General features: G+C 64.4%; 60 protein-coding genes (2 of these 60 running past the window's edge). 49 read left to right on the top strand and 11 right to left on the bottom strand.

Going from position 1 to position 55,258, the window contains the following annotated elements:
* A protein-coding gene (locus ACSHT2_RS14830) for a porin (RefSeq protein WP_440642215.1) crosses the window boundary here: on the top strand, window positions 1-442 show its 3' portion. The gene continues 1,097 nt to the left of window position 1, outside the view; the window shows 442 of its 1,539 coding nt (coding positions 1,098-1,539); the start codon falls outside the window, past its left edge; its stop codon occupies window positions 440-442.
* 991 nt (window positions 443-1,433) lie between these two features.
* Here the strand turns inward: ACSHT2_RS14830 and ACSHT2_RS14825 are convergent.
* The 4 genes from ACSHT2_RS14825 to ACSHT2_RS14810 form a co-directional block, all read right to left on the bottom strand.
* Window positions 1,434-2,069: a MarR family winged helix-turn-helix transcriptional regulator gene (locus ACSHT2_RS14825; protein ID WP_440642214.1), complete on the bottom strand. Its 636-nt coding sequence runs from the start codon at window positions 2,067-2,069 to the stop codon at window positions 1,434-1,436.
* Window positions 2,070-2,875: 806 nt separating this feature from the next.
* The gene (gene fliI / locus ACSHT2_RS14820) at window positions 2,876-4,216 is read right to left on the bottom strand and encodes a flagellar protein export ATPase FliI (protein WP_440642213.1); all 1,341 of its coding nucleotides are present in this window, start codon (window positions 4,214-4,216) and stop codon (window positions 2,876-2,878) included.
* A 42-nt stretch (window positions 4,217-4,258) separates the two neighbouring features.
* Window positions 4,259-4,987 carry a flagellar basal-body rod protein FlgF gene (gene flgF / locus ACSHT2_RS14815; RefSeq protein WP_440642212.1) on the bottom strand — a complete coding sequence of 243 codons (729 nt, stop codon included), beginning with the start codon at window positions 4,985-4,987 and terminating at the stop codon, window positions 4,259-4,261.
* Window positions 4,988-4,990: 3 nt separating this feature from the next.
* Window positions 4,991-5,779 (bottom strand): DUF1217 domain-containing protein, encoded by a 789-nt coding sequence (locus ACSHT2_RS14810; protein ID WP_440642211.1) that lies wholly within the window; start codon window positions 5,777-5,779, stop codon window positions 4,991-4,993.
* A gap of 142 nt (window positions 5,780-5,921) precedes the next feature.
* Here ACSHT2_RS14810 and motA point away from each other — a divergent pair, with 142 nt between their 5' ends.
* The 37 genes from motA (at window position 5,922) to ACSHT2_RS14625 (ending at window position 36,625) form a co-directional block, all read left to right on the top strand.
* Complete coding sequence (gene motA, locus ACSHT2_RS14805; RefSeq protein ID WP_319327845.1) at window positions 5,922-6,818, top strand: flagellar motor stator protein MotA; 897 nt, start codon at window positions 5,922-5,924, stop codon at window positions 6,816-6,818.
* Window positions 6,815-7,756 (top strand): flagellar motor switch protein FliM, encoded by a 942-nt coding sequence (locus ACSHT2_RS14800; protein WP_319327847.1) that lies wholly within the window; start codon window positions 6,815-6,817, stop codon window positions 7,754-7,756. The genes motA and ACSHT2_RS14800 overlap by 4 nt, the downstream gene beginning before the upstream one ends.
* Window positions 7,737-8,051 (top strand): hypothetical protein, encoded by a 315-nt coding sequence (locus ACSHT2_RS14795; protein ID WP_440642210.1) that lies wholly within the window; start codon window positions 7,737-7,739, stop codon window positions 8,049-8,051. Before ACSHT2_RS14800 ends, ACSHT2_RS14795 begins: the two co-directional genes overlap by 20 nt.
* A 76-nt stretch (window positions 8,052-8,127) precedes the next feature.
* Window positions 8,128-8,502: a flagellar motor switch protein FliN gene (gene fliN / locus ACSHT2_RS14790; protein WP_061877142.1), complete on the top strand. Its 375-nt coding sequence runs from the start codon at window positions 8,128-8,130 to the stop codon at window positions 8,500-8,502.
* Window positions 8,503-8,504: 2 nt separating this feature from the next.
* A complete protein-coding gene (locus ACSHT2_RS14785) occupies window positions 8,505-9,545 on the top strand; it encodes a flagellar motor switch protein FliG (protein WP_035670173.1) in 1,041 nt (346 codons plus the stop codon).
* Between the two features lie 13 nt (window positions 9,546-9,558).
* Window positions 9,559-10,644, top strand: a complete 1,086-nt coding sequence (flhB, locus tag ACSHT2_RS14780; protein ID WP_440642209.1) for a flagellar biosynthesis protein FlhB — start codon at window positions 9,559-9,561, stop codon at window positions 10,642-10,644.
* Between the two features lie 65 nt (window positions 10,645-10,709).
* Entirely contained in the window at window positions 10,710-11,111 is a 402-nt protein-coding gene (gene flgB / locus ACSHT2_RS14775; protein ID WP_440642208.1) for a flagellar basal body rod protein FlgB, read from the top strand.
* An 11-nt stretch (window positions 11,112-11,122) separates the two neighbouring features.
* Window positions 11,123-11,539, top strand: a complete 417-nt coding sequence (gene flgC / locus ACSHT2_RS14770; protein ID WP_440642207.1) for a flagellar basal body rod protein FlgC — start codon at window positions 11,123-11,125, stop codon at window positions 11,537-11,539.
* Window positions 11,540-11,541: 2 nt separating this feature from the next.
* Window positions 11,542-11,871 carry a flagellar hook-basal body complex protein FliE gene (locus tag ACSHT2_RS14765; protein ID WP_440642206.1) on the top strand — a complete coding sequence of 110 codons (330 nt, stop codon included), beginning with the start codon at window positions 11,542-11,544 and terminating at the stop codon, window positions 11,869-11,871.
* Between the two features lie 18 nt (window positions 11,872-11,889).
* Window positions 11,890-12,678, top strand: a complete 789-nt coding sequence (gene flgG, locus ACSHT2_RS14760; RefSeq protein ID WP_035670189.1) for a flagellar basal-body rod protein FlgG — start codon at window positions 11,890-11,892, stop codon at window positions 12,676-12,678.
* Window positions 12,679-12,691: 13 nt separating this feature from the next.
* On the top strand, window positions 12,692-13,168 hold the full coding sequence (flgA, locus tag ACSHT2_RS14755) for a flagellar basal body P-ring formation chaperone FlgA (RefSeq protein WP_440642205.1): 477 nt from the start codon (window positions 12,692-12,694) through the stop codon (window positions 13,166-13,168).
* Window positions 13,165-14,295, top strand: coding sequence for a flagellar basal body P-ring protein FlgI (gene flgI, locus ACSHT2_RS14750; protein ID WP_440642204.1), 1,131 nt, complete (start codon window positions 13,165-13,167; stop codon window positions 14,293-14,295). Before flgA ends, flgI begins: the two co-directional genes overlap by 4 nt.
* Before the next feature lie 67 nt (window positions 14,296-14,362).
* The gene (locus tag ACSHT2_RS14745; RefSeq protein WP_440642203.1) at window positions 14,363-15,133 is read left to right on the top strand and encodes a MotE family protein; all 771 of its coding nucleotides are present in this window, start codon (window positions 14,363-14,365) and stop codon (window positions 15,131-15,133) included.
* On the top strand, window positions 15,134-15,841 hold the full coding sequence (gene flgH / locus ACSHT2_RS14740; RefSeq protein WP_440642202.1) for a flagellar basal body L-ring protein FlgH: 708 nt from the start codon (window positions 15,134-15,136) through the stop codon (window positions 15,839-15,841). It abuts the gene before it with no gap.
* 42 nt (window positions 15,842-15,883) lie between these two features.
* Entirely contained in the window at window positions 15,884-16,327 is a 444-nt protein-coding gene (locus tag ACSHT2_RS14735) for a flagellar basal body-associated FliL family protein (RefSeq protein ID WP_440642201.1), read from the top strand.
* Window positions 16,324-17,064, top strand: a complete 741-nt coding sequence (fliP, locus tag ACSHT2_RS14730) for a flagellar type III secretion system pore protein FliP (protein ID WP_440642200.1) — start codon at window positions 16,324-16,326, stop codon at window positions 17,062-17,064. Before ACSHT2_RS14735 ends, fliP begins: the two co-directional genes overlap by 4 nt.
* Window positions 17,065-17,329: 265 nt before the next feature.
* Entirely contained in the window at window positions 17,330-18,238 is a 909-nt protein-coding gene (locus ACSHT2_RS14725; protein ID WP_440642199.1) for a flagellin N-terminal helical domain-containing protein, read from the top strand.
* Between the two features lie 275 nt (window positions 18,239-18,513).
* Window positions 18,514-19,428: a flagellin N-terminal helical domain-containing protein gene (locus tag ACSHT2_RS14720; protein WP_035670210.1), complete on the top strand. Its 915-nt coding sequence runs from the start codon at window positions 18,514-18,516 to the stop codon at window positions 19,426-19,428.
* A 305-nt stretch (window positions 19,429-19,733) separates the two neighbouring features.
* Complete coding sequence (gene fliF / locus ACSHT2_RS14715) at window positions 19,734-21,359, top strand: flagellar basal-body MS-ring/collar protein FliF (RefSeq protein ID WP_440642198.1); 1,626 nt, start codon at window positions 19,734-19,736, stop codon at window positions 21,357-21,359.
* Window positions 21,356-22,051, top strand: coding sequence for a hypothetical protein (locus ACSHT2_RS14710; RefSeq protein WP_440642197.1), 696 nt, complete (start codon window positions 21,356-21,358; stop codon window positions 22,049-22,051). Before fliF ends, ACSHT2_RS14710 begins: the two co-directional genes overlap by 4 nt.
* A 6-nt stretch (window positions 22,052-22,057) precedes the next feature.
* The gene (locus ACSHT2_RS14705) at window positions 22,058-23,371 is read left to right on the top strand and encodes a MotB family protein (RefSeq protein ID WP_440642196.1); all 1,314 of its coding nucleotides are present in this window, start codon (window positions 22,058-22,060) and stop codon (window positions 23,369-23,371) included.
* Window positions 23,368-24,546, top strand: a complete 1,179-nt coding sequence (locus tag ACSHT2_RS14700; RefSeq protein WP_440642195.1) for a chemotaxis protein — start codon at window positions 23,368-23,370, stop codon at window positions 24,544-24,546. The genes ACSHT2_RS14705 and ACSHT2_RS14700 overlap by 4 nt, the downstream gene beginning before the upstream one ends.
* Window positions 24,543-25,892, top strand: coding sequence for a flagellar hook-length control protein FliK (locus ACSHT2_RS14695; protein ID WP_440642194.1), 1,350 nt, complete (start codon window positions 24,543-24,545; stop codon window positions 25,890-25,892). Before ACSHT2_RS14700 ends, ACSHT2_RS14695 begins: the two co-directional genes overlap by 4 nt.
* Window positions 25,843-26,424 (top strand): transglycosylase SLT domain-containing protein, encoded by a 582-nt coding sequence (locus ACSHT2_RS14690; protein WP_440642193.1) that lies wholly within the window; start codon window positions 25,843-25,845, stop codon window positions 26,422-26,424. The genes ACSHT2_RS14695 and ACSHT2_RS14690 overlap by 50 nt, the downstream gene beginning before the upstream one ends.
* A 90-nt stretch (window positions 26,425-26,514) precedes the next feature.
* Window positions 26,515-27,747 (top strand): flagellar hook protein FlgE, encoded by a 1,233-nt coding sequence (locus tag ACSHT2_RS14685; protein WP_440642192.1) that lies wholly within the window; start codon window positions 26,515-26,517, stop codon window positions 27,745-27,747.
* 34 nt (window positions 27,748-27,781) lie between these two features.
* The gene (gene flgK, locus ACSHT2_RS14680; protein ID WP_440642191.1) at window positions 27,782-29,257 is read left to right on the top strand and encodes a flagellar hook-associated protein FlgK; all 1,476 of its coding nucleotides are present in this window, start codon (window positions 27,782-27,784) and stop codon (window positions 29,255-29,257) included.
* Window positions 29,258-29,260: 3 nt separating this feature from the next.
* Entirely contained in the window at window positions 29,261-30,307 is a 1,047-nt protein-coding gene (locus ACSHT2_RS14675; RefSeq protein ID WP_440642190.1) for a flagellar hook-associated family protein, read from the top strand.
* A gap of 56 nt (window positions 30,308-30,363) precedes the next feature.
* Window positions 30,364-30,708: a flagellar biosynthesis regulator FlaF gene (flaF, locus tag ACSHT2_RS14670; RefSeq protein ID WP_199752193.1), complete on the top strand. Its 345-nt coding sequence runs from the start codon at window positions 30,364-30,366 to the stop codon at window positions 30,706-30,708.
* Window positions 30,708-31,118, top strand: coding sequence for a flagellar biosynthesis repressor FlbT (gene flbT, locus ACSHT2_RS14665; RefSeq protein WP_440642189.1), 411 nt, complete (start codon window positions 30,708-30,710; stop codon window positions 31,116-31,118). Before flaF ends, flbT begins: the two co-directional genes overlap by 1 nt.
* Before the next feature lie 14 nt (window positions 31,119-31,132).
* Entirely contained in the window at window positions 31,133-31,552 is a 420-nt protein-coding gene (flgD, locus tag ACSHT2_RS14660) for a flagellar hook assembly protein FlgD (protein WP_440642188.1), read from the top strand.
* Window positions 31,549-31,815 (top strand): flagellar biosynthesis protein FliQ, encoded by a 267-nt coding sequence (fliQ, locus tag ACSHT2_RS14655; RefSeq protein ID WP_027572776.1) that lies wholly within the window; start codon window positions 31,549-31,551, stop codon window positions 31,813-31,815. Before flgD ends, fliQ begins: the two co-directional genes overlap by 4 nt.
* 75 nt (window positions 31,816-31,890) lie before the next feature.
* The gene (flhA, locus tag ACSHT2_RS14650) at window positions 31,891-33,972 is read left to right on the top strand and encodes a flagellar biosynthesis protein FlhA (RefSeq protein ID WP_440642187.1); all 2,082 of its coding nucleotides are present in this window, start codon (window positions 31,891-31,893) and stop codon (window positions 33,970-33,972) included.
* Window positions 33,969-34,721, top strand: a complete 753-nt coding sequence (fliR, locus tag ACSHT2_RS14645; protein WP_035670248.1) for a flagellar biosynthesis protein FliR — start codon at window positions 33,969-33,971, stop codon at window positions 34,719-34,721. The genes flhA and fliR overlap by 4 nt, the downstream gene beginning before the upstream one ends.
* Window positions 34,722-34,728: 7 nt before the next feature.
* Complete coding sequence (locus ACSHT2_RS14640; protein WP_440642186.1) at window positions 34,729-35,148, top strand: hypothetical protein; 420 nt, start codon at window positions 34,729-34,731, stop codon at window positions 35,146-35,148.
* Complete coding sequence (locus tag ACSHT2_RS14635; RefSeq protein ID WP_440642185.1) at window positions 35,145-35,618, top strand: rod-binding protein; 474 nt, start codon at window positions 35,145-35,147, stop codon at window positions 35,616-35,618. Before ACSHT2_RS14640 ends, ACSHT2_RS14635 begins: the two co-directional genes overlap by 4 nt.
* A 39-nt stretch (window positions 35,619-35,657) precedes the next feature.
* On the top strand, window positions 35,658-36,170 hold the full coding sequence (locus ACSHT2_RS14630) for a flagellar biosynthesis protein FlgN (protein WP_440642184.1): 513 nt from the start codon (window positions 35,658-35,660) through the stop codon (window positions 36,168-36,170).
* A complete protein-coding gene (locus ACSHT2_RS14625; RefSeq protein WP_440642183.1) occupies window positions 36,167-36,625 on the top strand; it encodes a hypothetical protein in 459 nt (152 codons plus the stop codon). Before ACSHT2_RS14630 ends, ACSHT2_RS14625 begins: the two co-directional genes overlap by 4 nt.
* 186 nt (window positions 36,626-36,811) lie before the next feature.
* On the opposite strand, the gene ACSHT2_RS14620 is transcribed toward ACSHT2_RS14625, so the two are convergent.
* Window positions 36,812-37,582, bottom strand: a complete 771-nt coding sequence (locus ACSHT2_RS14620) for a winged helix-turn-helix transcriptional regulator (RefSeq protein WP_440642844.1) — start codon at window positions 37,580-37,582, stop codon at window positions 36,812-36,814.
* 818 nt (window positions 37,583-38,400) lie between these two features.
* Between ACSHT2_RS14620 and ACSHT2_RS14615 the strand changes: the two genes are divergently transcribed.
* Window positions 38,401-39,363: a hypothetical protein gene (locus ACSHT2_RS14615; protein WP_440642182.1), complete on the top strand. Its 963-nt coding sequence runs from the start codon at window positions 38,401-38,403 to the stop codon at window positions 39,361-39,363.
* 12 nt (window positions 39,364-39,375) lie between these two features.
* Here ACSHT2_RS14615 and ACSHT2_RS14610 read toward each other — a convergent pair whose 3' ends face one another.
* The gene (locus ACSHT2_RS14610; protein ID WP_440642181.1) at window positions 39,376-39,951 is read right to left on the bottom strand and encodes a MarR family winged helix-turn-helix transcriptional regulator; all 576 of its coding nucleotides are present in this window, start codon (window positions 39,949-39,951) and stop codon (window positions 39,376-39,378) included.
* Window positions 39,952-40,608: 657 nt separating this feature from the next.
* Between ACSHT2_RS14610 and ACSHT2_RS14605 the strand changes: the two genes are divergently transcribed.
* Window positions 40,609-41,496, top strand: coding sequence for a dienelactone hydrolase family protein (locus tag ACSHT2_RS14605; RefSeq protein ID WP_440642180.1), 888 nt, complete (start codon window positions 40,609-40,611; stop codon window positions 41,494-41,496).
* A 60-nt stretch (window positions 41,497-41,556) separates the two neighbouring features.
* Here ACSHT2_RS14605 and ACSHT2_RS14600 read toward each other — a convergent pair whose 3' ends face one another.
* Window positions 41,557-42,822: a serine hydrolase domain-containing protein gene (locus tag ACSHT2_RS14600; RefSeq protein WP_440642179.1), complete on the bottom strand. Its 1,266-nt coding sequence runs from the start codon at window positions 42,820-42,822 to the stop codon at window positions 41,557-41,559.
* A 122-nt stretch (window positions 42,823-42,944) separates the two neighbouring features.
* On the bottom strand, window positions 42,945-43,793 hold the full coding sequence (locus tag ACSHT2_RS14595; RefSeq protein ID WP_440642843.1) for an SDR family oxidoreductase: 849 nt from the start codon (window positions 43,791-43,793) through the stop codon (window positions 42,945-42,947).
* Between the two features lie 170 nt (window positions 43,794-43,963).
* On the opposite strand from ACSHT2_RS14595, the gene ACSHT2_RS14590 reads away from it, so the two are divergent.
* Window positions 43,964-44,719, top strand: a complete 756-nt coding sequence (locus ACSHT2_RS14590; protein WP_440642842.1) for an HAD family hydrolase — start codon at window positions 43,964-43,966, stop codon at window positions 44,717-44,719.
* 24 nt (window positions 44,720-44,743) lie between these two features.
* Here ACSHT2_RS14590 and ACSHT2_RS14585 read toward each other — a convergent pair whose 3' ends face one another.
* The 3 genes from ACSHT2_RS14585 to ACSHT2_RS14575 are packed head-to-tail and all read right to left on the bottom strand — an operon-like array spanning window position 44,744 to window position 46,430.
* Window positions 44,744-45,151 (bottom strand): nuclear transport factor 2 family protein, encoded by a 408-nt coding sequence (locus tag ACSHT2_RS14585; protein WP_239626775.1) that lies wholly within the window; start codon window positions 45,149-45,151, stop codon window positions 44,744-44,746.
* 31 nt (window positions 45,152-45,182) lie between these two features.
* Window positions 45,183-45,458, bottom strand: coding sequence for a hypothetical protein (locus ACSHT2_RS14580; RefSeq protein WP_440642178.1), 276 nt, complete (start codon window positions 45,456-45,458; stop codon window positions 45,183-45,185).
* Window positions 45,459-45,491: 33 nt separating this feature from the next.
* Window positions 45,492-46,430, bottom strand: coding sequence for a LysR family transcriptional regulator (locus ACSHT2_RS14575; protein WP_440642177.1), 939 nt, complete (start codon window positions 46,428-46,430; stop codon window positions 45,492-45,494).
* 210 nt (window positions 46,431-46,640) lie between these two features.
* Between ACSHT2_RS14575 and ACSHT2_RS14570 the strand changes: the two genes are divergently transcribed.
* The 8 genes from ACSHT2_RS14570 to ACSHT2_RS14535 all read left to right on the top strand — a co-directional run.
* Window positions 46,641-47,720, top strand: a complete 1,080-nt coding sequence (locus tag ACSHT2_RS14570; RefSeq protein WP_440642176.1) for an ABC transporter ATP-binding protein — start codon at window positions 46,641-46,643, stop codon at window positions 47,718-47,720.
* Between the two features lie 35 nt (window positions 47,721-47,755).
* The gene (locus ACSHT2_RS14565; RefSeq protein ID WP_440642175.1) at window positions 47,756-48,472 is read left to right on the top strand and encodes an HAD family hydrolase; all 717 of its coding nucleotides are present in this window, start codon (window positions 47,756-47,758) and stop codon (window positions 48,470-48,472) included.
* A gap of 16 nt (window positions 48,473-48,488) precedes the next feature.
* Window positions 48,489-49,796 carry an NAD(P)/FAD-dependent oxidoreductase gene (locus tag ACSHT2_RS14560; RefSeq protein WP_440642174.1) on the top strand — a complete coding sequence of 436 codons (1,308 nt, stop codon included), beginning with the start codon at window positions 48,489-48,491 and terminating at the stop codon, window positions 49,794-49,796.
* 28 nt (window positions 49,797-49,824) lie between these two features.
* Window positions 49,825-50,883: an ABC transporter substrate-binding protein gene (locus tag ACSHT2_RS14555; protein ID WP_440642173.1), complete on the top strand. Its 1,059-nt coding sequence runs from the start codon at window positions 49,825-49,827 to the stop codon at window positions 50,881-50,883.
* 72 nt (window positions 50,884-50,955) lie between these two features.
* Window positions 50,956-51,768: an ABC transporter permease gene (locus ACSHT2_RS14550; RefSeq protein WP_440642172.1), complete on the top strand. Its 813-nt coding sequence runs from the start codon at window positions 50,956-50,958 to the stop codon at window positions 51,766-51,768.
* On the top strand, window positions 51,765-52,550 hold the full coding sequence (locus tag ACSHT2_RS14545; RefSeq protein ID WP_440642171.1) for an ABC transporter permease: 786 nt from the start codon (window positions 51,765-51,767) through the stop codon (window positions 52,548-52,550). Before ACSHT2_RS14550 ends, ACSHT2_RS14545 begins: the two co-directional genes overlap by 4 nt.
* A gap of 232 nt (window positions 52,551-52,782) precedes the next feature.
* On the top strand, window positions 52,783-53,529 hold the full coding sequence (locus ACSHT2_RS14540; RefSeq protein WP_440642170.1) for a metallophosphoesterase family protein: 747 nt from the start codon (window positions 52,783-52,785) through the stop codon (window positions 53,527-53,529).
* 253 nt (window positions 53,530-53,782) lie between these two features.
* A protein-coding gene (locus ACSHT2_RS14535; RefSeq protein WP_440642169.1) for a thiamine pyrophosphate-binding protein crosses the window boundary here: on the top strand, window positions 53,783-55,258 show its 5' portion. It continues 186 nt past the right edge of the window; the window shows 1,476 of its 1,662 coding nt (coding positions 1-1,476); its start codon is at window positions 53,783-53,785; the stop codon falls past the right edge of the window.

Below are 55,258 nucleotides of genomic sequence, written 5' to 3'. Positions count from 1 at the left end.
CGCCAATGCTCCTGACACGGTCTTCGTCACGGGCAGTCAGCAGGAGAGCGTCAAGACATGGGGCTTCCGTGGCGCGTACACCCACAACTGGAATCCGAACTGGAATACCGCGCTGTACGGTGCGTATGCCGGGGCTCGCTTCGGTACGCTGGCTAAGAACTATATCTGCGGTGGTGGCGGTTACGCCGGTGTCATGAACGTCGCGGGCGTTACGTCCTGCAATCCGGACTTCAACGTCGGCCAAGTGGGTGTGATCACCCGCTGGACCCCGGTGAAGAACCTGACCTTCTCGGCCGACCTCACCTGGACCCATCTCGATCAGAAGTATGCAGGTGCGGTTACGGTCACGCCGGCAGCCAGCTACGGCAAACCGACAGCAACCTACGAGCTGAAGGATCAGAACAGCCTGACCATGCTCCTCCGCGCTCAGCGCAACTGGTAAGATCCATCGAAGCACTTCGAGGAGCCCCCGGCGGGAAACCGCCGGGTGCTTTTCGTTGTGCGGCCTGCGGACAACTGCGTCTGCCAGCCCGCATGGCGCGAAGCGCTTCCGGGACTGCCGCACCGGTGGCAAGACGTCGGACTACGGTTCGCTCTATCGGGGCTGCAAGCTCCCAAATTGCCCGGCCGGGCAAAACATCCGCGGGGCTGTCAAGCAGGCCGTGCGAAAATATTCCACTTCACCGAAATTCGGATTTGTCGTATGTATTGCCCATCCCGGCTCATTCAGGAGGGGCGATCATGAGGTCGTCATTCTCGCGAGCCGGGCTTGCGGTGGACGCGGCAGCGTCGTGCACGAGAGGTCAAGGACGGGGCGGATTGCCCTCCGTGAGCCCGAGACTGCGTGCGGACGAGCGGCGCTGTCAGGTTCGTCGTGCCAGCATTCCGATGGCAACGTGCACAACGCCGTCGGACCCTGTGGCGCCAACGAACCGCGCGTACGGCAAAACCGTGTGGTCCTGGCCGTCGTTGCTACGGTCAAGCTCTTGCGGAGGCGGCAGTCGCGCCAACCGGCGCGGTGCCGGTGAATTCCGCGGGAGTGAGGGAGGCCAGAAGGAACTCGGCTCCCGGGAGAGCACGGCATAAGCCGTCCGACCATCGCGCAGGGAAGGCCGTGTGTTGGGCTTCACCTGTATGCTGCTGTGCGGTTTTCTGCGTATGCGTTTTGCGCAGCGGACCGCGGGTGCCGCCTGCACCCGGCCTTCCCTGCGCCCTTCTGGCTTCATGAGGGTGACAAGACCAAGCAAAGCTCGGGCGAATTCAGCCGCGAGAACGCGAAGACGTGTCTGCGATTCAAGCGTGGATCAGGGAGCAGCGCGAAGGCCTCTTGCTACGTCATCGCGAGCGCAGCGAGAGCAATCCAGAGTCCTGCCGCGGAGGAACTATGGATTTGCTTCGCTGCGCTCGCAATGACGATGTGGCGAGCGCGCGCCTCACCCCTGGCTCGCCACGCGCGCGCGGTCGGGATGCTGCTCGATTTTGGGGCGGTCGCGCGTGCGCTCGAAACTGGTGCAGAGCAACTCGGTCTCATCGAGCGAGACCGGCGCACGATAGAGCCGGCACATGAATTCGGAGGTTGCACGTCCCTTCCCGGTGCCCGGACCGCGCTCTGCGAGAAACATGCAGTCCCGGCAGATACTGGCATTGAGCCGCTGATGGGCCGCATCGAGATGATTGAGGATCTCGCGGAGAGAGTCGCGCAACCTGATGCACTCGTCAGTTCCGAGCGCGGTGACCGCATTCACCACGTGATTGATCGGGTCGTGCTGGCTCAGGCATTTCTCGCCCTGGGCGGTGACGTGCAGGACGACAGAACGCTTGTCCTCATGCGACGGCTTTCGCACCAGAAAGGACCTGCTCTCCAGAGTCTTCACGATCTGCGATGCAGTCGCTCGGGTGGCGCCGATGAAGCCGGCCAGCGCGGAAGGGGTGCGCGAGAACCTGTTGGCGCGGCCGAGAAAGCGCAGCGCCATCCACTCCCGATCGCGCAATCCATGCTGATCGCCTTCGAAATACCAAGCCCTCGCCGCCTGAACCAGCAGCTCGACGGCTTCTCGCGCCAATGGCATGAATCTACCTCGTCCCCGGAACTTTGTCTGCGGCGTCCCGGAGCAGCTTTGCGCCCTGAGTGTCCGACGAGCCTGTCGTCTCGAGCTCTCGTTCAAAGGCACGGACCGCAACGCGCCGTACCTTGGCCGTTGGGGAACGCATCGTCCGGAGCGAGAGGCTGCGTTTATGGCATGCCAGCAGCGTCGTCGTCGCGCGGGAGCCCGGGTTGCCGTCACCGGCAGACGGTGGATCGGAGTGGTTCAACCGAAGCCCCCAAAGTTCAAGTCACAGGCAGACGTTTCTTATACCGAGAGAAACGATGAATGAGCTTCTCAACAAAATCAAGTAGAGACCCTCACGGAGACTGGATGTCGTCGTAAGCGACTGTAACGTTCAAGACAATCGCGCTCTTCGGGACACATGATGGTGAACGCAATACGCTGCCTGACGAGCAACACGCGCTCGACTTTGCGAGGGGCTGATTGCGCGGCATGTTGTTGTCTGTCGTCGACGCAAACTGATCGAAGCTTGTGCACGACGATGATGTGTGTCGGCACGTCATCCACAACTTGTGCGTTCCGGCGGAGAATCGTCAAGGGAACTCACAGGAATTACACGTGGCGGTTGTCGTCGCCGTGCTCGCAGAATCGTCACGCTTGATCGCTTGCACCGCGGCGGCGCGTTGTGCTCACCCGAATGGTGACGCGCTCATGACGGAAATCGGTGATGGATCCGGGCACGCATGCGCCGGAAGCGTAACGCCATGCGCAATCTCCTGTCGAAAACCACGAGCAGAATCGGCGGCAGGCGCCTCTCATACGCCGCCTCACCCTTGCGTTCGCTGGTCACCCTTGAGCATGTCCCGGAGTTCGCGGAACGGATCGGCGCTCGGCGGAGCCGAAGCGCCTTGCCGCATCGCGTTGTAGATTCTCGGAACCATGTCGACCGCCTGGTCGAGGCTCGAATCACGTCCCGACTGATATCCGCCCATCAAGCGAAGATCGCGCGTGTCCTCGTATTGCGCGATCATGGCGCGCAGCTTGCTCACCAATTCGCGCTCTTCGGGGTCCCAGACGTTATGGGCGAGGCGTGAGACCGACGCCAGGACGTCGACGGCCGGATAACGCGCTTGGTCGGCGATGTGCCTGGAAAGCACGATGTGCCCATCAAGTGTGCTGCGGATGGTGTCCGCGATCGGCTCGTTGTGATCATCGCCGTCGACCAGCACGGAGAAGATCCCGGTAATCGTGCCGGATCCCTCCTCGCCTGGACCGGCGCGCTCAAGGAGGCGCGGCAAATCGGTGAAGACCGTCGGCGCGTAGCCGCGCGCGACCGCTGGCTCCCCGGCAGCGAGCGCGACCTCGCGAGCGGCATGGGCGAAACGGGTGATCGAATCGACCATGAGCAGGACCGATTCGCCTCGATCGCGGAAATATTCGGCGACCGCCATGGCCGTCTTCGGCGCCAGCCGCCGCATCATCGGGCTTTCGTCTCCCGTCGACACGATGGTGACGGCGCGGTGACGGTCGGTGCCCAGCACGTCCTCGATGAATTCGCGTACCTCGCGGCCACGCTCGCCGACCAGGGCCAGCACGACGGTGTCGAAACCCTGGCTGCGGGCGAGCATCGCAAGCAGCGTCGATTTGCCGACGCCGGATCCGGCAAAGATGCCGACGCGCTGGCCGGCGCAGATCGGCGCGAACAGGTCGATGACGCGCACGCCGGTGCGCAGCGGCTTGTGCACGCGAGCGCGCTTCATCGCCGACGGCGCCTCCGCCTCCGCCGAGACCGCCTGGGGTCCCTGGGTGAGGGGGCCTTGTCCGTCCAGCGGTGCGCCGAGGGCGTTGATGACGCGGCCCTTCCAGCTCGGATCGGGCGCGAAGGACAGAGGCGGCATCCGGTAGGCGACCGAGCCGAGCCCGCCGGCGAATTGCCGGTCGAACGGCTTGGCAACGATGCCGTCGCTGTCGATCCGCACCACCTCGCCGATCTGGCGCTTGCCGGCCGAATTGACGCCGATGAGCTCGCCGAGTCTGACGAAGCGCGACAGGCCGGAGACGCGGAAATGCGTCGGCGCGATCTCGGAGATCGCGCCGCTGACGCTTGCCAGTGGAGTGCCCTGCTGAAGCTCCAGCAGCGCCCACTCGAGTTGCCGAAGAGCGTTCAAGGAAACCGTCCAACCTCAATCTCAACGCGCGCGAGGCGCAGTCTACTTGCCGGGTTCGCCGAGTGTCCGGATCGCGCTCTGGAGCGAGCTCTCGGTGCCCTCGATCATCGAATTGGTGCCGTCGAAGGCGCGTGAGGCCGAGATCAGTCGCGTCAGTTCGAGCATCGGATTGGCGCCGGAGCCCTCGACATAGCCCTGCTTGAAGCCGTCCCGGGAGAAATCGGCGATGGCGGTCGCAGGCCGGTCGGGCGTCACGCCGGAATTGCCGTAGCGTTCGAGATTGGCGTCGGCCGGAATGTTGAACAGGCCGATGGTGCCGATCTCGTTGTTGTCCTGGGTGATCGCGCCGCTGCGCGCGATCGAGACCGGTCCGCCGTTCGGGTCGAGCGTGATCTGCGCGCCGCCGGAATCGACGACGGGGAAGCCGCTCACGGTCTGAAGATCGCCGTTGGGAGCGATCTGGAGGCGGCCGTCGCGCGTGTACACCGTGCCGTTCGGACCGGCGAAGGCGATCCAGCCCTGTCCGACCACGGCGACGTCGAGTGGGTTGCCGCTCTCGGTGATGCTGCCCATCTCGCGGGAGATGATGTTGTCGCCGGGCGAGGAGAACGCCACCGGGGTCGAGCCCGCCCTGGACAGCACGGTCTCGAACTTCACCACGTCGGTGCGGAACGCCGCCGTGTTGACGTTGGCGACGTTGTTGGCGATCGTCTGGAGGCGCTTTTCGAGGGCGACCTGCGCCGACAATCCCACATAGAGAGCCGATTGCATAGCTTACCTGTTGAACTTGATGTTCTGAAGCGTCGTGAGCATGTTGGTATCCATGCTGATCGACGTCGACGCGCCGGCGATCAGGACCAGCGCGGGGTTGGTCGAGGTGTCGTTCTGGGCCTGGGTCGCATCCCACATTGCCGCAAAGCGCTGCACGAACTTGGTGACCTTGGCCGGGTCCTGGAAATCGGCGAGATCGATCTTGTCCGTGATCATCTTGGCCTGGGCGTCGATGTTGGCCGAGCTGATCGTCGACGACCAGCCCATTGCAGTCTGCACCACCTGCGTCAGCGCCTTGTCGGCGAGGATCTGGTAGCCGGTCGTGATCGTGGAAGCCTTGCGGGTGAAATACAGCGCCAGTCGCAGGCCTTCGTTCTGATCGCCGGCCTTCTCTTCCATCGTCTGCGTGACGTATTGGGTCGCGGTGCCGGTCGTGGCCGCGGCGGCCTGGGTTGCCTTGTCGCCGAGGGCGGCGAAATTGAAGGCGGCGGCAAATTGCCGGTAGCGGGTGTCGGTCAGCTTGTTGGCGAAGGCGTCCTTGCTCGCAACGCCCTCGGTCAGCACCTTGCGCATGAACGCCTTGGCATAGGTCATGTCGCTGAGGCCGTATGCCTTCATCGCGTAGGAATAGAGACGATAGTCCTTCAGGAAATCGTCGATGGTCTTCACGTTGCCGATATGGCTGAGGAAATAGTCGGTCTCGCGGCTGACATCCGGCTGCTTCGCGACCTGCGTCAGCGACTTGCCCATGTCCTTGGTCAGTCTGGTGTAGTCCGCAATGGTGGATAGCATGACACGCGCCCCTCTGGCCGCTGTTGCAGCACCGGTGCAAGCTGCCGCCGATTGCTTGCGCGAGGCTGGCGACGAAGAAGCCAGCCTCGCGCAAGCGTGGCCGATTAGATATTCCCGATGGGATCGGCGATGGAGCGGCGCGTTGGGCAGTTTCGTGGGGATTTTCATCACGGTAGCGGCGCTGCTCGGCGGCTTTGCCGCCATGGGCGGGCATCTGGCCGTGCTCATGCAGCCGTGGGAATTCGTGATCATCATGGGCACTGCGGCCGGCACCTTCATCGTGGCGAATCCCTGGAAGACGGTCGTGGACACCGGCGTTGCCTGCATGCAGGCCATCACCGGCGCGGTGCCGGGGCAGCGCTATTATCTCGACCTGCTCGGTGCCCTGCATGCCCTGATGCGTGAGCTGCGGGGCAAGGGCCGCAACGAGGTCGAGGCGCATATCGACGATCCCTCGTCCTCCGAGATCTTCAAGGCGTTTCCGAGCGTGCTCGGCGATCCCTCGCTGCTCCAGTTCATCTGCGACTACGTCCGCCTCATCATCATGGGGAATGCACGCACGCACGAGATCGAAGCGCTGATGGACGAGGAGATCCACACCATCGTGAAGAGCAAGCTGACGCCCTACAATGCACTGGTGGTGGTGTCCGAGGCGCTGCCGGCGCTCGGCATCGTCGCGGCGGTGCTCGGTGTCATCAAGGCGATGGGCGCGCTCGACCAGTCGCCGAAGCTGCTGGGCGGCTTCATTGGTGCCGCGCTCGTCGGCACCTTTGCCGGCATATTCCTGTCCTACGGCATCATTTCGCCCTTCGCGCTGAAGATCAAGATGACGCGCGAGAAGCGCTGCCGCCCCTACATCATCGTCAAGCAGACGCTGCTGGCGTTTATGAACGGCGCCATGCCGCAGATCGCCGTCGAGCACGGCCGCAAGATGATCGCGAGCACCGAGCGGCCGTCGATCGACGTCGTCGAGAACGAGACCATCGCAGGTCCCAAGGCGGTCGTGACCGAGGCCGAACCCAAGGCGGCGCGCGCATGATGATGGAAGACGCCGAAGTCGATCAGCGCAAGCAGTTGCCGAACTACCTGCTGGACGCCGCCGGCATATCGATCGATCGAATGCCGATGCTCAATGTGATCTTCGATCGCATGGCGGCATCGTGCACCGACAGCCTCCAGCCGATGGCTGGAACACCCTGCTATTTCTCGGTCAACGGCATCAGCAACGACCGCGTCGGCGACATCATCAAGGACTACGAGGCCAACGCGGTCGCGGCGGTGCTCTATGCCGAGCAGTGGGACTCCCGCATCATTATCATGCTCGACCGTGACTTCGTGTTCACCATGGTCGAGGCGATGTTCGGCTCCGACGGCGCCGAGCCGCCGCTCGACGTCGAGCGCTCTTTCTCGAATATCGAGCTCCGCCTGGTGCAGGCGCTGTTCGAGCGGTTTGCCAAGGCGCTGCAATCCGCCTTCGCCGGCACTTCGAACGTCACCTTTCGCGTGGAGCGGGTCGAGACGGCGATGGCTTCGCTGGCGATCGGGCGGAGCGGCAACATGTCGATCTGCGCGAACATCATGCTGCAGGCCCTCTACCGCGGCGGCCAGATGTTCCTCATCATTCCGCACTCCGCACTCAATCCGCTCCGGCAGAAGCTTGCTCACGTCGTCGTCAGCGACGGTCGCGCCGCCGACCCACGCTGGCGCGAGCAGATGGAGAGCGAGGTCCACCGGACCGAGGTCACGCTCAGTGCGGTGCTCGACGAGAAGATGGTGTCCCTCGGTGACGTCGTGAAGTTCCAGGTCGGGCAGGTGCTCGAGCTCGAGGCCACGCCGCGCACGCTGGCCCGTCTCGAAAGCAACAATCAGGTGCTGTTCTGGTGTCAGATCGGCCAGCTTGATGGCTATTACGCCATGCAGGTGGCAGATCCCGTCGATCAGAAGCGGGAGTTCGTCGATGATATCCTATCTCGTTGATGTCGTGCTGCTGATTGCGCTCGCCTTCACCAGCATGCGGGTGACGAGGATGCACCGCGAGCTGGCGCGCTTGCGCAGCTATCAGGGCGAATTCTCGACCATCGTGCACGAGACGGCGGGAGCCTTCGACACGGTCATCACGGCGGCGCACGATTCCACCGCAAATCTCGGTCGGCTCGCCAACGTGCTGAGCACGAAGATCGACCAGGCCCATGAGGCGATCGCGGCGCTCGATGCCAGAAGCGGCCTCGCACACGCCGCGACCGCAGGCGGCGCCGACCTGAACAAGCATTGAAGCCGAAGCCGGCAGGACGACTACGATCGGAACGCCGCGGCGCTCCGGCAGCGGAAATACCAAGAGGCGATACCAGATGGCGCAATCCTTCGACTATGAGTCTGCACCCGCATCGGCAGAGGCCGAAACGTCTCCCCTGGAGCGGCTGGCGGAGATCGCCCAGCGCACGGCCGAGGAGACCGGCAAGTTCGCCAATATCGACGCCATCCTGCGGATTCCCGTCACCATGCAAGTGGTGCTCGGCTCGGCCACCATTCCGGTGGCGAACCTGATGAAGCTTGGCCGCGGCGCGGTGGTTCCGCTCGATCACCGGGTCGGAGAGCCCGTCGACGTCGTCGTCAACGGCCGCATCGTCGCCCGCGGCGAGGTGGTCGTCGTCGAAGAGGACAATTCCCGCTTCGGCGTCTCGCTCACGGAGATCGTTGGTCCGCTGGGGCAGGGTGATACCTGATCATGGCGGCACCGGTCGGCATCGCGCCAGCCAAGCAGCGAGGTGTTACCACGCTGGGCGGCACGGAAAAGGTTGCCGCGCTCCTGCTGGCGATGGGCCGCCAGGCGGCGGCGAGCGTGCTGCAGCAGTTCGAGCCGCAGGAGATCCGCATCGTCACCAAGGCGGCGGCGGAGCTGCGGCCGATCACCGCGCAGGAGCTCGAGGGAATCGTCGAGGAGTTCGCCCAGCAATTCTCGATGGGCGCGAACATCCTCGGCACTCTCGGTGGCCTGGAAGCCGTGCTCGGCGACGTGCTTCCGGCCGACCAGGTCTCGCAGATCATGTCGGATCTGCTCGGCAATTCGAGCCGGTCGGTGTGGGACCGCGTCTCGTCGGTGTCCGAAAACTCGCTCGCGAGCTATCTGTCCAAGGAGCATCCGCAGACGGCGGCGCTGATCCTGTCCAAGGTCAAGCCGGCCTGCGCCGCCAAGGTCATGAGCCAGTTGCCCTCGAGCCTGCGCAACGAACTGATGCGGCGCGTTCTGAGCCTCAAGCCGATCGTCGACGACGCCATGCGCATCATCGAGAAGACGCTGCACGAGGACCTGACGTTGAACTTCGCCCGCAACCTCGGCGCCGACACCTACGCCCGCGTCGCCGACATCATCAACAAGATGGAACGTGGCCATATCGAGGACATGCTGAAGAGCCTGTCGGAGAAGCGGCCGAAGTCGGCCGAAGTGCTGAAGGAGCTGCTGTTTACCTTCGACGACGTGGTCAACCTGACGCCGAAGGCGCGCACCATGATCTTCGACCAGGTGCCGACCGATCGCATCGTCGTCGCGCTGAAGGGCACCGACAAGCATTTCCGCGAGCTGATCCTGTCCTCGGTCGCCTCGCGCGTCCGCCGCGTCGTCGAGCACGAGCTCGCCATCGGCGAGCCGTCGAACCAGCGCGACGTGCTGGAGGCGCGACGCGTGATCACCGATCTCGCACTCGAGCTGGCGGAGAAGGGCGAAATCGAGCTCAACCCCGAGCAGGAGGATGAGCTGGTCTTCCGCTGACCGCTGAACGGGCATGGCAGAAACATCCGATCCGGAGAGCAAGACAGAAGAGCCGACCGAGAAGAAAGTCCGTGATGCGCTCGAGCAGGGCAAGATTCCGGTCTCTCGGGAGGCCTCTATATTTGCCTCGATGGCCGCGCTGATGGTGATCCAGGCGTTCCTGATCGGCCAGGGCGTGCAGCAATTGACGCCGACGCTGAAGAGCCTTATCGACGATCCCGATGGCTTCCCGCTCAGCACCGGCGCGGACGCGCTGAATCTGCTCACCGTGGTCGGCCTCCAGGCGCTGCGGTTCCTGGTGCCGCTGGTCGTGATCCTGGTGGTGTTCGGGCTCGCCGCTTCGCTGCTGCAAAACGCACCGCGCCTTGTGCTCGAGCGCATCAAGCCGGACCTGTCGCGAATCTCTCCGGTCAGCGGCTGGAGCCGGTTGTTCGGGACGCAGGGTCTGATCGAGTTCGCCAAGTCGCTGTTCAAGCTTGCCGCGGTGACCGCCGTCGTCGTCTTCGTGCTGCGCTCGTCCGAAGCGAAGGCGTTCGAGGCGATGTACACCGATCCGGTCGCGCTGCCGGAGATGATACTCAATATCGCGATGCGAATCGTCTCGGCGATCTGCATCGCGACCATCGTCCTGGTGGCGATCGATCTCGCCTGGGCGCGCTTCCACTGGCGGCGCGAGCTGCGCATGACGCGGCAGGAGCTCAAGGACGAGCACAAGCAGGCGGAAGGCGATCCGCTGATCAAGGCGCGTCTACGCTCGCTGGCACGCGACCGTTCGCGCCAGCGCATGATCGCCTCGGCCTCGCGCGCGACGCTGGTGATTGCGAACCCGACGCACTTCGCGATCGCGCTGCGCTACAAGCGCGAGGAGAGCGCCGCCCCGCTCGTCGTGGCCAAGGGCATGGACGTGATCGCGCTGAAGATCCGCGAGGTCGCCGAGCAGAACCGAATCCCCGTCATCGAGAACAAAGTGCTGGCGCGCGCGCTCTACGAGGCGGTGCAGGTCGATCAGGTGATTCCGGCAGAGTTCTTCCGGCCCGTCGCCGAGATCATCTACTTCCTCCAATCCAAGCAGACGCCGCGGCCCGAGAAGGTCCAGTAGAATTTCGGAGGATGGCGTCTGCCTCATCAGCCTGACGAAAGCTTGGCGCCCTAAGCTTCTCCCGAATGGACCAGAATGGGGCTGTCGTGGGACCGCTTTATCTCTTCGAACTCGCATCGTCGCAGGCGCGGTACCTCGAACTCCGCCAGTCGACCATCGCCACCAACGTTGCCAACGCCAACACGCCGGGCTTTCGGGCGCGCGACGTCGAGCCGTTCAACAAGGTACTCGACGGCATGCCGGTCAGGCTTGCGACGACGTCGCCGTCGCACATGCAATTGTCCGCAGCCGAGACCGACACGCGGGCGACCGCGAAGAAGGACAGCTGGGAAGTGGTTCACTCCGGCAACTCCGTCAGCCTCGAGCAGGAAATGATCAAGGGCAGCGACGTCAATCGCGACTATTCGATGAACGCGGCGATCGTGCGGTCGTTCCACCGCATGGTTCTGTCGAGCGCAAAGGCCTGAGGTGAACTGACATGCTGGACTCACTGAGCGCCTCTCTGACGGTCGCGAGCTCCGGGCTCGAAGCGCAGTCGACGCGCATGCGCATCGTCTCGGAGAATCTCGCGAACGCCACCTCGACGGGGCGCGTCGCCGGCGCCGATCCGTATCAGCGCAAGACCATCACCTTCGATGCCGCGATGGACCGTGCCTCGGGCTCGCAACTCGCGAAAGTGAAGGAGATCGGGGTCGACACCACGCCATATCGCGTCGAGTACGATCCGGGGCATCCCGCCGCCGACAAGGCCGGCTACGTCAAGCTGCCGAACGTGAACATGATGATCGAGATGGCCGACATGCGGGAAGTGAACCGGTCCTATGAGGCCAATCTCCAGGTCGTGAAGCAGGTGAGGTCCATGCTCGGCATGACCATCGACCTTTTGAGGAGCTGACAATGCTTGAGGCGATTTCATCCGCCGCGATATCCGCTGGCCAGGCGGCGACGCGCGCGACCGAGACGCAGGCCGTCTCCCCCGCGGCGACCACGGCGATCCAGACCGGTGACGACGTCGGCTTCGAATCGGTGATGAAGCAGGTGACGACCGACGCGATCGGGACGCTGAAGGCAGGCGAGGCGGCGTCGATCTCGGCGATGCAGGGCAAGGAATCGACGCGGCGCGTCGTGGAGGCGCTGATGTCGGCCGAGCAGGCTCTGCAGACGGCGGTCGCGGTTCGCGACAAGGTCGTGCAGGCCTACCAGGAAGTCGTTCGGATGTCGATCTGACCTGAAGGAATGAAATAAGTGAAATCGCTCGCCATTGCGGCCACGGGCATGAACGCCCAGCAGACCAACATCGAAGTCATCGCGAACAACATCGCCAACATCAACTCGACCTCGTACAAGCGGGCGCGTGCGGAGTTCACCGATCTGTTCTACCAGATGGACCGCATGCAGGGTGTCGCGAACGTCAACGGCTCCTCGCCGATCCCGGAGGGCGCCAATCTTGGCCTCGGCGTCAAGTCGGCGGCGATCCGCAAGCTGCACATCCAGGGCGCGCTGACGCAGACCGGCAACCCCTACGACCTCGCGATCAACGGCCGCGGCTGGTTTCAGGTGCTCGGCCCGAACAACGAGGTGCAATACACCCGCGCGGGCTCTTTCAACACAAATGCCAACGCTCAGCTCGTCACGATCGACGGCTATCTCCTGGATCCCGCGATCACGGTGCCGCAGGGAACCGTCGAGGTCACGGTCAACGCCACCGGCCAGGTGTTTGCCAAGCTGGATACGGAGGTGAACCCGCGGCAGATCGGCCAGCTCAACCTCGCCAACTTCGCCAACGAAGCGGGCCTGGAGCCGCTGGGCGGAAATCTCTATCGCGAAACCACGGCGTCCGGCACGCCGGTCGTCGGGCTGCCCGGCGATGCCGGCTACGGCAAGATCAACCAGAAATGGCTCGAAGCCTCGAACGTCGATCCGGTCAAGGAAATCACCGAGTTGATCTCGGCGCAGCGCGCCTACGAAATGAATGCCAAGGTCATCCAGGCCTCGGATGAAATGGCCCAGACAGTCTCGAAGGGCATGCGCTAGTTCCGGTGTCTCGATGTTGAACAGGGTAGGCCTGATCATGCGCGGGTTTGTCGCCGTGCTGCTGGTTCTCGTCGCGGCGCGGGGCGCTGCGGCCGAGGAGAAGCGGCTTCCCGTGCCGGCCGTCTCGATCCGCGCCGGCGAGATGATCCGGGAGGAGATGATCACCGAACGCGCCTTCGCGCCGAGCCTGCTCGGCGTCGCCATGTTCATCGAGGGGCGTCAGGTCCTGGTCGGCCGCATGGCGCGGCGCGCTCTCTTTCCAGGCCAGCCTATTCCAACCAATGCGGTCGAGGACCCCTGGACCGTCGCCCGCGGCGCCACGGTCAAGGTCGTCGTCGAAGACAGCGGCCTGTCCATCGTCACTTACGGCTCGGCGATGCAGTCGGGTGCGGCCGGCGCACTCATCCCGGTACGCAACACGGATACCGGGGTGATCATCAGGGGCGTCGTCCAGCCGGACGGCACCGTCAGGGTCGTGGACGGGTCATGACCAGACTCCTGCTTGCGCTTGTCCTGCTCATGTCGGTCGCCGGCGCCCAGGCCGCCGTTCGCATCAAGGACATCGCGGACATCAAGGGTCTGCGCGAAAACCAGATCGTCGGCTATGGTCTCGTCATCGGCCTGAACGGCACCGGCGATACGCTTCGCAACGCGCCGTTCACGGAACAGTCCCTGCAATCGATGCTCGAGAACATGGGCATCAATGTCAGGAACGAGACCACGAGCACCAACATCCCCCCGCGTCCGACGACGCTACGCACGCGCAACGTCGCGGCGGTGATGGTGACTGCGGACTTGCCTCCCTCGATCGGGCCCGGCGAGCGCATGGACGTCACCGTGTCGTCGCTCGGCGATGCGACGTCGCTGCTCGGAGGCACGCTGGTCATGACGTCGCTGCGCGCTGCGGACGGCGCCGTCTATGCGGTGGCGCAGGGCGCGATCACGGTCGCCGGCTACAGCGTCGGCGGCCAGGCGCAGAACGTCAGCCAGGGCACGCCGACGGCCGGGCGCATCCCCAACGGTGCGCTGGTCGAGCGCGAGGTGCAGGGAAGTCTCCACGAGATGGAGTTCCTGGTACTGGAGCTGAAGAACCCCGACTTCGTCACCGCAACGCGCATCCTCGACGCCATCAACCGCTACGCCGGCGGACGCTACCGCGCGCAGATCGCCTTCGAGCGCGACTACCGCACCATCGTGCTGTCGAAGCCGCGCCACATCGGCCCTGTCCGCTTTCTGGCCGAGATCGGCGAACTGACGGTCGAGCCGGACACGCCGGCGCGGGTCGTGATCAACGAGCGCACCGGCACGGTCGTGATCGGGCGCGATGTGCGGATATCGACCGTTGCCGTGACCCACGGCAATCTGACGGTTCGTGTCACGGAGATGCCGGTTGTGTCGCAGCCGGCGCCGTTCTCGCGAGGGCAGACGGTGGTCGTCCCGCAGACCGTGGTCGAAGCCAACGAGGCCGGGGCGCAGGTGGCGATCCTGAGCGGGGTCGATCTCCAGCGCCTGGTGCGCGGGCTGAACCAGATCGGCCTGAAGCCATCGGGGATCATCGCGATCCTCCAGGCGATCAAGACGGCAGGCGCGCTCCAGGCCGACGTCATCGTGCAATGATGCATAAGCGTCGTGCAAGCTTGGTCGCTCAATGCTCAAGTCTCGACCGAGAATCGCACGCGGCCCGATGCTGAAGCTGGATCACAAAGCCAAACTCCTCCTGCTGGCCGCGGCCTCAATGATCGCGAGCGCGTCGTCCGTGCTGGCGCTGGAGGAGGCCAGGCCGTCGAAGCCGCTCAACCTGCTCTCCTTCGCGCGCGCCCGCGCGGCTGGAGTGCAGAAGCCGCAGCCGCCGGCCACCCCGATATCTGGCGATAGTGCCTCGATCCGAGCGACGGCATGGGCGGCCGAAGATTCAGGACACGCGATCACCGGTGCGGTGCCGACTCCGGAGACGCCGACACCCGCGCCTACGCCCGCACCGGTGCGCCCGGCCAAGCCCGGTAGCGTCGCGGCGCCGCCAAAGCCTGCGCCGCCGCAGGCTGCACCGGCCCCGGACAACGAAATCGCCCTGTTCTGCAGCAACGTCGCCGATCCCGCCGTCGACGCAAGGCTGGCCTGGCAGCTCAAGGAGCTGGAGAAGGCCGAGACCCTGCTGCGCGAGCGCATTGCCGAAGTCGAGGCCAAGCGCGCCGAATACGAGAAGTGGATGGCGCTGCGCGACGACTTCCTGAAGAAGGCCGAAGCGAGCGTGGTCGAGATCTATTCGCGCATGAAGCCCGAAGCTGCGGCGACCCAGATCGCCGGCATGACCGACGAGACTGCCGCCGCCGTGCTCGCCAAGCTCAGCCCGAGGAGCTCGAGCGCGATCTTCAATGAGATGGATACGGCGCGCGCAGCACACCTCGCCGACCTGCTCGGCGGCATGCGTCGCGTGGATGACGGAAAGACCAAATAGATGAACAAGCCGATCCTCATCCTCTCGCTCCTGGCCGCGTCCGTGTTCTTGGCCGGATGCTTCCATGATCCGGCCGAAGTCCTGACCGGTCCGCAAATGTCGCCCGTCGGCAGCGGCCTGAGGATGCGGGCGGATCCAATCCCGGTGACGCCGCGCATGCGAACGCCTGTCAGCTATCGCTCGACATGGGACGACGGCACCGATCTCTACCGCGATCCCCGCGCCCGTCGCACCGGTGACGTCGTGACGGTGATCATCTCGATGCAGGACAAGGCCAAGCTCGACAACAAGACCGGACGTTCCCGCGATTCGCAGATCAAGTTCGGGCTCGACTGGCTGATGGACGTCGCAGGCTGGAACGACACTGGCCAGGCCAACGCCAACCTCAGCACCAATACCCAGATCAAGGGCAACGGCCAGATCGATCGCACCGAGGACATCAAGCTGTCGATCGCGGCCATCGTCACCGACGTGCTGCCGAACGGCAACATGATGATCAGCGGCTCGCAGGAATTTCGCGTCAACACGGAGATGCGCGTGCTCAACGTCGGCGGCATCGTGCGTCCGCGCGATATCTCGCGAACCAACACGATCTCCTACGACAAGATCGCCGAGGCGCGCGTGTCCTATGGCGGGCGCGGAAATCTGTCGGACGTGCAGCAACCTGGATGGGGACATCGGATCTATGACGCCGTGGCACCATTCTGAGGCTCGCGTCGGTCGGGTCGCGTCGTGATCGCGGGAGACGCCATGCGCCTGATTGCCGCCATCGTCGTGCTGACCCTGATCGCGATCGGCGCGGGCGCCCTTGCCGGCCTGCATCTGATCGCGACCGCCGAGCGCGTTGCCGATGCGAAGAAGAGCGCCACGCCGCCGCCGATCGCCTCGAGCTACGCCGGCAGCGCGCGGCTCAGGAAACTGTCTCCGATCGTGACCAATCTCGCCGCGCCGGCCAACAACTGGGCGCGCATCGAAGCCTCCATGGTGACTGATAGCATGAGCGACGAGGATGCCGGCATTCTGGCCGCACACATCAGCGAGGACATCGTGACCTATCTGCGGTCGGCGACGGTTGCGCAGTTCGAGGGATCGCGCGGGCTCCAGCATCTGCGCGAAGACCTGACCGAGCGCGCCAACGTCCGATCGTCGGGCAAGGTCCGCGAATTGATCATCGAGACGCTGGTGATCCAGTGAGAGTGAGAGTCCTGCTGCTCGCGCTGGCTCTGGTCGTGCTGCCCGAAGCGGCGTTGGCCCAGATTCCGGACCTGAATTCCCTGTTGCCGCCGGGAAACGGCTCGACCAGCGGCCGGATCATCCAGCTGATGGCGCTGATCACGGTGCTGTCGGTGGCGCCGGGGCTGCTCATCATGGTGACGAGCTTCACGCGATTTGCGGTGGCGTTGTCGTTCCTGCGCGCCGGTCTCGGCCTCCAGACCACGCCCGCCAACCTCGTGCTGATAAGTCTCGCGTTGTTCATGACCTTCTACGTCATGGCGCCGACCTTCGACAGGGCCTGGGAGACCGGCGTCCAGCCGCTGATGAAGAACGAGATCTCGGAAGAGGACGCGTATCTGAAGATCACCGACCCGTTCCGGGAGTTCATGCTGGCCCATGTCCGCGACAAGGATCTCCAGACCTTCGAGGCGCTCGCCGCGGAGAGCTTCCGCAAGAAGTTCGAGGACAAGCGCATCGATTTGCGAGTCATCATTCCGGCCTTCATGATCTCCGAGCTCAGGCGCTCGTTCGAGATCGGATTCCTCATCATCCTGCCGTTCCTGGTGATCGACATGATCGTGGCGACGCTGACCATGTCGATGGGCATGATGATGATGCCGCCGACGATCCTGGCGCTGCCGTTCAAGATGCTGTTCTTCGTGCTGATCGACGGCTGGAACCTGCTGGCCTCCGGACTGGTGCGCTCGTTCTCGTAAGAGCCGATATCGCTGACCGGCTGGACATGGTTAAACGATAGGCGTTGGTTATGGTTAGCGGTGGGTAATGTTAACCATATGATTTTACAGCGAAATTCAAGCTGACCTTAATCTGGAGGCAAGATTCGGCGTGCTAGCAATGCGGCACGGCGGGTTGGACCCCACCCACATCAGTCCAAAGGCATGATGCCGTCCCTCCGTACCGGTGAAAGCCCGGTATGTCCCCTCGTGAAAATGTATCGCGTACAAAAAAGGGACATTCGCAATGTCAAGCCTGCTTACGAACTCGACTGCCATGACCGCACTCCAGACCCTGCGGTCTGTGAGTTCGCAACTCTCCACCACGCAGAACCGGATCTCCACCGGCCAGCGCGTGGCCACCGCTTCGGACAACGCGGCCTATTGGTCGATCGCGACGTCGATGCGCGCCGACAACGCCGCGCTCTCCGCCGTCTCGGACTCGCTCGGCCTGTCGGCCGCGACCGTGGATACGCAGTATACCGCTCTGAGCACGGTCATCGGCGACAAGGACTCCGGTCTGACCAAGCTCCAGTCGTTGCTGGTCCAGGCCAAGACCGCCGGTATCGACCGCACCAAGATCCAGGCGGACATCACCCAGATCCAGCAGCAGATGAAGAGCACGGCCGATGCCGCGACCTTCAACGGCGTCAACTGGCTGAGCACGACGACCGGAACCACACCGACGAGCTTCAGCCTCGTGTCGTCGTACTCTCGCGTCGGCGGCACGCCCACGACCGGTTCCATCACCGTGACGACCGCCGACTACACGCTCTATTCCAGCACGCAGACCGGCATTCTGGACACCGTGAGCGGCAGTGCGTCGGTCAACACGATCAGCATCTCTGCGCTGACCGACTCGGCAGCCGACCAGACCACGCTCGATGGCTACATCGCGCAGGTCACGACCGCCATCAACTCGGTGGCCGCATCCGCCGCCAATCTCGGTGCCGTCAAGAACCGTATCTCGACCAACACGCAGTTCGTGAAGTCGCTGATGGACTCGGTTGATCGTGGTGTCGGCCAGCTCGTCGACGCGGACATGAATGCGGAGTCCACCCGCCTGGCCGCCCTTCAGGTCCAGCAGCAGCTCGGCGTTCAGGCGCTTTCGATCGCCAACAACAGCAGCCAGAGCATCCTGTCGCTGTTCCGCTAAGATCCAGGTCATCGGAGAAGGGCCGCGCTTCTCGCGAAGCGCGGCCCTTTCGTTTGGCGTGACGCTACCCGCACGCCGTCATTTCGGCTCCCTGTTGCAGCTGGAGCACAGAGTCACAAGCCTCGCACAAGCTTCGCTCGCTAACCTCGCCGTTACGACAGATTGGGCCTTGAACCTGCGTTTGCGGGGGCCCGAAGGCATGACGCCGCTCTGTCGTACCGGTGCAAGTCCGGTATGTCCCCTAAGCTCGATTCAATCTTCAAAGGGACATCAAAATGGGTTCTAGCCTTCTCACCAACTCCTCCGCCATGACCGCGCTCCAGACCCTGCGGTCTGTCAGCGCGCAACTCGCCACCACCCAGAACCGGATCTCCACCGGCCAGCGCGTGGCCACCGCTTCGGACAACGCCGCCTACTGGTCGATCGCGACGTCGATGCGTTCCGACAACGCGGCGCTGTCCGCCGTCTCCGACTCGCTCGGTCTGTCGGCCGCGACCGTCGACACCGAATATACCGCTCTGACCTCGGTGATCGGCGACAAGGAATCCGGCCTGACCAAGCTGCAGGCGCTGCTGGTCGAAGCCAAGACCGCGGGTATCGACCGCACCAAGATCCAGGCCGACATCACCCAGATCCAGCAGGATATGAAGCTCAAGGCCAATTCGGCCACCTTCAACGGAATCAACTGGCTGAGCACGACGACCGGTACCACCCCGACGAGCTTCAACCTCGTATCGTCGTATTCGCGTGTCGGCGGCACGCCCACTATCGGCTCCATCACCGTGACGACCGCCAACTACACGCTCTACTCCACCACGCAGACTGGCATTCTGGACACGGTGAGCGGCAGCGCGTCCGTCGACACGATCAACATCTCCGCGCTGACCGACTCGGCGGCCGACCAGACCACGCTCGATGGTTACATCGCGCAGGTCACCGCTGCGATCAACTCGGTGAGCTCGGCCGCTGCCGATCTCGGTGCGGTCAAGAACCGCATCTCGACCAACTCGGAGTTCGTGAAGACCCTGATGGACTCCGTGGACCGCGGTGTCGGCCAGCTCGTCGACGCCGACATGAACGCGGAATCGACCCGCCTCCAGGCTCTGCAGACCCAGCAGCAGCTCGGCGTTCAGGCGCTCTCGATCGCCAACCAGAACAGCCAGAGCATCCTGTCGCTGTTCCGCGGCTAAGCGGCGACTTCGAAACGACCGTGCTCCCTCAGGGAGCACGGTCCCCGCCATGATTGGCGGATGCGACGGCACACGACACGCCGGCATCGACCTTCCGACGCCAGACTTCATGCAATACGCCGCAGCCGATGGCGCTGCCATGCGCCCGAGCGTTTCGCTTGTGGTTGCCAGACTGATTGCGTCATCCAGGCTTCTTGTAAAATTGCAACGCCTCGCCGGCGAACTGACACATTCGTGGCCTCGCGCAACCTTCAGACAAGGTTGGCAGCCGAGTGTCCTCACCATTCGCATCGGTACGAGGTCATATGCTCAGTCGTGCGCAGGTACAGCAACTGCTCAACAATCTGCTGGAGCTTGGGCCGCGACGCCTGATGGCCTTGGGACTGATCGGCTTTTCCGTTCTCGTCACCGTCGTTGGCGGTACCTACTATCTCAGCCGGCCCGAGTTCGAAACGCTCTATACCGGCCTCACCCGCGAGGACGTGACGCGGATAGGCGCGGCGCTGCGCGAACAGAATATCACCTTCGACGTCAATTCCGCTGGCGATGCGGTCTCGGTGCGTCCGAGCCAGACCATGCAAGCGCGGATGCTGCTTGCGGAGAAGGGGCTGCCGACCAGCGCCAGTTCCGGCTACGAGCTGTTCGACAAGATCGGCTCGCTCGGCCTGACCTCGTTCATGCAGGAGGTCACCAAGCTCCGGGCACTGGAGGGCGAGATCGCGCGCACGGTCCAACTGATGAAGGGCGTGAAGGCGGCGCGGGTGCATATCGTGCTGCCGGCGCGCGGCTCGTTTCGCGCGACGCAGCAGCCGCCATCGGCATCGGTCGTGCTGCGCACCGACGGCGCGATCGAGGCGCGCACGGCCCAGTCGATCCGTCACCTGGTCGCCGCCGCCATCCCCGGCATGAGCCGCGACAAGGTGACGGTGCTGGACGCCGACGGCTCGATGCTGCTCGCCGAAGAGGACGAGGCGAGCGCCGCGCCGACCAGGATGGCGAGCCTGCAGAAGACGGTCAGCGGCATGGTGCAGGAGAACATCCGCAAGGCGCTGACGCCGTATCTCGGCCTCGACAATTTCGAGGTGAGCGTTGCACCGCAGCTGTCCACCGACAAGCGGCAGATCAACGAGACGGTCTATGATCCCGAGAGCCGCGCCGAACGTTCGGTGCGGAACGTGCGCGAGAAGGAATCGTCGCAGAACGCCGACCGCTCGACGCCGACCACCGTGCAGCAGAATCTCCCCGACCAGCAGGTGAATGCCGGCGGCGGCAAGAACTCCAGCGAGGACAAGAGCCGCCGCGAGGACGTCACCAATTTCGAGGTCTCGTCCAAGACCACGACGACGGTGAGCGACGGCTATTCGGTCAAGAAGCTCTTCATCGCCGTCCTGGTCAACCGCGCGCGGCTTGTCGCCGATCTCGGCGACAAGAGCAACCAGGCCATCATCGACAGCAAGCTCGCGGAGATCAGTCAGCTCGCGGCGACGGCGGGCGGACTGGACAAGGTGCGCGGCGACCAGATCCAGGTGACGGCCGTCGATTTCATCGAGGGCTCGCGTGAGCTGGCGCCGGTGCCCCCGATCAGCTTCGTCGAGATGATCAACAAGCAGCTCGGCAGCGTCATCAATGCGGTGACGATCCTGGCGGTTGCTTCGATGCTGGTCTGGTTCGGGCTTCGGCCCGCGGTCAACGGAATTCTGACCCATCGCGCGGAGCAGGAGCAGGCCGAGGCGGCTGAGGCCGCCCAAATCGAGGCTGCGGCGGCCCTTGCGTTGCCCGACGGCGAGGAGACCGAGCTCAACCTCGTCGAAGACCTCGAAGGCAAGATGCAGCGAACGCCGCAGAAGCGGCTGGAGCAGATCGTCCGGCTCGATCAGATGCAGGCGGCAGCGATCCTTAAAGACTGGATGCGACGTGAGGAGGCGGCATGAACGCGGCAATCGGAAAACTCCTGACGCAGTTCGACGCGAATGGCCGGGTCAAATCGTCGCCGCCTCCGCCGCCGAAAATTCAGGACGTGCTGACCAGGCCGAAGGAAACCCGGCGCGAGCCGCAGCCTCAAACGCAGCCTCAGACCCAGGCGCATCCGCAGCTTCAGGCGCCGCCGCCTCCCGCGCCGGAAGCTCCGCCGGTCAATCTCCTGGACGATGCCTATCGGCGTGGTCATGCGGCCGGCGTCGCGGACGGCGAGGCCAGGCTTGCGGAGGAGCGCGTACGTAGCGCGATCCGGCTCGGCGAAGAGCGGGCCAAATGGTCCGACCAGCAGGCGGTCGCGATCGTCAGCGGCTTCGAGGCGGCCTGCCGCGAGATCGAGAGCAACATCGCAAGCTCCGTTGCGCGGATATTGCTGCCGTTCCTCACTGAGGCGGTGCGCGACAAGGCAATCGGGTCGCTGGTCGAGCAGGTTGCGGCGCTGACCGGCAGTTCACCGGTGCCGGTGTTCAAGGTCACCGGCCCGAGCGAGCTGCTCGACCTCGTGAAGACGCAGCTCGCGGCTTCCCGGCGAACCGGCATCGAGTACGAGGCCGCCGACACCTTCGAGGTCCGCGTCGTGGCCGACCAGACCGTGATCGAGACGCAGATCTCCGCCTGGAGTGAACGCCTCAAGGAAGCGCGCCGGTAGTCCGCCATGGAAGAGGTCAAGCATGAGATCGTGATTGTCCGCCGGCGCAGCGCCTTCGCCGAGGAGGCGCATCATGGCGGCGTCTGGAAGATCGCCTATGCGGACTTCATGACCGCGATGATGGCGTTCTTCCTGGTCATGTGGCTGCTCAATGCGCTCAACCAGGACCAGAAGCAGGTGGTCGCGAGTTACTTCAACCCGATCAAGCTCGCCGAGAACGCGCCTGCCCCAAAGGGTCTGAAGGATCTCTCCAAGAAGGAGCCGTCGTCGTTCGAAGGCCAGGATGGCAAGCGTCAGCCGGCCGGGCCGAACGAAGAACGTCGCGGCGACTCTCCGACCGCCGAGAAGCCGGCCTCCTACGAGGAGAAGGTCCTGTTCCGCGATCCCTACGCGACGCTCACCGAGATCGCCAATAGCGCGAACCAGTCCACGGGTCAGCGGCGTGCCGGCGCTCTGACGTCGGCCGAGGAGGACGGCCTCAAGGGTGGCGACGCTTACCGCGATCCCTTCGATCCCGGCTATTGGAGGCTGGCGCCGCAGGCGTCCAAGGACGCGGATCGCTTCATCGAGAGCGAGGCCAAGCCGAATGCGTCCGCGCGCGACGGCGCAGCCGGAACAAATCCGGGCGAGCCGCAGGCGCGCCGGGCCAAGGCGGAAGAGGCGGGCGGAAGCGTGGCGCCGAACGCAGATAGCCCGTCCGCAAGCCTGTCGCCTCTGCTGCCGCCGGGCCCCGTACCCACGCAATCCTCGCGCGAGGGCAGCGCCCAATCTGGCGTTCAAGCCAACGCCGCCCCCCAGGCGCGTTCCAACGACACGGCAAAGCAATCCGAACCGCGCGATGAGGCGCAAACGCAGCAGCCGACTCTGAAGCAGCTTCAGTCCGCGATCGCGGACGCGCTGTCGGATATCAAAGCGGGCGCGGGGCCAGCGGCCGAGGTGCGTCAGGTCGAGGAAGGACTCCTGGTCAGCCTGACCGACGATGCGAGCTTCGGCATGTTCGCGGTCGGCTCGGCCGAGCCGCGGCCCGAGCTGATCCGCGTGATCGACAAGATCGGGCCGCTGCTGACCAAGCGCCAGGGCATGATCATCGTGCGCGGCCATACCGATAACCGGCCGTATCGTTCGGAGACCTACGACAATTGGCGGCTGTCGACTGCCCGTGCGCAGATGGCCTATTACATGCTGGTTCGCTCCGGCGTCGATGCGCGGCGGATCGAGCATATCGAAGGTTACGCCGACCGGCGGCCGAAGCTTCAGAATGATCCGGCGGCCGCACAGAACCGCCGGATCGAGATCCTGATCCGGGAGAAGCGCCCTTGATCAGGCTGCTGCGCCGCGCCGCCTTGCTGCTGCTGCCGTTCACGGCGGCGAGTGCGCTTGCCCAGCCTGCGCCCCCGTCAGGCGAGCCCTATGAACTCGTCCGTGCGCTACAGGCGATGCAGGACGGCATCGCCAACGGCGACACCGCTGCGCATAACAGCCACATCGCGCTGATCCGGCAGATCGGCGAGAAGTTTCTCGCTGCCGATCCCGCCGTATGGAGCCATCCGCAGAACAGCCAGGCCGTGGTCATCTACCTGCTCAGCGGCGGCGCGCCGCAAGTCGTCCGCAAGCTGCCGCGCGACAAGATGAACGTCGACGAGCGGCTGTTCAACGGTGCGCTCGCCTATGTCGAGGGTCGTCAGGACGACGCGCGGGAGCTGCTCAAGGACGTCAAGCCGCGGACGATTCCCTCGGGCCTGGGCGGACAGGTCGCGCTGGTCCAGGGCGCGCTGTTCGCGCGTGCAGAGGCATCGCTCGCCATCGAGCGTCTGGATGACGCGCGACTGCTGTTGCCTGGCACGCTCGTCGAGGAGGCGGCGCTGCGGCGCGAGATCCTGCTGGTGGGTCAGGCGGAGGATTTCGAGAAGTTCGAGTTCCTGACGCTGGCCTATATCCGCCATTACCGCAACTCGATCTATGCCGGCGATTTCTGGCAGCGCTTCTCCGCGGGGCTGACGCAATCGAGCCTGGCGCTCGACGAGCGCCGCTTTGCGCGGATCACAGCCCTGCTGGAGCAGATCGATCGCGCGAGCCGCCTCAAGCTGTATTTCGTGATCGCGCGCGCCGCGATGGTGCGCGGACGGCTGGCCGTGACCCGGCTTGCCGGCGAGAGGGCGCTGGCGCTCAGCGCCGACGCCTCGGCGGATCGCGAGCGGGCCCATTTCTTCCGCGGCGCCTCGCGGGTGCTCACCGACGAATATGATGGCGGTCTGGCCGAGCTGAAGGCGCTCGACCGGTCGAAGCTGCCCGAGCGCGACGTCCCCCTTCTGAATGCCACGGTGCAGCTCGCGCTCGACGTCCGCAAGCCGTTCGCGGGCGGATCCGCTGCCGCTGCCGACAAGCCTCCGGCAACGCCGGCGCGGCTCGATCTGTCCTCATCGAGCGTGACGCTCGCGCGCGCGCAGAAGCAGCTCGGCGAGCTCGAACTCCTTACCAGGGATCGCCGTCCATGACCAAGCTCAATGGAACCTCCGGGCAGCTCTTCTCGGGTCTCGCCGAGAGCCTCAACGTGCGCGGGACGTCGCGTTCCGCAAAGAGCGCCGGGACCAAATCGCCGGCAAATTCGTTCAACGATCTGCTCCACACCGTCTCGAACCTCGCAAAGCAGGCACTGAGCGATGACGGCAGCGATACCACCGCGAAGGCCGGAACGCTGCGCACGCGTCTGGCTCACCCGACAGAGAAGGAGAAGCCGAAGCACGCGACGGTGCACGAACCTGTCGCGGCGACCGAGCAACCAGATCCCACGGAGGCATCCTCCGACAACAAGACCGACAGGTCGTCGGAGAAGCAACATCCGGTCGATCATGCCGCGAGGGCAGACGTCCAGGGCCAGGCGGGCGTTGCTGTCGTGGTCGGGCAGGAGATCGCCGCCGCGCCTGCCGTGAAGCTGCAGATGCCACTACAGTCCTCCGACAAGGACGTGTCTGCTCGCGACGAGCGGTCCTCAACGATGAAGCGCGAGGCTCCGGCCATGGGCGCGGCGAAGGCAGTGACGGCCGACACCGCCCCGTCCAGTGTCGCTCCGACCGGCGCGCGCTCGCAGGCTGCGGCTTCGCAAGCGATGGCCGCGCCGCAGCCGGCATCGACGCAAGGAAAGGAGTCTTCGAGCGCAATGCCTGCGTCACCTGGCTTCGAAGCGGTCACGGCCAATGTCGAGCGTGCTGCCAAGGCCTCGACGCGCGCCGCGCTGCCCGAGACGACCAAGGTCACCGTGGTCCAGCAGGAGACCCATCTGCCGCCGGCGCAGTTCAACACCCCGCAACAGGTCGCCAATGCAGTCGTCGCCGAGTTGAAGGAGTCTTCGACTCCGACAGCGTCGGCAGCGCCGGATCTTGCAGCTTCCCGGACCAATGCGCCGGATCAGCCGCTCAAGATCCTGACCATCAATCTCGAGCCGCCGGCGCTCGGCAACGTCACCGTGCGCCTGCGTCTCGTCGGCACCGAAGTGTCCGTCCAGCTTGCGGCCGAGCGCAAGGACACGAGCCAAATGCTCGACCAGCAGCGCGACCAGATCCGCGATCTCATGCAGTCGGCGGGCTACGTCGCCGACGTCGCGCCGGTCCAGCAAGGCTCGCTGGACGGATTCCAGAGTGGCTCCGGCCAATCGCAGCCGCAGCTCTCGGGCCAGCACCAGCCCTCGTCGCAGTCGCAAGGCACGTTCGGCGGTGCCGGCACGTCGCCGGGGCAGTCCGACGGCGGCGCGAAGCAGGCCCGGCGGGAGCACCAGTTCAACCAGGAGACGCGTCATGATCAGGACGTGGCGCCGCATCATCGTCGCGGCCCTGTCTATCTCTAGTGCGAGCGCTGCCCAGGCGGCCGCCGAAACTGCGCGCCCCTGCGAGCGCGAGATGGCGCGTGCGGCCCGGCAGCACGGAATTCCGCTCGGCATTCTCTACGCGGTCGGCCTCACCGAGACCGGTCGGCGCGGCGCGCTCCATCCCTACGCCCTCGGTGCCGACGGCCAGACCGTATTCGCCAGGGACCTGAACGACGCAGTTGCGAATTTCGAGACGATGCGCAGCAAGGGGATCAAGCTCATCGACCTCGGTTGCATGCAGATCAACCACTATTACCACGGCGACAAGTTCGCTTCGGTACGGGCGATGTTCGATCCCGCCGGGAATGTCGACTACGCCGCGCGCTTCCTGAAGGAGCTGAAGCAGCGCGAAGGCAGCTGGACCATGGCAGTCGCGCGCTACAATGCCGGTCCGAACAACCAGCCGGCGCAGAAGCGCTACGTCTGTCACATCGTCGCTCATCTCGTTTCGAGCGGGTTCGGCGCGTGGACCGACAAGGCGCGCTCGTTCTGTCAGCCGAAAACGACATGACAACATGAAGTTGTGCATCGCTTCCAATCATCAGCCCCGCGCAAGCAAGATCCCCCATTGTAGCTGCAACCTACCAAAGGAGCCCAATTCATGAGCCTGTATGGTGTTATGCGCACCGGCGTTTCCGGTATGTCTGCGCAGTCCAACAAGCTGTCGACGGTCTCGGACAACATCGCCAACGTCAACACGACCGGCTACAAGCGGGCTTCCACGGAGTTCTCGTCGCTGATCCTGAAGAGCGGCTCCGGCAATTACGATTCCGGCGCCGTCGAGACCACGGTCCGCTACGCCATCACCGATCCCGGGCATACGCAGTTCACCACGTCGAGCACGGACCTTGCCGTTCAGGGCAATGGCTTCTTCGTGGTGTCGAATGCAAACAATACGCAGCAATATCTGACGCGCGCCGGCTCCTTCGTGCCGGACAGTCAGGGCAATCTGGTCAACGCGGCCGGCTACTATCTTCTGGGGCAGCCCGGTCTCGTGACCAACTTTTCGCAGAACAGCCTGGCCGGCATGCAGATCGTCAACATTGCCCAGGTCCCGCAGGTGCCTGTGCCGTCGACGGCGGGAACGCTCACGACCGGCAATCTGGATCCGAAAGCGGCTGTTATCGCCGGTCCGCCGGGCCCGGCGTCATATTCGTCGAAGAGCTCGATCGTGGCCTACAACAATATCGGCCAGGCCGTTACGCTCGACGTCTATATGTCCCACACGGCGACGGCTGCCGGCTCGGATACCTGGCAGATTGAGGTCTACGACTCCGCGACGGGCACCTCGCTCGGCGCCGCCACCACTTTCACCTTCGACACCACGGCGGCCGGCAAGGGCGCGCTGGCCGCGGCGAGCCCGACCGGTCTCACCGTGACCGTCCCCGGCGGTGCGGCGCTGACCATGGACCTGTCGAACATGACGCAGGTCGGAACCGACTTCAGCTTCAAGGCGACCGTCAATGGCAGCGTTCCCTCGGCCATCGACAAGGTCGACGTCGACGATGCGGGCCACGTGACGGCGATCCTCAAGAACGGGCAGCAGCTGACGCTCTACACGATCATGCTCGCCGACGTCGCGAGTCCCGACAATCTGACGCCCGAGCCGGGCAACGTCTATTCGACCAACCTGAATTCCGGCAACGCGCAGACCGGAAATGCCGGCACCGGCGGGCTCGGCACGATCCAGTCCGGCGCCCTTGAGGCCTCCAACGTCGACCTCGCAGACGAACTCACCGGGATGATCGAGGCCCAGCGCGGCTTCACCGCGAACTCGAAATCGTTCCAGACCGGTGCCGACCTGCTCGACGTCGTCGTCAACTTGAAACGCTGAACTCTTCAGCGCCCATTCCGGGCAAGAGCAACCCATGTCCCTGACCTCCGCTCTCGACTCCGCTCGCGCTTCGCTCATGGCGTCGGGCATTCAGTCCTCGACGATCTCGCGCAACATCGCCGGTGCCAGCGCTGCCGGCTATTCGCGCAAAATCGCCGTGCTGGACAATCTGCCAAATGCCGGCGTCTATGTCGCGGCGATCCAGCGCGCCGCGAGCGGCGGCCTGTTCACCAACGTCCTGACCGCGACCTCGGCGTCCGCCAAGCAAAGCGTGATCTATGACGGTCTCCAGAAGATCGCGGCATCGACCGTGGATGATCCCGAGCTCGATCAATCGCCGACGGCGCAGCTCAATGCGCTGAAGCAGGCGCTGCAGAAATATGCCAACGCCCCAGACAACACCACGCTGGCGCAGGCGGCGGTCGCGTCCGCCAAGGACATGGCCACCGCGCTCAACCAGGCGACCCGGACCGTGCAGTCGGTCCGCGAGGGCGCTGATGCCGACATGAGGACGTCGGTCCAGAACATCAACCAGTTGCTCTCCCAGTTCGAGACCGTGAACACCGCGATCGTGAAGGGCACGATCTCCGGCGACGACATCACCGATTACCTCGACCAGCGCGACAACATCGTCTCGCAGCTGTCGCAGGAGGTCGGCGTCACGATGTCGATCCGTCCCAACGGCGACGCGGCGCTCTACGCCGACAGCGGCGTCGTGCTGTTCGACAAGACGGCGCGGACGGTGAGCTTTGCGCCGACGAATGCCTACACCGCCGGCACCACGGGCAATGCCGTCTACATCGACGGCGTCCCCGTGACCGGGGCCAATTCGGTGATGCCGCTGAAGTCGGGCAAGCTCGCGGGCCTCGCCCAGCTGCGTGACCAGGACGCCGTCACCTACCAGAGCCAGCTCGATGAAATCGCGCGCGGCCTGATCAACACTTTCAGGGAAAGCGATCAGACCGCCGCCGCGCTGCCCGACGTCCCCGGTCTGTTCACCTATCCCGGCGCGCCGGCCATGCCCGCGAGCGCCACCGTCTCGGTGGGCCTCGCCGGCACGATCTCGGTCGCCGCATCGGTCGATCCGGCCCAGGGCGGCAACCCGAATCTGCTGCGCGACGGCGCGATCAGCGGCAACCCCGCCTACCAATACAACACCGCCGGCAACGGCGGCTACTCGACCCGGCTGCAGCAGCTCATCGGCGACATGGATGCGTCGCAGCCGTTCGATCCAACAACGCAAGGCAAGCCGAGCGGCAACCTGATCGACTTCGCGTCGTCCTCGACGAGCTGGATCGAGAACCAGCGCAAGACCGCCAACGACAACTCCGAGTACCAGGCCACGCTGCTCAACCGCAGCATCACGGCGTTGTCGAACGTCAACGGGGTCAACATGGACGACGAGATGGCGTTGATGCTCCAGGTCGAGCGAACCTATTCGGCTTCGTCAAAGATCATTTCGACCGTCGATGAAATGCTGCAGAGCCTGCTGGCCGCCGTGGGGAACTAAGCCATGATGAGCGCGAACTACATCTCGACCTTGATGCTGTCCTCGTCCTTGAGGTCCTCGATCACGAATAACCAGGCTGCGCTGAGCAAGGCATCGACGGAGGCGACCACCGGCCGCTTCTACGACGTCGGCCTCGAGCTTGGCGCCACGACGGGAAGCGACCTCACGCTGCGGGCCGACTTCAGCTTCGCCGATCAGCTCGTCGATACCAACGGGCTCGTCGCGGGACGCCTGGACGTGACGCAGAACCGCATCACCCAGCTCAGCAAGACCGCAACGGACTTCCTCAAGGACCTGATCGCCGCCCGCAGCACCGACGGCGGCGGGCGGGTCATCCTGCCGCCTGCGGCCTCCAATCTCCAGGATCTGATCGGGGCGCTGAACGTCTCCTATAACGGCTCGTATCTGTTCTCGGGCATCAACACGCAGAACGCGCCGATCACGGCCTATACCGCCGGCTCGGCCAGCAAGAACCAGGTCGACGCGGATTTCCTCGCGACCTTCGGCTTCTCGCAATCTTCGCCCGCCGTGGGCACCATTACCCCGGCCCAGATGCAGACCTTCCTCGACACCACGTTCGATGCCGAATTCGCGAGCCCGGCCTGGAACACCAACTGGTCGTCGGCCACCGACCAGACCATGCAAAGCCGTATCTCCACGACCGAGATCGCCGATACGTCCGTCAGTGCCAACCAGGCCGGCTTCCGCAAGCTCGCCGAGGCCTACACCATGATGGCCGATCTCGGGAATGTAAACCTGAGCCAGGAGACGTTCCAGGTCGTCGTGGACAAGGCCATCGGCCTCGTCGGTGAGGCCATCACGGACCTTGCTGCGCTCGGCGGCAGCGTCGGCACGGTCCAGCAGCGGATCACCACCGCAACCGCCAAGCTCAAGACGCAGCAGGACATTCTGAACAATCAGATCGTCGGTATGGAGAAGGTCGACCCGACCGAAGCATCGGTCCGGGTCAACACCCTGCAGACCCAGATCCAGACGGCGCTGGCGCTCACCTCGCAGCTCCAGAAGATCAGCCTCATCAACTACCTCTGAGGCGGGGCTTGTAACCTTGGTTCTAGTTGTTCGGTCTCCTGCGCAGAGTGATGCTGATGACGTTTGAAGCCTATGAAGCGGTCGTTGACGAAAGTGGCTATGAGGCGCGAAGCCGCGAGCGGCAGGCGCTCACTCTCGGCATCGACCGGCTCGAGCGGATCCAGAAGGGCCGCTTCAGTGCCGAGGATCTGGTCGAGAGCCTGCTCTATGTGCGGCGGCTGTGGACGATCTTCATTGAAGATCTCGCGCATCCGGAGAACGGTCTGCCGGACAAGCTGCGCGCCGACATCATCTCGATCGGCCTATGGGTTGTCAAGGAAGCCGACCGTCTTCGCGAGCAGAGGTCGAACGACGTGGTGCAGCTCATCGAAATCAACCGCCTGATCCGAGACGCGCTTTAATGAAGATCTCCTTGCGCGCGGGCGAACGGATCTACATCAACGGCGCGGTGCTTCGCGTGGACCGCAAGGTCTCCGTCGAGCTCGTCAACGACGTGATGTTCCTGCTCGAGGGGCAGGTCATGCAGGCTTCCGACGCCACCACGGCGCTGCGGCAGCTCTATTTCATCGTCCAGCTCATGCTGATGAACCCGACCGATGTCCGGGACGCTGAGGCGCTCTACGCGCAGCATCACGCGGCCCTGTGTGCCGTGTGCGAGAGCCGCGAGATGCTGGACGGACTTGGTGCCGTCGACGAGCTGGTAAGCGCGACCCGCTACTTCGAGGCGCTCAAGCGGATTCGAGCCCTGTTCCCGGTGGAGCAGGCCATCCTGGCCGGCGCCGCTACCATTCCTCCAGTCGAGGCTGCCTGACAGCGGAGAGACACATGAACGTCACCAGCGCGACCGATAGCACCAGCAGGTCCAGTTCGACCGACTCCAGTTCGGCGACGTCAAGCAACAGCGTGGACTACAATACGTTTCTTCAGCTCCTCATCGCCGAGATGAAGAATCAGGATCCGACCAATCCAATGGATACCGCGCAATATATGAGCCAGTTCGCCCAGCTCTCGACGGTTGAGCAGGCGATGCAGACGAATTCGAAGCTGGATGCGCTGCTGTCTTCGCAATCCTTGTCGCAGGCCAACGGGCTGATCGGGAAGACAGTCAGTTTCACCGACTCGACCGGTGCCAGTTTCAGCGGCAAGGTCGTTTCGGTCTCCATCAACAGCGACGGCTCCATCGCGACCCTCGAGGACGGCACCAAGGTTGCCGTCGGGCCCGGGCTCACGATCAGCCAGTCATGAACGAGCGGGACGCCCTCGACATCGTCCAGGCTGCGATCTGGACCATCATCGTCGCCTCCGGACCCGCGGTCGGCGCCGCGATGCTGGTCGGTACCGTCATCGCGTTGATCCAGGCCCTGACCCAGATCCAGGAGGTGACGCTGACCTTCGTTCCGAAGATCATCGTCATTCTCCTGGTCGTTGCCGTCTCGGGCTCCTTCATCGGTGCGCATCTGTCGACTTTCACCGAGATGGTCTACTCGCGGATCGAACACGGCTTCTGATCCGGACGGCCCCGGCACCACCCTCGCGTAAGCTTTGCGCGGCAGATTGCGGGCGGACCCTTCTGCCGGTGACCCATGGCCGATACGTTAGCTGCCAGCCTGCCCAGCCCGCGCCGCTTCGGAGCGGACGCCTTCTTTGCGGCCGGCATCGTGACCATGCTCACGATCCTGTTCCTGCCGATTCCTCCGATCCTGATCGATCTCGGCCTCGCGTTCTCGATCGCACTGTCGGCGCTGATTCTCATGGTCGCGCTGTGGATTCAGCGGCCGCTCGACTTCTCGGCCTTCCCGACCGTGCTGCTGATCGCGACGATCCTGCGCCTGGCGCTGAACATCGCGACGACTCGTCTGATCCTGTCGCGGGGCGGGGAGGGCGAACAGGCAGCGGGCCACGTCGTTGCCGGCTTCTCGAAGTTCGTCATGGGCGGCGACTTCGTCATCGGCCTGATCATCTTCGCGATCCTGGTCACGGTGAACTTCGTCGTGATCACGAAGGGTGCGACGCGTATCGCCGAAGTCGGCGCCCGTTTCACCCTGGACGCCATTCCCGGCAAGCAGATGGCGATCGACGCGGACCTGTCCGCCGGCCTGATCGACGACAAGGAAGCCCAGAGCCGTCGGCGCGAGCTCGAAGAGGAGAGCGCGTTCTTCGGCGCCATGGACGGCGCCTCGAAGTTCGTCCGTGGCGACGCCATCGCCGGCCTCATCATTACTGCAATCAACATCTTCGGCGGCATCGTCATCGGCGTCACCCATCACGGATTGACACTCTCCCGCGCCGCCGACGTCTACACCAAGCTCTCCGTCGGCGACGGTCTGGTGTCGCAGATGCCGGCGTTGATCGTGTCGCTGTCGGCGGGCCTCTTGGTCTCCAAGGGCGGCACCAGGGGCTCGGCGGAGCAGGCGGTGCTGCGGCAGCTCGGCGGCTATCCGCGCGCGGTGTCGGCTGCCGCGCTGATGATGTTCGTGCTCGCCCTGATGCCGGGGCTGCCGATGGCGCCGTTCGTGCTGCTTGGGGGTGTCATGGCCTTCGTCGGCTATTCGCTGCCGAGGCGGCAGGCGGCGCGGGAGCGCAAGGAGGCGGCATCCAAGGCCGACGAGCGCGCCCAGGCCGAGGCCAAGGAATCGGTGAAGGAGCAGCTCAAGACCGCCGAGATCGAGCTGGCGCTCGGCGGCCACCTTTCGGTCCATCTCCTGGGCTCGCGCACCGAGCTTGCCCACCGCGTGGCCAAGATCCGCAAGAAGTTTGCCAAGCAGTACGGCTTCGTCATTCCCGAGATCAAGCTCACCGACAATCTGTCGATCGATCCCAAGAGCTACCAGATCCGGATCCACGACACGCGCGTTGCCCATGGCGAGCTCAGGCTCGGCGAGGTGCTGGTTCTGGTCGACAAGGACGGCAAGCCCGACGTGCCGGGCGACGAGGTGATCGAGCCTGCCTTCGGAATGAAGGCGCTGTGGGTGACGGAAGCCTTCACCGACGAAGTCAAGCGGCAGGGCTGCAAGCCGGTCGACAATCTGTCGGTTCTGCTCACGCATTTGAGTGAAGTGATCAGGGCGAACCTCGCCCAGCTCCTGTCCTACAAGGACATGCGCGCCCTGCTGGACCGGCTCGATCCCGAATACAAGCGCCTTGTCGAGGATCTCTGCCCCTCGCAGATCTCCTATTCGGGCCTGCTGACGATCCTCAAGATCCTGCTGGCCGAGCGAGTCTCCATTCGCAATCTTCACCTGATCCTCGAGGCGATCGCCGAGATCGCGCCCCATCTGCGGCGCTCCGAGCAGGTCGCAGAGCACGTGCGGACGCGGCTTGCCCAGCAGATCTGCGGCGACCTCTCCGACAATAGCGTGCTCAACGTTGTCCGTCTCGGCAACCGCTGGGACCTGGCGTTCCACCAGAGCCTGAAGCGCGATGCCAAGGGCGACGTCGTCGAGTTCGACGCCGACCCGCGCCTGATCGAGCAGTTCGCGACCGAAGCCAGCGCCACGATCCGCAAATTCACCGAGAACGGCACCAGCGTGGTGCTGGCGGTGACCCCCGAGGCACGTCCGTATGTCCGGATGATCCTGGAGCGGGTGTTCCCGACTCTGCCGGTCCTGTCGCATGTCGAAGTCGCGCGCAGCATCGAGATCAGGGCGCTCGGAGCCGTATCGTGATCAGCGGCCTCGCGGACAGCGTATTGGTGACGTTCATCGTGTTCTGCCGCATCGGCGCCTGCCTCATGCTGGTGCCGGGCTATTCCAGCGTCAACGTTCCGCCCCAGGTGCGCCTGTTCGTCGCGCTGGTCACGACATTTGCGCTGACGCCGATCCTGATCGCGGTCCTGAAGCCGCTCACGGACAACGCGGCACCGCTGACGCTGGCGCTCCTGATCTGCTCGGAGCTCGTAGTCGGCAGCGTCATCGGGCTCGGCGGACGGGTGTTCTTCCTCGCGCTCCAGACCATGGCGACCATGATGGCCAGTGCGATCGGGCTGAGCAACATCCCGGGGACACCGGTCGGCGACACCGATCCGGCGCCGGCCCTGGTGCCTCTGATCATGGCGGCCGTCACCACGCTGTTCTTCATGACCGACCAGCATTGGCAGGTGCTGCGCGGGCTGATGAATTCCTACGACGTCTGGCAGCCCGGCAGCAAGCTTGGTGGCAGCATGGCGCTCGACCTGCTCGTCGGCCGCCTCTCGGAAGCGTTCGTGCTGACGCTGCGGATCACCAGTCCCTTCATCGTCTATTCGGTGATCGTCAACCTGGCGGTCGGCCTGATCAACAAGCTGACGCCGGCGATCCCGGTCTATTTCATCTCCGTGCCCTTCGTGCTGTTCGGCGGCTTCCTGCTGCTCTATCTCACCAGCGACGAACTGCTGACGCAATTCATGCTCGGCGTCTCGTCGTGGCTGGCGGAGTGACCCGGTCATGACGTCGCGCTCGGACAAGCTCGGCCGGATGGTCTCGCTGGTGAAGCTCCAGCTTCGGCTGTCCGAGTGGCAGCTCGCGCAACTGCGGCAGCAGGAGCGCAGCCTGCAGGACGAGCAGGAATGGCTGGTCGGAGCCCTGAACGACGGCAGGCCGCCCGCGGGATCGTCGAGCGAATCGATCGCGCGGCGCTTGAACAGGACGAGCGCCGGCGCACGCGCAGTACAGGCGCAGGCCGCGCAGCAGCTCGACCAGGTTCGCGCGGAAAGCCGCCGCGTGAAGCAGCTCGAGGAAGTCGCGAAGGCGGCGCTCGCAGACAAGCTGCGTGACGCGGAGAAGCGCTCGCTCGAGGAGATGACGGGAACAAGCCCTGCCGTGCACGCGTGGATGCCACGGCCAGCCAACCGGGACAAGATATGATCGTGACCGCGACACCAGACCTCGTTCTCGATGTCCTCGAAGCCGCCGATCCCGTGACGCTGCGTGCGGCGACCGCGAAGCTCGACGCGTTGAAATCCGCCGATGCTGACTTCACTGCCGCGATGGACGCGGAGGTCGGCAAGGCTGCTGCCGATCAAACCGCGACGAAGGTCTCGGAATCGCAGTCGGGGGCAGCGAACGGTCCGCCAGTGCAGGTGATCAAGGCGCCGGCATCCGGCGAGGTTTACCGCAAGTTCGAAGCTTTCATCCTCCAGACCTTCGTCGAGACGATGTTGCCGAAGGAGTCGGAGGAGGTCTTTGGCAAGGGCACGGCTGGCGGCGTCTGGAAGTCGATGCTTGCAGAGCAGCTCGGCAACCAGTTGGCAAAGGGCAAGGGCATTGGCATCGCCAGGCAGCTCGCCGCCGCACATCCGGCCGCGCCGGACGCTGCGGGGAAGGCCGGATCATGATCCGCGAACGGGTGACAGAAGTTGAGGGGTGAATTTCCGATGCAGGTACAAGAAGGCGCGGCGGCCATGGCGATGGACCAGACGGGCGTGGATACCGAGGTGATGACGACGGAAGCAGCAGCGAGCGATGCTCTGCTGCCCGTGCTGCTGCCGATCGCGGGTGGTGAAGCGATGGTCGACGCCGCGGATGCGGTGAGATCGGACGAGGTGCGCGGCCTGCTGGCCGCGATCCGCAGGCTCGCGAGTATCGTCGAGGAGGAGACGGCCGCGCTCGCGACGGGCCGGAAGATCGATTTCGACGACTTCAGCGCGCGGAAGAGCCGGAGCATGCTCGAGTTCGTCCGCCTGATGCGGGCACGGATGCACCTCGGCGGCGAAGTCGAGATCACCGAGGAGATTCAGCGGCTGCGCGAGAAGCTCGAGCGGAATCGTTCCATTCTGGAAATGCACTACGATGCGGTGCGTGAGGTCGCAAGCATCATCGTCACGGCGATCAAGGAAGCCGAGTCGGACGGCACTTATACCGGTCGCGCAGCGCAGGACGGAAAATGATCAGGCTGGTGCTGGGCGGACTGTGGGTCTGCATCCTCACCGCGGGCACGAGCTATGCCGTCGCCTATTGGAAGGAGAACGGCAGCCTGCTGCCGGTGAAGGACGAATATCTCGACGGGCTGCAATATCAGAAGACGCGGGCACTGAGCGTGCCCATGGTCGAGAACGGCAATGTGCAGGGCTACATCGTCGCGCGCTTCGTCTACACCGTCGAGGGGCGGACCATGCACCAGCTGAACGTTCCGCCGGAACCGTTCGTCGTCGACGAGGCCTTTCGCAGGATCTATGCCGACGAGCGCCTCGATTTCAGGAAGCTCGCCCGTTACGACCTCTCCATCCTGACGACGGCCATCAAGCAGCGTGTCAACGAACGGATGCAGGCTGAAATCGTCCAGGACGTCCTGATCGAGGACTTCAACTACGTGTCCAGGGAAGAATTCCAGCAGAAGCCGTAAAGCAAGCCGTTCGGAGCAGCGTTTTCGGGACGATCCTGCCCAAATGGGCAGCTGAAGCCGGCGCCACGCCGGTTGCACAGCGAATGCAGGCATATGTCCTGCCGTCTCTGCCGCTGAAAGTACAACGGCCTCTGCGAAGGTGCTCGCAGAGGCCGTTGCAGGTTTCGCGGGGGCCCTCCTGCCGTCTCAGTTTCCGGCCGGATAGGCCGCCGGGGCGGCATGCACTCTGTTCAGGAGGATGCCGAGCTCGTCGAGATCCTGCACCGGCTCGTCGAGGGGCTCGCCGGCCGGGATGTTGAGGCGGTATCCGACGTAGCGTCGGGCCACGATCGCGTCAAAGCCGAGGCGGTCGCGGAGCTTCTTGCGCAGCTTGCTGACGTGACTCTCGATCACGCTCTCGTCGAAGGTGGACTCGAAGATGCCGTAGACCGCGTTGAAGATCTGCGTCTTGGTGATCCACTTGCCGTGGTTGGCCACCATATATTCGAGAATGCGCAGTTCGCGGCGGGGCAGGGTGAGGGCGTGCCCCGCGATCTCGGGGTCGCGACCGTTGAAGAAGACCTGGATTCTGCTTTCGCAGGGCCTCGGCAACTCGCCCACCCGGCGTCGCGCGATCGCGGCCGTTCGGGCGAGGATCTCGCGCAGGTGAACCGGCACGTGCACGACGTCGTCGACGCCCGATTCGAACAGCTCCAGCGTGTTCTTGAGCATCTTCTGGCCGCTCATCGCGATGATGGGCGCCGAGGAGCGCTTGCGCATCGCCCGTGGCAGGCTTCCGCGTGCATCGCAATCCCCGAGGAGAAAGGCGTCCACCGCTGCCAGATCCGATTCACTCGCGGATTGCAGCCAGTCCCAGAATTCTCCGGAGGAGAAGCCGATCGACGACACACCTTCGCGAACGAGCCCTCCGACGTAGCTGTTCGCGACGCTCTCGCGATCATCAACGATAATATACATCAGTCTTTCGCCCCTGTTTCGCACTTGTTGCGGCCGGCTGGTTGTTGTGATGCTCCGGCTCGGCAACGATGCTGTTTGACGACATTCCTTCCCGCGAACCGTTGTTATGGTTTCGATATTCGCGGGCAGCCCTACGCATTCAGTGCCTGCGTCGCGCAGGCCTGCTACATCAACTCGATACTGAACGCTTACTGCGTGAGGCCCGGCGGGTGCCTTGCGGATCACCTCGCGGAGCGGATTGAGAAACGACCTAGATCAGTTGCGCCAAGTTGCTCATCGCGTCCGAACACTGCTGAACTATGTCGATCTCCTCGCCAACTGGCGAGAATCACTTGAGTAGGACCGTAACAATTGCCGATTTCCGATCAAGCGTGCGCAACAAAGCGGTTGCTACACGTGCTTGATGTTGTTGATACGTTTCTGGTTGTTTCTTGATGTATTCAATCGCATCAGTTGATTTGGAATCTAAACTAGTTTTGCCGCACGGCGGTTGTAAAGTTCCGCATCCCCGTACAATTACAGCTGTTTTGAGCAGTGCTGCGGGTCGGGCAAATTGAGGGGTCTTCAACCCCGGATTGACTCCGGCGCTCGCTTTTCCAGATGCGACAACTCGACTCACTTTTTGCGAGACGACTCCAGCTTGGTGAAATCTTGGCGAGTGTGTGTCTTTCGAGTCGCACTATCGCCACGTGTATGACGCGACTGACTCATGCAGCGTCGCATCGCGCGCCATAGAAAGTTTTCGATGCGCACGTTTCAGGCAAGCTTCGGCAAATAACGTCACCGTTCGACAGATCGAACGAACGGAGCATTTTCACATGTTGTCCGATGGACAAGCTCGTCCCAACGCGACCGCGGATGCTTCCGCGGTGGCGAAGCCGACTCCGGAGGCGCGCGATGCAAAGGACGGTACGACGCCAGCGGCCAAACCCGGTGCCAGCGCAAAGCGTGTATCGGCTGCGGCGAGCGACGAAGCTCTCGCGAAGGAAGCTCTCGAGGGGCTGAAGCGCATTCGTGCCAAGGCGCGCCTCGACAAGATGGCGATCCCGAAACCTGCGCCGGCCGTGATCAAGCCGGCCGTGATCGTGGCGAAGCCGCCGCCACCCCGTCCGACCTGGGTCGCACCGCTCGCGACTCTGGCGGTCGCTGCCATGTTGGTGGTCTGCGCCTGCACCGGCGTGATCGCCTATCTCACCACCCAGCCCGCTCAGAACAACGTTGCGGCCAGTGCCGAGATCAGAAATCTGCGGGAGACCGTCGCGCAACTGCGCAGGCAGGTGTCGGGCGTGTCCGAAAATCTCGATGGCTTGCGCACTGCGGTCGATCAATCGAGCAAGGCGACGAATGATCGCTTCGGCAGATTTGCCGAGAACCTGGACCGGATCGAGCGGGTGAGCTCGTCCTCGACGGCGAAGCTCGACAAGCTCGCCCAAGGACAGGCTCAGGTGCTGGCCCAGGCTCCGGCGCCGGCAATTGTCCAATCGCAGCCGGCGTCACAGCAAGGGCCGATGATGGCTTCGGTCGCAGCGCCCGAATTCACGGGCTCGGTGCCTGCGTCCGAGCGTGCGTCGGCGCCGCGCAAGCCGATCAAGGGCTGGTCGGTCCGCCAGGCCTATGAAGGGATTGCGATCCTTCAAGGCCCGAACGGGGTCATCGAGGCCGTGCTGGGGCAACAGGTGCCCGGCCTCGGTCGCATCGAAGAGATCAGGAACGAGAACGGGCGCCTGGTGGTGGAATCCAGCGGCGGCATCATCTATTCGTCACGTAAGGCAACGCCTTGATCGAGCCGCCTTCTATTGACGGTGATGCTCGAAGCTGGTGCATAGCAGATCGACCTCCGTCTCCGCGATCGGTGCGCGAAACAGGCGGCAGCTGAACTCGACCGTCGTCTTGCTGTCCGTGGTGCGATCTTCCCGCAGGAAGATACATCGCTTGCAAACATCGGTGTGATGCCGCTGCTCGGCTGCGTCGGACTGATCCAGCACGTGGCGGAACGTGTCCCGGAAGCGGATCTTGACGTCGTCGTCGAGAACGGCGATCGCTTCGACGAGAACGTTGACGGGGTCGCGCACGAGGAACTTCTTGCCCTGCTGGGTCACGCTCAACATCACCGACCGCTTGTCCGTGGCCGAGCGCTTTCGTTCGAGGTAGCCGAGCCGCTCGAGCTCGCCGATGATGAACGAGGCGGTGCCCCGTGTGGTGCCAACGTAGCTCGCCAGCGCCGACGGCGTTCGGGAAAACCGGTTGGCCCGGGAGAGGAAGCGCAGCGCCATCCATTCGCGGTCGCGCAAGCCGTGCTTGGTGCCTTCGAACCACAGGATTCGCGCGGCCTGCTCCAACAGTTCAATCGATTCGCGAGCCAAATTCATTTCAGTTCCAGGTCGTATAAACGTTCATTCATTTGAGCTTTGGGTAGCGCAATCTGAGTGGACGAGAATGAGTCCCGCGGGCGCTCCTTCGTCCGTTGGCGGGCGGCGGATTGCTGGGGGAAGAAGCCTTTCCGTTTCGGAGATGGAACTTCCGGCCGTGGAACTAGAGCGTCACAAAGAAAGTTCGAGTAAATCGCGCGGCTCGGATCCTCGGAAAATTTCAATCAAATGACGACGGTTCGCCCGAGAATTGGCGACGTTGTTCGATGCGCGAGCAACTTGATGTGTCGTTGCCGCCACTGCAGTGACCAATTGTTGCGGCTGAGCATGTCGAGTGTGCGAACAGGGGCATTCTTCGCAACCTCTCGCGGTTTGGCCGACCGGGAAAGAACCGACTTTTTCGGTTAATGGATGTTGCGATGCAATGCAGCTAGACGGTTAAATCCGGCGCACGCGCGATCCAGGGAATGTCAGGGTGCCATTGGGAATTGGACAAGCAGCGCGGTTCAACGACAAAACGTGCCGCCTTCGTAGCCACGATCGGCAATATCCCGGAATTCGACGACTCGTGCTCGCAGGCTGGTGATTTGCGTTTCGCCGGCAACTATTGGGGAATGCGTCGCCCTGGGGTAGCAGGCAGCAGGAAGGGATAGACCAATGAGCTTCGAAACCGCCATGACATCCGACGTCGTCGGGCTGACCAAAAGCGCCCCGGTCTCACGCCGCGGATTCATGAGTGCCACCGCGGCCGTGGCGGCGGGCTATACGCTTGCGGCCGGGCCCGTCCGCGCCGAGGTGGTCACGACCGACACCAATGGTCTTGAGGCCGGCGCCGCCAGGATCAAGGTCGGCTCCGAGGAGATGCCCGCCTATTTCGCCCGCCCGGCTGGCAATACCAGGGCGCCGGTGATCATCGTGGCGATGGAGATTTTCGGCCTGCACGAATACATCAAGGACGTGACGCGGCGCCTCGCCAAGCTCGGCGCGTTCGCGGTCGCGCCCGACTATTATTTCCGCAAAGGCGTCGACCTGACAAAGGTCTCGGAGCTCAAGGACCTGCTGCCGGTGGTGAACGCGAAGCCGGACGCCGAGCTGTTGTCCGATCTCGATGCGACGGTGGCGTGGGCGGGATCGCAGGGCGGTGACGTCACCCGGCTCGGCATCATCGGCTTCTGCAGGGGCGGTCGCACGGTCTGGGAGTATGCCGCCCACAGCGGCGCTCTCAAGGCGGGCGTTGCCTTCTATGGTACGCTGGTCGATCCTGCCAATCCGGCGTGGCCGAAGAGCCCGATGCAGCTCGCGCCCGAGATGAAGGCGCCGGTGCTCGGCCTCTACGGCGGCGCTGATACCGGCATTCCCGTCGCCCAGGTCGAGCAGATGAAGGCAGCGCTCGAGCAGAACAAGAAGACGGCCGAGTTCAAGATCTACCCCGAAGCGCCGCACGGTTTCCATGCCGACTATCGCGGCAGCTACCGCAAGGACGCCGCGGAAGACGCCTGGAAGCAGGCACAGGCCTGGTTCAAGAAATACGGCGTCTTGAGCTGACGCTGGGCATCAGGAGAGCGGCCAAGGCGGCCGCCCTCTGTCTATCAATGCGTACCGGTCTCACTTCGTCATCGCGCCATAGACGATGTCCTGAACCTGCTCGCGGTAATATTTCCTGAGCTCGCCGGGCGCGGCCGTTCCCACCACCACGACGAGACGCTCCTTGGGATCGCAGAAGAACTGGGTTCCGTAGGCGCCGTTCCAGGTGAACTCACCGGGATTGCCGGGGACTGACGACAATCCTTCGCTGGTCCGGACCGCCACCGAAAGGCCGAAGCCGAAGCCGCCGCGATGTGGCTCGACATTGGCCACCTTGTTCTTGATCTCGGGGCCGAGGTGATTGGACGTCATGTGATGCACGGTCTTCGGACCGAGGATGCGCTGGCCGTCGAGCTCGCCGCCGTTGAGCAGCATCTGTCCGAAGCGGATGTAGTCGCCGACCGTCGCGAACGAGCAGGCGCCGCCACAATCGAACTTGGTTGGAGTATCCAGGAGCTTGATGGCCTGCGGCTTGCCGGTGAGCGGATCGTTCGTGAACGGGCGGGCAAGGCGAGGGCGCTGCGCGTCGGTCGGGTGGAAGGTCGCATCCTTCATGCCGAGCGGCTGCCAGACGTTGGCGGCGAGATAGTCGCCGAGCTTCTGCTCGCTCACCTTCTCGACGACCGCGCCGAGCACGTCGATCGAGAAACCATATTCGAACTCGGTCGAGGGCTGGTGCGCCAGCGGCAGCTTGGTGATGCGGTCGATGAAGGCCTGGGTGTCGCCTTCGATCGCCGGCGCGATGCCGTCGGGATATTGCCGCGCCACCGGGCTCGATGAGTCCGGGCGGCCGCCGTACATCAATCCCGACGTATGCCGGTAGAGATCGTGGATGAAGATCGGCGAGGCCTGCGGCTCGAGCTTGAGCGAACCGTCAGCCTGGGGCACGCCGACCTTCATGTCGGCGAACCCCGGGTAGTAGTCGGACAGCCTGGCCTGGAGCGGCAACCGTCCCTGCTCCAGCAGCGTCAGGCCGGCGACCGCGGCCATCGGCTTGGTCATCGAGGCCAGCGCGAAGATCGCATCGATCGGCATCGGCGTGCTCTTGGCGGGATCGAGCAGGCCATAGGCCTTGTAGTGGACGAGCTTGCCGTCGCGCGCGATGGCGACCACTGCGCCGGGCACGCGCTTGGCCGCGATCTCGCGCGCGAAGAAGCTATCGAGGCGCGCAAGGCCTTGTTTCGAAAAACCGACATCGTCGGGATTGGCTTCGGGCAGCGGCGCGGCGCGCGCCGCACCGAGCGCGATGACCGCAGTCGCCGCGATCATGGCGATCGTCTTGTTCATTGCATCCTCCCAAGAGGCGAGCTCGTTGTATGGTGGCTCGCTCGATGGCTAGATCACGACCGCACCGGGATGAAGTCAAGCGCGGCCAAGGCATGTCTGGGAGGCGTGGGAGTGCAGGAACCCTATCGTCCCTCGCCTTCCCGCCACAGCGCATCGAGGCCGTGCCGATAGGTTGGGTAGGCCAGCGTGACGCCGAGCTCGCGCTTCAATTTCGCGTTGGAGACACGGGCGCTGCTGGCATAGAAGCTGCGGGCCATTGCCGACATCTCGGCGGTCGCGAACGCCTCTTCGGGCGGCGGCGCCACGCCCATCAGCTTCGCCGCATAGGCGATCACGTCCTGTGGCGGCGCGGGCTCGTCGTCGCAGACGTTCCAGGTACCGCCGCGCGCGTGACGAACAGCGGCCATGATTGCGCTCGCGATGTCCTCGACATGGATGCGATTGAAGACCTGTCCCGGCTTGACGATGCGCCTCGCCGTTCCCGCGCGCAGCGTCACGAACGCGTTGCGGCCGGGACCGTAGATGCCCGCGAGCCGCAGGATGGCCGCATCGCCGCGCGCCGCGTCCGTCCAGTCCTGCTCCGCGGCAACCCGCATGCGCGTGCGGTCGAGGACGGCCTGCGGCGGCGTGCTCTCGTCGACCCACGCGCCGCCGTGATCGCCGTACACGCCGATGGTCGAGAGATAGACGACCTTGCGGCGGCGTCCCTGTAGCACGTCGCCGAACGCCGCGATCGCGGGATCGCCGGCGCTGCCGGGCGGGATCGACACCAGGAGGACATCGGCGTCGCGAATCCGTTGAATCGTCTCGCGCGACGGACGGCCGCCGGAAAACGGATCTACCTCGGGGCTGCCGAGGTCGGCTCGCTGCGCGGGGTCGCGCACGGTGCCGGCGACATGCGAGAAGCTGCCGCCGTGTTGGCGGACGAAATGCCGGGCACTGTAGCCGAGGCCAAGAATGAAGAGCCGCATGCGTCTCCTGTGCAGGTCTGAGTTCCCGCTCGCGCCGTGGCGCCCCTCGCTCATAAGAGATTTTTGGGTCCGGCAAAAGATATTGCGATTTGTCTCGCTCGCCACTGCGGGCAATGCTCGCACGTCACAGCCAGGTCGGGAGGGAGGTGTCGTTGGCGACCGGGTCGATCATGCAGGCTGAAGCGCTCGCGGCAGTACGATGCGATGCCAACGAGCTGATCCGGCGCGCGGCGGCGCTGATCTTCGACGTCGACGGCACCTTGGCCGAGACCGAGGAGCTGCATCGGCAGGCCTTCAACTTCGCCTTCGCCCGCCGCGGTCTCGACTGGCGGTGGGACCGTGTCGTCTACAAGGAGCTGTTGCGGGTCACGGGCGGAAAGGAGCGCATGCGCGCCTACCACACGAGGCTGGGGACCGCTCCGCCATTGTCGGACATGGACATCGTAGAGCTCCACCGCATCAAGACCACGCATTATGCCGAGCTGATCGAAACCGGCTGCTGCCCCTTGCGGCCGGGGGTGGTGGATCTGCTCACTGCGGCGAGGGCGCACGGCCAGCGACTTGCAATTGCGACCACCACCTCGCACGGCAATATCGATGCGCTGCTCTCGCAGACGTTGGGCGAGCGCTGGGCTGCGGATTTCGAGGCGATCGTCGCCGGCGATGACGTGCGGCACAAGAAGCCTGCGCCGGACGCCTATCTCGAGATCCTGGCGCGGCTGAAGCTGGGCGCGCCGGACTGCGTCGCGATCGAGGATTCCGCCAACGGCCTGGTCGCGGCCTCGCGTGCCGGCATCCCGGTTCTGATCACGCGCAGCATGTTTTTTGGGGACGATGACTTCACCGCGGCGCGGGTCGTGCTGGACGATCTGTCGGAACTCGGGATCGCCAGACAAAAAACTGAAAAACAACCCCATGCACAGTAGATCACGCTCGCGTGATCGCCGCGCTCAGTGGACGCGGTGACTCGTCCTATCGTCCTCAGCCTGTTCGACAATCTGCGCGATCGGGCTGGACTGATGGTGCACCAGGCGCCAGTCGTCGCCGACGCGGCGAAAATGGTTGGCGGCGGCCAAAGCGGTGCCGTCGACGATCTCGATGCAGAGCACCCGCGCGCTGTCGCCGTCGACGATCGCCTGCGGCTCGGCGCAGACGATCTGCGGCCGCTCCGGGTTTTGCAGGATATCGCGCCAGCTTCCGATCACGGTGGCGCGCCCGATGATGGCCGGCCAGCCGGGATGAATGCAGGAGATGGCGTCGTCATCCGCCCACATCCGCTGCATTTCGTCGAAATCGCCGGCCGAAAAGGCGGCGTAGAAGGCCGCGTTGGCGGCGATGACCTTGCTGTCTTTTGCCATGCCTCCCGGGTGGGGCAAGGACAGGCAAAAATCAAGCGCGACTTCCGTCGATTTTGGCCGCAGTGCAGCATTCAAAGATGCGATCAAGCTGAGACGTGCGTCGTCTCCACCGCCCGGCGCGCACCGCCGGAGTACAGCCGACCGAGAGCCGCAGGCGCGGCTTGGCACCGAACGGCAGCGATACCCCGAACTGCTCGGCGACCGGCGCGACACGTGCGAGAAGCTCAGCGAGATGATGCTGCCGCAGGATCGCCGGCGTGATGTCGCGGTAGGTCTCAAGCCGGTCGCGGAATTGCGGGATCGTCACCCCTCCCCGCAAGCGGGAAGAGGGAGAAGAGCATCAATAACACGCCGCCATCGCGCCGAGTTTCGGATAGAGACGGTCGATCGCGACGATCTCGCTTTTCATCTGCGCGATGATCCAGTCGCGGATCTCGGCGGCGATCGGACGCATTGGCCGGTTGCGCGGCGGCAGGAATTCGCAGATGCGGCGCGTGGTGGTCAGCGTGTCGGAGGCGGGCACCAGCGCGCCGGTCAGGAGCCAATGCGAAGCCACCGTCAGCCAGCCGAGCGCAATGCCCTGGCCGAGCAGCGCGGCCTGCACCACGACCGCATAGTCGGTGAAGCTCAGCGCTTTCGCCGCCCCGCGGCGTCCGGTGAGGAGCGATGCGTAATCCGCGGCCCAGTCTCCCGGCGTCTCTGCGAGGCGGATGATGGTGTTGCCTTCGGTGGGATCGCTCTCGCCGAGATAGCCGGGGCTGCACATCGGCAGCATGACTTCCTTCATCACCAGCGTGCCGCCGGAGGACGGCTCGTCGCGGTCGCGAAAGCGCATGCCCAGATCGACATTCTCCACCGGTCCGCGTAGTGCACCGGAGATGAGCTGGAAGCGCAGATCGACTTGCGGAAACTGCTTCTGCAGCTTGTCGATGCGCGGCATCAGCCAATGCGTGGTGAAGGCTGATGAGACCGACAGCGTCACTGTCTCGGTGCCCTTGCGGCGCCGCTCGATCTCGACGAGGCCGGTCTCGATGCTGCGAAAGCCTTCGAGCACGCGGCGATAGAGCAGCTCGCCTTCCTCGGTAAGTACCGCGCGTCCCGCTGTGCGGTCGAACAGGCGAACGCCGAGATGCTCCTCAAACTGACCGAGCATCCGGCTGACTGCCGGCTGCGTGACGTTCAGCTCTGCGGCAGCGGCTGTGAAACTGCCATTGCGCGCCGCTGCGTCGAAGACGAACAGGGCGTTACTGGAGGGCAGCATCCGGCGCAGCTCGGGCATAACTTCATGTTATGAGCGCGGTGAGAATTTGGCAATTGCCGAGTTTTGCCAAGTCTGATGTCATCGGCATCACGGCTAAAGACAGGGCTTGCGAGCGAGGCGATGGTGCGACGCACGCTCGATCGCGAGTTGCTCAGACTTCCTGTCTATAAAGTGAGCTTATGGCGCGCAGTGAGGCACGCCAGCGAAGGGACATCGCGGGGACGATCATTGGACAAACGAGCGGAAAGCGTCGAGATCAGGTCCGCCAGCAAGGCCTATGGCGCCGTTCGCGCCCTCGATGACGTCTCCCTCGATGTCGGCGCCGGCGAGTTCGTCTCCCTGCTCGGTCCCTCCGGCTCCGGCAAGACCACGTTGCTCGGCATTTTGGGCGGCTTCATCGTTCCGACGTCAGGCACAATTCTCTTCGGCGGCCGTGATGTCACCTACATGCCGCCGCACAAGCGCGACATCGGTGTCGTCTTCCAGAACTACGCGCTGTTTCCGCATATGAGCGTCGGCGAGAACGTCGCCTTTCCCTTGCGCGCGCGCCGCCTGCCGAAGGCGAGCTGGCCCGACAAGGTGCGCGCGGCGCTTTCGATGGTCGGCCTTGCCGGCTATGAGGAACGCGGCATTGCGCAGCTCTCCGGCGGCCAGCGTCAGCGCGTGGCGCTGGCACGTGCCATGATCTTCGAGCCGCGCCTGATCCTGATGGACGAGCCGCTCTCCGCACTCGACAAGCAGCTGCGCGAGTCCATGCAGATCGAGCTGCGCGCACTGCACAAGCGTATCGGCGCCACCATCATCTATGTCACCCATGACCAGCGCGAGGCGCTGACCATGAGCGACCGCGTCGCGGTCATGAAGAACGGCAGGCTGATCCAGATCGACGAGCCCGAGCGGCTGCACGATCGTCCCGCCGATTCCTTCGTCGCCAGCTTCATCGGCGAGGCGACGATGCTGCCGGTTCGCCGCGTCGATGCCTCCTGCGTCGCGCTCGGCAATGCGCTGCTGCGCAGCGCCCGCGCCATTCCGGATGGAGGTGCGCTGATGCTCGCCGTGCACAGTGAAAAACTCCTGATCGACGACGGCGCGCAGGATGCCGCCTGCAACCGGTTGACCGGCACGGTCACCGACATCGTCTATCAGGGCGAGAGCCTGCGCATCTTCCTGGCGCTCGCTGATGGCATCGCGCTCAGCCTGCGCCAGCCGAGCTATCACCAGGCCTACAGCCGCATCCCGCCGCTCGGCGGCAGCCTCACCGTCACCCTTCACCCCGAGGACACCATCGTCGTGCCCAGGGTGGACTGAACTCCAGTCTTGTTCAACCGAGAGAAGAAACTCACATGTCGACCCAAGCCGCGTTCAGCAATTTCAAGGTTCTCACCTTCGACGTCGTCGGCACCTTGATCGATTTCGAGGCCGGCGTGCTCTCCGCGGTGCGCAAGATCTCCGGCAAGACGCCGGCCGAGCTCAGCGACGACCGGATTTTCGAGCCCTATAAGCGCGGCCGCGACAAGTACTATGGCCGCTCGAGCGAGGCGATGTTCCATGTCTATCGTCATCTCGCCACTGAGCTCGGACTGCCCGCCGATGACGCTGCCTGCGATGTGTTCCAGCTCTCGGTGTTGCGCTGGGGGCCGTTCGCGGATTCGGTCGAAGCGCTCAAGCGCCTGCGCACGAAATTCCGCCTGGTGGCGATGACCAATGCCGACCGCGTTGCGCTCTCCTGTTACGCGCACGCGCTCGGCAATCCCTTCGACGACACGGTGTGTGCCGACGACACCGGTGTCGCCAAGCCGAATCCGGAATTCTTCGCCTACAACAGGGGGCGCCAGTCCGCTTTCGGCTACAAGCAGTCCGACATTTTGCATGTCGCGCAGAGCCAGTATCACGACATCGGGATCGCGCGGAAGCTCGGCTACCAGGTGTGCTGGATCGAGCGCCGCCAGGGCATTGCAGGCTTCGGCGGCACGCCGGCGGTGGAGACGCTGACCAAGCCGGACTTTCATTACCCGACCTTGAAGGCGCTCGCCGACGCGGCCATTGGGCCTGCGGCGTAAATCGATGAGTGCAGGCATGACGCGGAACTGGAGTGTGCTGCCGCCGGTCAATTCGCTGTGGGAAGCCACGGCGGAGCCGGCGGGTGCGTTTCCTGTCCTGTCGGGCGAGCAGCAGGCAGATGTGGTGATCATCGGTGCGGGCTACACCGGCCTCTCCGCGGCACACCACATCGCCAAGAATGGGCTTAGCCCCATTGTGCTCGAGGCCAACCGCCCCGGCTGGGGCGCGAGCGGGCGCAATGGCGGGGTCATCACCGCAAAATTCCGCCTGTCGTTCCGCGAGATCGACGCCGCGCATGGCCGCGCCATGGCGCGGCGCATGTACGAGATCGCGCATGAATCGACCGACATGGTCGAGGAGCTGGTTTCCGAGTTCGGCATCACCAGCGCAAACCTCACCCGCACGGGCCAGGTCAAGGCTGCACACAACGAGACGACGCTGAAGGCCGCGATCGGCGAGGCTGATTGGATGACGCGCGAGATGGGCTCGGCCGAGGTCCGCATTCTCGACAAGAACGGTGTGCGCGACGAGACCGGCTCCGACATTTTTGTCGGCGGGGTGCTCAATCCCGGCTCGGGCGGAATCCATCCGCTGAACTATCTGCGCGGCCTCGCCGATGGCGTGGCACGCCGCGGTGTCCCGATTTTCCAGGAATCGCCGGTCGTAAAGCTTCGACGCGAGAATGGCGGCATTCTCGCCGAGACCCCTCAAGGTGCAGTGCGAGCCAAGCAGGCGATCATCGCCACCAACAGCTATTTCGACCTGACCGGCGCGACTGCGCAGATGCAGCGCACGCTGATCCCGTTCCGCAGTGCCATCATCGCCACCGACAAGCTGCCGCGCAATCTCGCTGGACGGCTGATGCCCACGGGGCGCACCTATACCGAGACCAAGCGCATGATGCGCTGGTTCCGCATGGTGGACAATCGGGTGATCTTTGGTGGTCGCGGCGCCTTCGGCAAGCAGGACTCGCAAGCCGCCTTCGACGCCCTGCGCAAGGCAATGATCGGCATCTTCCCCGATCTCGCCGATGTCCCGCTCGAATACAAATGGTCGGGGCTCGTCGGCATGACGCTCGACTCGGTGCCGCATATCGGCCGGCTCGACGACCGCACGCTGGTCTCGATGGGCTACAACGGCGCCGGCGTCGCGATGTCGAGCCTGATGGGCCGCTATCTCGCCGCCTTCGTACGCGGCGAGACGCCGGAGGTCGGCCTGCTCGATGTCAGGCGCATGAAGCCCATTCCGTTCTATCCGCTGCGCGAGCCCGCCGTCCGCATGGTCGCCGGCTGGTACCAGTTTCTCGATGCGATCGGTCAGTGAGATTTCTTTGGCGATGGAGGAGGCGAGGATGACGACGAAACGGAATTCTGGATTTGGTTACGCCTTGCTGGGCGCTTCGATCAGTGCAGTCGCGCTCGGTACTGCAGCCAACGCCGCCGAGCAGATCACCTTCGTCTCGCAAGGCGGCGCCTATCAGCAGGCGCAGACGGTGGCGATCCTCGATCCTTCCGCCAAGAAGCTCGGCATCACCATCAACCAGGATTCCATCCCCGACGCCTGGCCCGCGATCAAGACGCAGGTCGGCAGCGGCAAGCCAATCTGGGACGTCGTGGACACCCCGACCGGCTATTGCCTGCGCGGCGGCGAGCAGGGCCTGATCGAGAAGCTCGACTTCTCGAAGATTCCGAACGCCGCAGCGATGCCGGATGCGTATCGCAGCCCATATTCGGTATCCTACGAATTCTATTCCAGCGTGCTCGCCTACAGCCAGAAGACGTTCCCGAAAGACGCGCCGAACAGCTGGGTCGATTTCTGGGACGTGAAGAAATTCCCCGGCCGCCGCGCGCTGCGCAATCACCCGATCGCAACCCTCGAAGCCGCGCTGATGGCCGATGGTGTCGCACCCGACAAGCTCTACCCGCTGGACGTCGACCGCGCGTTCAAGAAGCTGGAGGAGATCAAGCCGCACATCACGGTGTGGTGGACCTCGGGCGCGCAGTCGGCACAGCTGCTCAATGACGGCGAGGTCGATATGGAGATGGCCTGGAATGGCCGCGTCAGCGCCGTCGCCAAGGAGGGCGCAAAGGTCTCCTTCACCTACAACCAGGGCATCTTGCAGAGCACCTCGCTCTGCATCCTCAAGGGCGCGCCCAATCTCGGCACGGCGGTCAAGTTCATCAACGAGGCGGTTGATCCCGTGCACCAGGCTAACCTGCCGCTCAACATCGACTACGGCCCGGGCAATCCCAAGGCGTTCGAGACGGGCGTGATCAAGCCCGAGCGCGCCGCGCAGCTGCCGAGCGAACCGGCGAACGCGGCCAGGCAGGCGTTGATGTCCTACGCCTGGTGGTCCTCGCCCGCGGGCGAGGCCGCCGAGAAGCGCTGGGCGTCGTTCATGCAGAAGTGAGCAAGTGAGGCAGCGTTGACGGCATCCGTGTCCGATCCCTCCCAAAAGCACCAACGCCGTGAGCACGGCCTGATGCTGGCATTGGTGTCGCCGGCGCTGCTGGTAATCCTGGCTCTGATCGCACTGCCGGTCGGCTGGCTGGCCTGGCAGTCGATCTATCATGACGGCTTCACGCTGGAGAACTATCGCCGCGTCTTCACCGAAGACATCTACTGGCGCAGCTTCGCGCTGACCTTCGAGATCAGCCTCGCGGTCACACTGATCGCGCTGCTGCTCGGCTACCCCGTGGCCTATCTCGCCAATTCGTTGCCGAAAGGATGGAGCATTTTCATCCTGTCCCTGGTCGTGCTGCCGTTCTGGACCAGCGTGCTGGTCCGCGCCTATGCGTGGCTGGCGCTGCTGCAGCGCACCGGCGTGATCAACCAGTTTCTGCGCTATCTCGACGTGATCTCCGAGCCGCTTCCGCTGGTCCACAATACATTCGGCACGGTGGTCGCCACCGTGCACATCCTGCTGCCGTTCATGGTGCTGCCGCTTTATGCCACCATGCAGAAGATCCCGAACGATTTGATGCAGGCCGGCGCGAGCCTGGGAGCGAGCCCGTCGGTGACGTTCTTCCGCGTGTTCCTGCCGCTGTCGCTGCCGGGCGTGCTCGCAGGCTGCACCATGGTGTTCGTGCTCTGTCTCGGCTTCTACATCACGCCGGAGCTGCTCGGCGGCGGCCGTACCGTGATGGTTTCGATGCTGGTGAGCCGCAATGTCGAGCTCTACAATCAGTTCGGGGCCGCGAGCGCGGTCGCAGTGGTGCTGCTCCTGAGCGTGCTCGTGATCTTCTTCGCGGTCAGCCGCTTCATCTCGCTCCATCGCGTGCTGGGACAGAAATGATGCGCGCCTCGCCCGCCCGGATTGTCTTGTACGTGATCAGCGTGCTGGTGCTGGTCTATCTGATCCTTCCCGTGCTGATCATCGTGCCGATCTCGTTCTCCAGCGCGCGCTTCCTGACGTTCCCGCCGCCGTCCTTCTCGCTGCGCTGGTACGAGCAATATTTCTCAAATCCTGCCTGGATGCAGGCGACGCGGGTGACGTTGACGGTCGCATTCCTGACCGTCCTGATCGCGACGCCGTGCGGCGTTGCCGCCGCCTATGCCGTCAGCCAGTCCAAGCTGCGTATCATGCGCGTGATCCACATGGCGCTGCTTCTGCCGCTGGTGGTGCCGATCATCATCACCGCGGTCGGCATCTTCTTCGTCTATGCCCGGGTCGGCCTGGTCGCGACTCTGCCCGGCCTCGTGCTGGCGAATGTGATGCTGGGACTGCCTTACGTTGTCATCTCCGTGCTCGCGGGCCTGCAGAGCTTCGATTCGGCGCAGGAGATGGTGGCGCGCAGCCTTGGCATGAACCGCCTGCGCAGCTTCTTTGCGGTGACGCTGCCGCAGATCAAGTCCAGTGTCGTCGCCGGCGGCATCTTCGCCTTCATCTCGGCGATGGACGAGACGATCGTCGCGCTGTTCATCTCCGGCGGCCAGTACCAGCCGCTGACCAAGCGCATGTTCACCGCGCTGCGCGACGAGATCGACCCAACCATCGCCGCGATCTCGACGCTGATGACTGCGGCCTCCTTCATGCTGGTGCTGCTGGCGAGCGCGCGGCAGACGCGGAGCGGGTGAAGATGGCGCCCGTCCAGGGATCCCGGCGTTCGGTTCGGCCGATCGTAGGCGAAGACGTCGGAGCGCGGTAGCGAATCGCTTGATTGCGGCGCGTTGATCGTGCCATGGTTCCGCCCGCGCCGATTTGATCCTCAGCTTGCGGGCGCTTCTACAAATGCAGCTAAAGAGAACCGCTATCCCTGCATCGTCCCGCATTGCGTGAATCGTCGGCCATCTCGACTGGGAGGGTCACATGAAATTTGCTGCGATCGCGGATGTGCACGGGAATCGTCCGGCGCTGGACGCCGTCCTTGCGGACATTGCCGCGCTCGGTATCGACGACGTCGTCAATCTTGGAGACCACGTCAGCGGACCGCTCGAGGCGGCAAGAACCGCAGACCTGCTCATCGAGCGCGGCTTTCCGTCGGTGCGGGGCGATCAGGATCGAATTCTCCTGGAGCTCCGGCAGGCGGGTACTTCGGCGCGCAGTGATTTCCAGCAACTCGCGCGCAAGCATTTCGATTGGATGGCAAGCATGCCACCCACGCTGATTTACAGAGACCGCGTTTTCCTGTGCCATGCGTCACCTGGGAACGATGCCGCCTTCTGGCTCGATCATATAGCCGATGACGGCGGCGTGCGCGCCAGTCCGATCGAGGCGATCGAGTCCGAAGCCGCGGGAATCACTGCCCAGGTCATCCTGTGCGGGCACACTCACATTCCGAGGGTCGTTCGTCTGAGGGATGGGCGACTGGTCGTAAACCCCGGCAGCGTCGGGCTGCCTGGTTACGACGGCAAGTCGCCTGTGCCTTACGTGGTTGAGGTCGGCACGCCCCACGCGTGCTACGCCATATTGGAGCATGCCGGACGCGCCTGGAGCGCGACGATCCGCTATGTGCCCTACGATAGCGCAGCCATGGCCGCGCTGGCGCGCAGCCGGGGCATGCTCACCTGGGCGAGCGCGATTGCAACCGGTTGGGTTCGGCCGGAGCGCCACTAGGCCGGCGCCGGTCAGACCCCCCTGGTTCGCGCTGACGCCGCGGACCTCGAGGCCCTCCGGTATCTGTTCACGGATCTGGTCCAGGGTGGCTGCGGCACGGGCGGTCGTGCAAAGGGCAGGGACGGGCATGCCGCCTGCGCAGGGTGCGAAAAGCCTTTCGATCTTGCGTGTCCTGTCGGCCTGTCCTACGCCACGTCCGAACGAAATTATGCGAGGCGGTGAGGGGCATCGCCGAAGTCTCGAGGGAGCCGACATGACCATTCGCAACACCCGCACCGGGGGCCAGATCCTGATCGATCAGCTCGTCGCCCAAGGCGTCGAGCGCGTCACCTGCGTGCCGGGCGAGAGCTATCTGGCGGCGCTCGATGCGCTGCATGACAGCCCGATCGACGTCGTGATATGCCGGGCCGAAGGCGGCGCTGCGATGATGGCGGAAGCCTATGGCAAGCTGACCGGCCGCCCCGGTGTCTGCTTCGTCACCCGCGGCCCCGGCGCGACCAATGCCAGCCACGGTGTCCACATCGCGATGCAGGATTCGACGCCGATGATCCTGTTCGTCGGCCAGGTCGACACCGGCATGCGCGAGCGCGAGGCGTTCCAGGAGCTCGACTACAAGGCGGTGTTCGGCTCCATGGCGAAATGGGCGGTCGAGATCGATCGCCCCGACCGCATTCCGGAGCTGGTGGCGCGCGCCTTCCGCGTCGCCATGCAGGGCCGCCCCGGCCCCGTGGTGATCGCGCTGCCGGAGAACATGCTGACCGAGACCGCCGCCGTTGCCGATGCCATGCGCATCGAGCCCGCCGTGAGCTGGCCGGCGCCTGCCGATATCGAACGCGTTGGTGCGATGCTTGCGAGCGCCAAGGCGCCGCTCGTCATTCTCGGCGGTTCGCGCTGGACGGATGAGGCGACCAAGAGCATTGCGCGCTTTGCCGAGCGGTTCGACCTGCCGGTCGCGACCTCGTTCCGACGGGCCTCGCTGATCGACGCCGACCATTCGCACTATGCCGGCGATCTCGGCATCGGGCCGAGCCCGGGCCTGAAGGCGCGCATCGAGGGCGCCGATGTCATTCTGCTCATCGGCGGCCGCATGTCGGAGATGCCGTCCTCGTCCTATACGCTGCTCGACATTCCGACCCCGCAGCAAAAGCTGATCCATGTGCATCCCGGCTCGGAAGAGCTCGGCCGCGTCTATCAGCCGGCGCTTGCGATCCAGGCGACGCCCGCCGCCTTCGCCGCCGCCGTCGAGACGTTGAAGCCCGCCGGCACGGTCGCCTGGAAGGGCGAGGCCGCCAAGGCGCACGCCGATTATCTCGCCTGGACCGAGAAGGCGCGCGAGCTGCCGGGCTCGTTCCAGTACGGCCAGGTGATGACCTGGCTGCGCGATCGCCTGCCGAAGGATGCTATCGTCTGCAATGGCGCCGGCAATTATGCCGGCTGGATCCATCGCCATCACCGTTTCCACAGCTTTGCCGCCCAGCTCGCGCCGACCTCGGGCTCGATGGGCTACGGCGTGCCGGCGGGCGTGCTCGCCAAACGGCAATATCCGGATCGCGTCGTCGTCGCCTTCGCCGGCGACGGCTGCTTCCTGATGAATGGCCAGGAATTCGCGACGGCCGTGCAGTATGACGCGCCGCTGATCGTGATCGTCGTCGACAATTCACAATACGGCACCATCCGCATGCACCAGGAGCGCGACTATCCCGGTCGTGTCGTCGGCACCCAGCTCAAG

Origin of the sequence: Bradyrhizobium sp. PUT101 (assembly GCF_052043945.1) — a bacterium.
In the GTDB taxonomy this organism is placed as follows: Bacteria; Pseudomonadota; Alphaproteobacteria; order Rhizobiales; family Xanthobacteraceae; genus Bradyrhizobium.
Note: the sequence above shows the minus strand (reverse complement) of the source record. Positions and strands in the feature narration are given on the sequence as shown.

What these genes read in the sequence shown, in the direction of transcription:
- flaF (WP_199752193.1), top strand. Translation starts at nt 30,364, where the DNA reads ATGACGTTTGAAGCCTATGAAGCGGTCGTTGACGAAAGTGGCTATGAG.
- flgF (WP_440642212.1), bottom strand. Translation starts at nt 4,987, where the DNA reads ATGCAATCGGCTCTCTATGTGGGATTGTCGGCGCAGGTCGCCCTCGAA.
- ACSHT2_RS14710 (WP_440642197.1), top strand. Translation starts at nt 21,356, where the DNA reads ATGAACGCGGCAATCGGAAAACTCCTGACGCAGTTCGACGCGAATGGC.
- ACSHT2_RS14690 (WP_440642193.1), top strand. Translation starts at nt 25,843, where the DNA reads ATGATCAGGACGTGGCGCCGCATCATCGTCGCGGCCCTGTCTATCTCT.
- ACSHT2_RS14595 (WP_440642843.1), bottom strand. Translation starts at nt 43,793, where the DNA reads ATGCGGCTCTTCATTCTTGGCCTCGGCTACAGTGCCCGGCATTTCGTC.
- flhB (WP_440642209.1), top strand. Translation starts at nt 9,559, where the DNA reads ATGGCAGAAACATCCGATCCGGAGAGCAAGACAGAAGAGCCGACCGAG.
- ACSHT2_RS14565 (WP_440642175.1), top strand. Translation starts at nt 47,756, where the DNA reads ATGTCGACCCAAGCCGCGTTCAGCAATTTCAAGGTTCTCACCTTCGAC.
- ACSHT2_RS14720 (WP_035670210.1), top strand. Translation starts at nt 18,514, where the DNA reads ATGGGTTCTAGCCTTCTCACCAACTCCTCCGCCATGACCGCGCTCCAG.
- ACSHT2_RS14675 (WP_440642190.1), top strand. Translation starts at nt 29,261, where the DNA reads ATGATGAGCGCGAACTACATCTCGACCTTGATGCTGTCCTCGTCCTTG.
- fliN (WP_061877142.1), top strand. Translation starts at nt 8,128, where the DNA reads ATGGCGCAATCCTTCGACTATGAGTCTGCACCCGCATCGGCAGAGGCC.
- ACSHT2_RS14825 (WP_440642214.1), bottom strand. Translation starts at nt 2,069, where the DNA reads ATGCCATTGGCGCGAGAAGCCGTCGAGCTGCTGGTTCAGGCGGCGAGG.
- flgD (WP_440642188.1), top strand. Translation starts at nt 31,133, where the DNA reads ATGAACGTCACCAGCGCGACCGATAGCACCAGCAGGTCCAGTTCGACC.
- ACSHT2_RS14795 (WP_440642210.1), top strand. Translation starts at nt 7,737, where the DNA reads ATGATATCCTATCTCGTTGATGTCGTGCTGCTGATTGCGCTCGCCTTC.
- ACSHT2_RS14705 (WP_440642196.1), top strand. Translation starts at nt 22,058, where the DNA reads ATGGAAGAGGTCAAGCATGAGATCGTGATTGTCCGCCGGCGCAGCGCC.
- ACSHT2_RS14635 (WP_440642185.1), top strand. Translation starts at nt 35,145, where the DNA reads ATGATCGTGACCGCGACACCAGACCTCGTTCTCGATGTCCTCGAAGCC.
- ACSHT2_RS14810 (WP_440642211.1), bottom strand. Translation starts at nt 5,779, where the DNA reads ATGCTATCCACCATTGCGGACTACACCAGACTGACCAAGGACATGGGC.
- ACSHT2_RS14765 (WP_440642206.1), top strand. Translation starts at nt 11,542, where the DNA reads ATGCTTGAGGCGATTTCATCCGCCGCGATATCCGCTGGCCAGGCGGCG.
- ACSHT2_RS14785 (WP_035670173.1), top strand. Translation starts at nt 8,505, where the DNA reads ATGGCGGCACCGGTCGGCATCGCGCCAGCCAAGCAGCGAGGTGTTACC.
- ACSHT2_RS14550 (WP_440642172.1), top strand. Translation starts at nt 50,956, where the DNA reads ATGCTGGCATTGGTGTCGCCGGCGCTGCTGGTAATCCTGGCTCTGATC.
- ACSHT2_RS14800 (WP_319327847.1), top strand. Translation starts at nt 6,815, where the DNA reads ATGATGATGGAAGACGCCGAAGTCGATCAGCGCAAGCAGTTGCCGAAC.
- ACSHT2_RS14610 (WP_440642181.1), bottom strand. Translation starts at nt 39,951, where the DNA reads ATGAATTTGGCTCGCGAATCGATTGAACTGTTGGAGCAGGCCGCGCGA.
- ACSHT2_RS14615 (WP_440642182.1), top strand. Translation starts at nt 38,401, where the DNA reads ATGTTGTCCGATGGACAAGCTCGTCCCAACGCGACCGCGGATGCTTCC.
- flhA (WP_440642187.1), top strand. Translation starts at nt 31,891, where the DNA reads ATGGCCGATACGTTAGCTGCCAGCCTGCCCAGCCCGCGCCGCTTCGGA.
- ACSHT2_RS14575 (WP_440642177.1), bottom strand. Translation starts at nt 46,430, where the DNA reads ATGCCCGAGCTGCGCCGGATGCTGCCCTCCAGTAACGCCCTGTTCGTC.
- ACSHT2_RS14545 (WP_440642171.1), top strand. Translation starts at nt 51,765, where the DNA reads ATGATGCGCGCCTCGCCCGCCCGGATTGTCTTGTACGTGATCAGCGTG.
- flgC (WP_440642207.1), top strand. Translation starts at nt 11,123, where the DNA reads ATGCTGGACTCACTGAGCGCCTCTCTGACGGTCGCGAGCTCCGGGCTC.
- ACSHT2_RS14640 (WP_440642186.1), top strand. Translation starts at nt 34,729, where the DNA reads ATGACGTCGCGCTCGGACAAGCTCGGCCGGATGGTCTCGCTGGTGAAG.
- flgI (WP_440642204.1), top strand. Translation starts at nt 13,165, where the DNA reads ATGACCAGACTCCTGCTTGCGCTTGTCCTGCTCATGTCGGTCGCCGGC.
- ACSHT2_RS14605 (WP_440642180.1), top strand. Translation starts at nt 40,609, where the DNA reads ATGAGCTTCGAAACCGCCATGACATCCGACGTCGTCGGGCTGACCAAA.
- ACSHT2_RS14735 (WP_440642201.1), top strand. Translation starts at nt 15,884, where the DNA reads ATGCGCCTGATTGCCGCCATCGTCGTGCTGACCCTGATCGCGATCGGC.
- ACSHT2_RS14600 (WP_440642179.1), bottom strand. Translation starts at nt 42,822, where the DNA reads ATGAACAAGACGATCGCCATGATCGCGGCGACTGCGGTCATCGCGCTC.
- ACSHT2_RS14625 (WP_440642183.1), top strand. Translation starts at nt 36,167, where the DNA reads ATGATCAGGCTGGTGCTGGGCGGACTGTGGGTCTGCATCCTCACCGCG.
- ACSHT2_RS14585 (WP_239626775.1), bottom strand. Translation starts at nt 45,151, where the DNA reads ATGGCAAAAGACAGCAAGGTCATCGCCGCCAACGCGGCCTTCTACGCC.
- fliQ (WP_027572776.1), top strand. Translation starts at nt 31,549, where the DNA reads ATGAACGAGCGGGACGCCCTCGACATCGTCCAGGCTGCGATCTGGACC.
- ACSHT2_RS14725 (WP_440642199.1), top strand. Translation starts at nt 17,330, where the DNA reads ATGTCAAGCCTGCTTACGAACTCGACTGCCATGACCGCACTCCAGACC.
- flgB (WP_440642208.1), top strand. Translation starts at nt 10,710, where the DNA reads ATGGACCAGAATGGGGCTGTCGTGGGACCGCTTTATCTCTTCGAACTC.
- ACSHT2_RS14555 (WP_440642173.1), top strand. Translation starts at nt 49,825, where the DNA reads ATGACGACGAAACGGAATTCTGGATTTGGTTACGCCTTGCTGGGCGCT.
- flgH (WP_440642202.1), top strand. Translation starts at nt 15,134, where the DNA reads ATGAACAAGCCGATCCTCATCCTCTCGCTCCTGGCCGCGTCCGTGTTC.
- ACSHT2_RS14745 (WP_440642203.1), top strand. Translation starts at nt 14,363, where the DNA reads ATGCTGAAGCTGGATCACAAAGCCAAACTCCTCCTGCTGGCCGCGGCC.
- flgA (WP_440642205.1), top strand. Translation starts at nt 12,692, where the DNA reads ATGTTGAACAGGGTAGGCCTGATCATGCGCGGGTTTGTCGCCGTGCTG.
- ACSHT2_RS14590 (WP_440642842.1), top strand. Translation starts at nt 43,964, where the DNA reads ATGCAGGCTGAAGCGCTCGCGGCAGTACGATGCGATGCCAACGAGCTG.
- ACSHT2_RS14685 (WP_440642192.1), top strand. Translation starts at nt 26,515, where the DNA reads ATGAGCCTGTATGGTGTTATGCGCACCGGCGTTTCCGGTATGTCTGCG.
- ACSHT2_RS14695 (WP_440642194.1), top strand. Translation starts at nt 24,543, where the DNA reads ATGACCAAGCTCAATGGAACCTCCGGGCAGCTCTTCTCGGGTCTCGCC.
- flbT (WP_440642189.1), top strand. Translation starts at nt 30,708, where the DNA reads ATGAAGATCTCCTTGCGCGCGGGCGAACGGATCTACATCAACGGCGCG.
- ACSHT2_RS14630 (WP_440642184.1), top strand. Translation starts at nt 35,658, where the DNA reads ATGCAGGTACAAGAAGGCGCGGCGGCCATGGCGATGGACCAGACGGGC.
- flgK (WP_440642191.1), top strand. Translation starts at nt 27,782, where the DNA reads ATGTCCCTGACCTCCGCTCTCGACTCCGCTCGCGCTTCGCTCATGGCG.
- fliF (WP_440642198.1), top strand. Translation starts at nt 19,734, where the DNA reads ATGCTCAGTCGTGCGCAGGTACAGCAACTGCTCAACAATCTGCTGGAG.
- ACSHT2_RS14540 (WP_440642170.1), top strand. Translation starts at nt 52,783, where the DNA reads ATGAAATTTGCTGCGATCGCGGATGTGCACGGGAATCGTCCGGCGCTG.
- ACSHT2_RS14560 (WP_440642174.1), top strand. Translation starts at nt 48,489, where the DNA reads ATGACGCGGAACTGGAGTGTGCTGCCGCCGGTCAATTCGCTGTGGGAA.
- ACSHT2_RS14620 (WP_440642844.1), bottom strand. Translation starts at nt 37,582, where the DNA reads ATGTATATTATCGTTGATGATCGCGAGAGCGTCGCGAACAGCTACGTC.